The following is a 57671-nucleotide window of genomic DNA, read 5'->3' on the forward strand; positions in this document are numbered from 1 at the left end:
CTGGGCCCAGGGGGAGGGCCCGGACGATGATCTGTCGGCCCATCTCGCCGCGGCGATCCCGGTGGGGATCGATGAGCCACTGCGCTGGATGCGCCGGCACAACGCCACAGCCGCGGCGCCGGTCCGTTTCGCCGGGATCGACATCCCGGCGGCCGGTGGGTCCTTGCTTCCCGCCCTGGCCCCGGTCGCCGACTACCTGCGCCAGGTCGACCCCGAGGTCCTCCCGGCGATCCAGCAGGCGATGCGGATCGCCGAATCGTTCGCCAGCGCCTCCGCGGCCTCGGCCGCACCGGCCTGGACTCGCCTGGCCGCCGCCGAGCAGGACGCCCTCAGCGCGACCCTGATGCGCCTGCTCATCCGGTTCCGCGCCGTCGCACCGCTGTATGTCTCCCGTGGTGACCAGCACAGTTATGACGTCGCCCTGCGTCGCCTCGAGGCCGCCTGCCACGCCGACTACGGCTTTCGCGCCATGGCCGGCCTGTACGCCGGCAACGGGCTGACCGCCGACACCTCGGCCCGGGACGTCTACATGGCCGGGTCGATCCTGTGGCACCTGGAGCGCCTCCACCCCGGGACCCGCATCGTGCTGGCGGCCCACAACGCTCACATCCAGAAGACACCGGTCTCCTTCGACGGCCACCTCACCGGGCTCCCCATGGGACAGCACCTGCACAACTCCCTGGGCGATGACTACGTCGCCCTCGCGCTGACCAGCATCACCGGACACACCGCCGACATGCGCCCCGACGAGAACGCCCGCTTCGGTTTCGCCATCGACGACACCACGCTGCAGCCGCCCGAGCCGGGCAGCATCGAAGCCGCCTTCGCCGACGCCGACCTGGGGCTCAGCATCGCCGATCTCCGCCAGGCGGATCACGAGATCCCCGGCCCCGACCGCATCCGGATCCAGAGCGCCTACCTGCATACCCCCGTCCTCGACGCGTTCGACGGCATCCTCAGCGCCCCGACCTCCACCGTGGCCGACATCGCGGGCTGAGGGACCTCGACATGAGGCATCACGATCGCCGCGCTGACCGCATGGCCTGGCTCACGATCATTTCGACCTGGGTGACATACCACGAATAATTAAAACTCACCCCATTGTTTTGCTGAAGGCGGAATGTGCCCACAGTGAAAAGCTGTGAGCGAAATGTGCGGTCAGCGAAAACGCGTGTGCCCGGATCGATGTTCTGGCTAATGTCCAAAACAACGAAGAACGCGATAGAGGACGGGTGATGGAGTGAGCATGTCGAATCCATGGCAGCCGGCGGCGGCGCGCGACCTCGGAGGGCTCGGAGACGCGGGGCGGATCAGGGCGCGCACCGTCGAGACGCCGCGGCCCTCTCCTTTCGTCGAGCAGGTCAGCCAGCGGCTGCTCCAGCAGCGCATCATCTTTCTCGGCCAGGAGGTCGACGACGAGATCGCCAACCGGCTCTGCGCCGAATTGCTGCTGCTGAGCGCGGAAGACTCAGAGCGTGACATTTTTCTCTACATCAACTCCCCCGGCGGCTCGGTGTCGGCGGGAATGGCGATCTACGACATGATGGAATTCGTGCCCAACGACGTGAGCACGGTCGCGATCGGGCTGGCCGCCTCGATGGGTCAGGTGCTGCTGACGGCCGGAGCGCCCGGCAAGCGCTTCGCCCTGCCGTACACCCGGGTGATGATGCACCAGCCCTCCGGCGGCATCGGCGGCACGGCGTCCGACATCGCGATCCAGGCCGAGCAGATGATGTTCATCAAGAAGGTCCTGGCCGAGCGGATCGCGGCGCACAGCGGACAGACCGCCGAGCAGGTCCGGGCCGACTGGGACCGTGACCGGTGGTTCACGGCGGAGGAGGCCAAGACCTATGGCCTCGTCGACGAAGTGATCCGCAACGCCACCCACCTGTCCACCGAAGGAGCGTCATCATGAGCCGGTCGGAACCGCGGGCCGAGGGTCGTTACATCCTCCCCTCCTTCGTCGAGCGCACGACGTACGGCACGAAGGAGACCACCCCGTACAACAAGCTGTTCGAGGACCGGATCGTCTTCCTCGGGGTGCAGATCGACGACGTGTCGGCCAACGACGTGATGGCCCAGCTCCTCACCCTGGAGTCGATGGACCCCGACCGCGACATCCACCTCTACATCAACTCGCCCGGCGGATCCTTCACGGCGATGAACGCGATCTACGACACGATGCAGTTCATCCGGCCGGAGGTCCAGACGGTCTGCCTCGGGCAGGCGGCCTCGGGCGCGGCGGTGCTCCTCGCCGCCGGAGCTCCCGGCAAGCGGGCCGCGCTGCCCAACGCGCGGATCCTGATCCACCAGCCCTGGACCGAGGGCGGGCGGGGTTCGGCCAGCGACCTGGAGATCGAGGCCAGGGAGATCATCCGGATGCGCAATCTCCAGGACGAGCTGCTGGCCAGGCACTCGGGGCAGCCGCTCAACAAGGTCAGCAAGGATCTCGAACGAGACAAGATCTTCACCGCGCTGGAGGCGAAGGAGTACGGCCTGATCGACGACGTCTACACCGATCTGAAACGCAAGCCGCTGGCTGTGACACGCTGAGCCCGCGAGCCGCCGCGTGGCCCTGCGGGGTCACGCGGGAAGGGCGGCGAGGAGGTAGGCGAGGCGGGCGGCGGCGTCCTTGACGTTCCCCGAGTCGCCGAGGCGGTAGCCCCACGAGGTGATGAAATTCCCCTCGGGGCAGCAGGTCACCGTCTCGAACAGGGTGGTGCTGAACCTGTTGCGCACGCTCACGTAGGCGGGGTCGCTGCTCAGCGCGACGTTCTGCACCGAAAGATCGGCGTGCAGGCGGGCCGCTCCGGCGAAGCGCTCCAGGCAGGACAGCGTGTCCAGCATCCCGTCACCTCCGCGACATGTTCCGTTGCGACAGGATTGCACGATCATCATGAACCCGGCAAGCAATTGCGAGGGTCAATCCATCGATTGTTCCACCTGTCGTGAAAAATCATTCAAAACTCGGAAAATTACCCCGCGGGCGTCATCCTGAAAGCAGGCCACCTCGGCGAGTTCCTCGAACGTGCGCGCGTAGAAGGCGATGTCCTCGGGGTCGCGCAGGACGAGGTCCTTGGTCCTGGTCGGCACGCCCACCATCGCCTCGTTGTAGATGTAGAACCCGTTGACCAGAGCCGAGGGCAGCGGCGCCTCGAACGGGATCACCCCGAACTCGAGGTTGGGCAGCGTGCTCACCGCGAGCAGCCGGTCGAGCTGGCCGCGCATCACGTTCAGCGGGGCGAGCCGGTATCTCAGCACCGCCTCCGGCACCACGAACCTGAAGCGCCGGCTCTGGTCGTAGAGGATCTCCTGACGCTGCATCCGGACCCGGATCGCCGAGTCGATCTCCTCCGAGGCGCTGTACAGGCGCTTGACCTTGGTGAAGATGTGCCGGGCGTACTCCGCCGTCTGCAGCAGGCCGATGATCACACCGGGCTCGAACACCCGGAACCTCTTGGTGCGCGCCTCCAGGTCGCGGATGTCCTCCTGGAGGGCGGCGAGCCCGCCCCGGTGCCGCTGCCGCCAGGAGTCGTGGCGTTCGAGGAGCCGGATGGCCTGCGCGATCAGGCCGTCGACCACCCCCGGCGGCGCCTGTACGGCCTGCCCCCAGACCACCACGTCGTCCTCTGACGCGGTCTGCCTGGCGTTCTCCAGCCGGGAGACCTTCGACGCCTGCCACCCGAGGCGCTCTGCGAGTTCCTTTCCCGACAGATGCGCGGTCTCCCGCAATTGCCGCAATTGACTGCCAAGGTCGATCCGGGCCTGCTGAAAGCCGCTCACGCTTCCTCCGTGATGGGGGCGCCGAATGGCCGGCGACGCCCCGGGACCCCGCGACGATCCGCAGGGTCACGGGTGCGCACCGACAGTAGACCCAAGCCGCCGATCATGCCAGTGGGCGCGGCGGAATCGTGATCAGCCGATGACCTGCCTGGCTATGTCGATGAGGAGTTCGCGAGGCACTTCGACCGCGCCCTCGCCGTCGAGGACGTGCCGCAGGTCGCGCAGCGCTTCGGCGTCGGTCACCTGGAGGCCCTGCACGACGATGGTGCCCCGGTCGGTCTCGTAGAGCGACGGGCAGGCGCCCGCCTCGGAGGTGGAGCCCAGAAACCGCAGCCGCATTGTTTCGTCCTTCCCGAGCGGTTCCCGCTGGTGCAATTGCGCGCAATTGTACGCGAACAGAGGGGTACGAGAAGGGTTCAACTGCCCAATTCGGGCTTTCGATCACATAAAGGTCTGAGCACGTTCGAACAGGGCGAGCGTGGTGGCGTGCAGCAGATCGCCGATGTCCTTCGGCGCCTTGCCGGCGCAGGCCCGCGCATGGGTGCCCTCCAGCACGATGCCGAGCTTGAAGCAGGCCAGCGCCGCGTACCAGTCGACGGCGGACACGTCGCGGTCCGACAGCGACGCGTAGCAGGCGACCAGCTCGGCCGCCGGCGGCAGCCCGTCCACGGCTCCGGGGAGCATCGCCCCCCCGTCGGCGGTCGGCCAGGTGGCCAGCAGCCAGCCGAGATCCAGCAGCGGATCGCCGATCGTGCACATCTCCCAGTCGACGATCGCCGCCACCCGAGGTCCGTCGTAGGCGTACATCAGGTTGGCCAGGTGGTAGTCGCCGTGCATGACACCCGGAGTGAAACTCGCCGGCCGGTTGCCCTCCAGCCATCCGGCGGTCCGCTCCAGGCCGGGGATCCCCGGCCCCGGATAGCCCGGGAGCTCCGCGTAGGACTCCAGCTCGCCCATCCACCGGGGCACCTGGCGATCCAGGAATCCCTCCGGCCGCCCGAAGCCGCCGAGCCCCACCGCGACGTGATCGACCCTGCCGAGCTCCGCCAGCGCCATGGCCGCCTCCAGGCCCATCCGGTGGCGGATCGCCGGGTCGCCCGCGTGCGGCTGGGGCAGCTCCGTCGTCGGGTTGAACCCGCTGACCGGTTCCATGAGGTAGAAGACCGCCCCGCCCATGACGTTCTCGTCGGTGCACGCCGCGATGAGCCGCGGCGCGGCGACGGGCGTGTCCCTGAGCGCCCCGAGCACCCGCGCCTCCCTGCGCAACACCTCGTTGCTCCTGGCCCGCAGATGTAACGGCGGCCTGCGCAGGATGTACGGCACGCCGCCGCGGGAAAAGCGGATCATGACGTTCTGGGTGCCGCCGAGCAGTGCCTCGGCCGCTCCGAACTCGCCGCCGGGGAGCCCCTGCTCGTCCATCCACGTGCCGAGCACGCCGAAGTCGATGGCGGTGACGTCGATGTGCGTGGCGCTCATGTGACCCCTGCCGAATCTTATTCTAATATGTCCCCGAACAGGACCCTACGAGCCCGCGTCGCCCGGGTCAACGACCCAGGACGCCGGGCGTTTGTCCATGAACGCCCGGATGCCTTCCTGCCCCTCCGCGGAGGTGAACCGCTCGGCCGAGAGGGCGGCCATCCGCCGCATGCCCTCCTCGACCGGCATCGCGGGCACGCTCCGCACGAGCTGCTTGGTGATCGCCAGCGCCTCGGGGCCGCCCCTGAGCAGCATGCCCGCGTAGTGCGCGACGATGGCGTCCAGCTCCTCCTCGGGTACGGCCCGCGTCAGCAGCCCGATCTCGGCCGCACGCGCGGCGTCGAAGACCTCGCCGGTGAGGAAGTACTCCGCCGCGGCGCCCGGCCGCAGCCGCCGCAGGCAGGTGACCGAGATCATCGCGGGCGCCACGCCCAGCCGTACCTCGGTGAAGGCGAACGAGGCGGACAGCGGCGCGAACGCGAAGTCGCAGGCCGCCACCAGGCCGAGACCGCCGGCCCGCGCGGTGCCGTTGAGCCGGCAGATCACCGGTTTGGGGCTCTCCCAGATCAGATTCATGATCTCCGGGAACGAGGCCGTCACCGGGGCCTCGTGCGGATCGCTCCGCTCGATGCGCTGTTCCTTCAGGTCGGCGCCCGAGCAGAACACCGGGCCGGTGCCCGTCAGCACGATCACCCGTACGTCGTCGTCGGCGATCGCCCAGTTGAGCCTGTCCTCCAGGTCGCCCAGCAGCCGCACGGAGAGCGCGTTGCGGTTACGCGGCGAGTCGAGGGTGATCGTGGCCACCCCGCCCTTCGTCTCCCTGTGCACCAGGCGCTCCACCGGCCATCCTGCTTCTGTGCTCGTCACCCGCACGCTCCTCGTCCACGGTCGCTACGCCGATTCGACGTATATCGCACCACCCTGCCACGCGACCCCGGAACCTGAGGAGGAGGTACGGCGGGCGTTCGCGGGCGTTCGCGGGGACAAGCCGACGCGGAGAGGTGATCCCCTTTGGCCGGGGATCACCTCGTCACGCGAGCCGGAGGCTCAGCAGTTCGGCGCTATGGCGTCGATCCTGCGGCCGAAGTTGGTGTCGTACGCCTGCGCGTAGTCGCCGCTGTTGACGGTGCGCTTCTCCTGGGGGTTCCAGTCGATGAAGCAGCCGTTGGTGTTGGCGTAGAAGGAGTAGACGTGGTCGTGCAGATTGCTGGGCATATCGCGATAGCCGCTCGCGCGGGTCCATCGCCACGGGGTGCCGCTGTAGTTTCGGTCGCCCACAGGCAGATCTCACCGGCTCCGCACTGGTCGGCCGCGCGCTGCAGCGCGGCGGCCGGCGTCTCGGAGGGGCTCGACGCCGCGTGCGCCGGTGCCGCCACCGCGCCGGCGAGCGCGACGGCGAGCACCGAGGTGGCGATGCGCCCGAGATGAGTGACTGGTCTCACTGTTGGTCCTCTCGGATTGCTCAAGGAAGAGCTGGACCCAGTGATTGTTGCCATAACTCTGCGTAGTCACACCATCACGCAGAGAATTTCTTGGGTGACGCTTGGGGGCGGTCAGCCGCAGTGGCTCCAGCCGCTCTTCCAGGAGACGCCGCCGTACGAGCCGCCCCAGATGACGCACTTCTTGGCGGCGGAGAGGCGGACCGGGCCGGCGTAGGTGGTGAACCTGCCCGCGTCGCTGCCGTTGGCGCCGCCCTTGACCTGGAGGACCGCCCCCATCGACACCTTCGCGGGAACGACGTACCTGGACATGGTCACGACGCAGTTCTTGCCCGCGGCGGAGTTGAAGAGCAGGTAGACCGTGGCCTTGCCACCCAGCCCGTGCGAGTTGACGATCTTGTAGCCGCCGCCGCACACGCCGGCCGGTGTGTGCGGGTTGGGTTTGGGCGGGGCGGTCGTCTTCGGCGGCGACGGGGGCTTCGTGGTCGGTTTGGGCGGGGTGGTGCTCCGCGTCGGGGTCGGCTCCGGCTCCGGCTGGCTCGGTTCGTGAGACGACGGGGTGGGGGAGGGCGTCCGCGTCCGCTCCTCGGCCGGTTTGGTCGGCTTGGTGGTCTTGGGCGCGGTGGTGCGCGGTGTGGTGGGACGTTCCACCGGGAGTTCGAGCTTCGTGGGCGGGCGAGGCGTCCGCTTGGTACGCGTCGGCTTCGGCTTCGGTGTCGGCGACGTCCACACGGTGGGCGGCAGCTCGGGCGGCGGCGCGGTCTCGGTGTCCGTGCTCTCCAGGGCCACGGGCGCGGAGGACGGCGTGACCTTGGGGTCGGCCGACAGGGTTCCCGACTGGGCGAGCACCACGGAGCCGACGCCGAGCACCAGCGTGCCCGCAGCCGCGGCCAGGCCGATCACGAGCGGTCTGCGGCCCTTCCACGACTTGGGGCCGGGCGCGCCGCTCTGCGGCCTGAGCGGACCGCCCTGGCTCTGCGGCCTGCCCGGACCGGAGGGTCCGCCCTGACCCGGCGGGCCACCGGGGCCCGACGGACCGCCGGGACCGGGGCCGCGCTGCGGGCCGGGGGCGTTCCACGGGCCGGGGCCGGGCTGGTGGAGCCTGAGGTCGGGCTGCGGGTGGCCGGGCTGCGGGTGGCCGGGCTGCTGGGGTCCGGGTCGCTGCGGACCGGGCTGCTGGGGGTCCGAACGGGGATCGTGGTGCTGGGCGTCCGGCCGGTAGGAGGGCTCGCGCCGGGTCGCGTCCGGCAGCGGCGCGGGCGGGGCGGTGCGCAGGGGCGCGGTCGGCTGTCCGGTGAGATGGCTGACCAGTTCGTCCGCGGTGGGCCGTACCTCGGGATCCTTGGACAGGCACGCGACCACCAGGTCGCGCATCGCTCCGTCCAGGTCGCCCAGCTCCGGCTCCTTGTGCAGGATCCGGTTCATCACCACCGGGATCGAGTCCTGCCCGAAGGCGGGGCTGCCGGTGGCCGCGAAGACCATCGTGATGCCCCACGCGAACACGTCGGCGGCGGGGGAGACGTCGTCGCCGGCCAGCTGCTCGGGGGCGAGGTAGGACGGGGTGCCCATGGTCATGCCGGTCGCCGTGGCGCCGGGGGAGTCCAGCGCCTTGGCGATGCCGAAGTCGATCACCACTGGGCCCTCGGGCCCCATGAGCACGTTGGCGGGCTTGAGGTCGCGGTGCATGATCCCGGCGCGGTGGATCGCGGCGAGCGCGGTCGCCGTGCTGATCGCGAGCCGTTCCAGGGCCGCGCCCCGGCGCGGCCCTTCACGGTCGACGAGCTGGCGCAGGGAGGGGCCGGGCACGTAGTCGGTGACGATGTAGGGCTGGTTGCCCACGAGGTCGGCGTGCAGCACGGGCGCGGTGCAGAAACGGGCGACCCGCTGGGCGACGGCGACCTCGCGCAGGAACCTGGTCCGCGCCTCGGGATCGGCGATGAGCCCGCCGTGCAGGAGCTTCACCGCCACCTGCTCGCCGGTGGGCCCGCGGCCCAGGTAGACGACTCCCTGGCCGCCCTCGCCGAGCCGGCCCAGCACCTCGTAGGCCCCGAGCTGGCGCGGGTCGTCCGTGCTCAGCGGCTGGACCTGCGCCACGATTCCCCCCCCGACAAACTACGCAAACGGATTAACTCCCACAGAACGCTACCAGTGTGGAGCAAGAGGCGCTTGGGTTCTCTTGGGGTGATTCAGATGGCCTTGCCCGGATTCAGGATGCCAAGGGGATCGAACACCTGTTTGATTCCCGCCTGGACCTCCTCCGCCACCGGCCCCGACTCCAGGCTGAGCCAGCGCCGCTTGAGCAACCCGACACCGTGCTCCCCGGTCAGCGTCCCGCCGAGCCGCAGCGCCGTACGGAAGATCTCGTCGGCGGCGGCCCAGACGGCCGGCGGCGGCTCGGTCAGGCCGTGCTCGAAGATGAACACCGGGTGCAGGTTGCCGTCCCCCGCGTGGGCGACGGTGCAGATGCGCACGTGGTGCCGTACGGCTGCCGCCTCGATCTCGGTGATCATATCGGGCAGGACGGACCTGGGCACGCACATGTCCTCGACGAGGCAGGCGCCGAGCCGCTCCTTGGCCGGGTAGGCGAGGCGGCGGATGCCGATGAGCTCCTCGGCCTCCGCCGCGTCGCCCGACACCGCCACAAAGGACGCGCCGTGCTCTTCGCACAGCGCCTCCATCCGGCGCGCCGCGTTCTCGGCGTCGGTGGCGTCGGACTGGGCGATCAGCATGGCGGCCACCGAGGGCTCCAGGCCGATGTTCTTCCAGTCGTCGATGGCCTTCAGGGTGCCCCGGTCGAGGAGTTCGAGCAGCGAGGGCTGGCAACCCGCGGCGATGATGGCCGACACGGCGGACGCGGCGTCGTGCAGCGAGGCGAACTCGGCCGCGATCGTGGTGGGCGGGGCCAGCGGCGCGCGGCGAAGCCGTACGGTGGCCTGGGTGATCACGCCGAGGGTGCCCTCGGAGCCGACGAACAGCCCCGTCAGGTCGTACCCGGTGACGCCCTTGACGGTGCGCCTGCCGGTGTTGAGCACCCGCCCGTCGGCGAGCACGACCTCGAGGCCGAGCGCCGAGTCGCGGGTCACGCCGTACTTCACGCAGCGCAGCCCGCCCGCGTTGGTGGCCAGGTTCCCGCCGATCGTGGAGATCTCGAAGGAGGACGGGTCGGGCGCGTACATCAGGCCGTGCGCCCGGGCCGCCCGGTCGAGGTCGGCGGTGATCACACCGGGCTCGACCACCGCGATCTCGTCCGCCGGCGACAACTCCCTGATCGCGGTCATCTTGTGCAGGGACAGCACGATGCAGCCGTCGGTCGCCGTCGCGCCGCCGGCCAGACCGGTGCCCGCCCCGCGCGGCACCACCGGGATCCGGTGCTCCGTCGCCCACCGCAACGTCGCCACGACCTCGTCACGGTTCTGCGCGAGCACCACGCCCAGCGGCTTGCCGGGCTCCAGGAAGGTCCGGTCACGGGCGTAGGAGTCGGCCACGTCGGGGTCGGTCAACACTCTGCCCGGGGGCAGGATCTCGGCAAGAGCGGAAATAGCAGTCACAAGGGGACTGTACGGCCCGCCTGAACGTGCTGCGGGCCGGGCGGGTCCTCGTGACCCTCGCGGGGTGTGCTATAGAGCACCCCTGTTGGCGGTGTAATCCGCGTTTTGGCACGTTTCTAATGGAACTGATCCGCGGCGGAACGATCACAATTCGACAACATCCGCCGACAGGTTTACTTCGCCTTTACCTTCTCCTCTAACGTCCCGGTTGCGGATTCAGTGGTGCTCTGTCACAAGGGCCGTCTGAATCCCCAACGGCACATTCATCCCTGATGTGCCGCGACGTGCGCCCGGACCACCCCCGGGCGAGGGAGGAAGCCTGTGTCCAGCAGAGGCAGGGGCGCCCGGCGGCGCCTCATCGCGATCGTGCCCGCGCTCGGTCTCGCCGCCGCCGGTCTCGCGGTGATCGGCGCTGCGGCTCCGGCCGACACGTCGGTCGCGCGATATCAGCCGGCGGCGGCCGACCACTACATCAACTACACCGCGCCGCGGGTCGAGTCGGAGAAGGGCGAGCCGGGACTTCCCGGCCGCTCCCGCTCCCAGGCCGCGAAGAAGATCGACCAGAAGTTCTCCAGCGGTAACCCGGTCACGGCCAGAATGCTCGCGGCGCGCGAGGCGCAGGCCATCAAGACCGGCAAGAACCCGGCCGAGTTCATTTTCAAGAAGGCCAAGGAGACGCAGACCGCGAAGCTTCTGACGCTGCTCGTCGAATTCGACGAGAACGCCAAGGACGACTTCTCGGGCTTCAAGCGCCCAAGGACGATCGGCAGCGACGCGAACGACTGTGTGACCGAGCCGCCGGGGACGCTGATCTCCGGCCCGCTGCACAACCAGATCCCCGACCCGGCGAAGGCGTCCCACAAGGACAACAACTCCATGTGGGTCGGCGACTTCAGCCCGCAGCACTTCAACAAGATGCTCTACACCAAGGAGGGCATCACCGAGCGGATCCGCAAGGACCTCAAGGGGCCCGACGGCAAGCCGGGCGTGGACATCTCCCGGCACACCATGAAGAACATGTACGAGGAGATGTCCAAGGGCGCCTACTCGGTCACCGGCGAGGCCGTGGGCTGGATCAAGGCCCCGCACTCCGAGGCGTGGTACGGCGCGTCGGCCTGCGGCGGCGTGCCGCAGGACATGTCCGGCCACCCCGACAACAAGGTCGGCGGGGCCCAGCTCGCCATCGACGCGGTCAACGTGCTCGCCGCGCAGCAGCCCGACTTCCCGTGGGCCGACTACGACATCGAGGACGTCTCCGACGCGGACGGTGACGACAACTACAACGAGCCCGACGGCGTCGTCGACCACCTGGTGCTCGTGCACGCCGGCAAGGACAAGTCCAGCGACGGCGGCGCGCAGGGCACCTACGCCATCTGGGCGCACTCCAGCGCCGTCGCGGGCGGGCACACGATCCCCGGCACCGACATCAAGGTGTCCAACTACATCGTGCAGCCCGAGGACTCGGGCGTCGGCGTCTTCGCCCACGAGTACGGCCACGACCTCGGCCTCCCCGACCTGTACGACACCTCGGGCAGCGCGGAGTCCGCGGTCGACTTCTGGGACCTGATGTCCAGCGGGTCGCACTCCGGGCCGATCTTCCAGTCGATGCCCACGCACATGGGGCTGTGGGACAAGTGGGTGCTCGGCTGGGCCAACCCGAAGGTCTTCAACCCCGGTGACCGGGCCCGCCCGGTCACCATCGGCCAGTCCTCGCGCACGCCCAAGCTGACCGAGGACGGCGTCCGGGTCAACCTGCCGAGCGAGCCGCTGAAGATGATCGAGCCGCACAGCGGCACCAAGACCTGGTGGGCCAACCTCGACCAGGAGTGGGGCGACGTCAAGCTGGCCCGCGACATCCAGGTGCCCGCGGGAACCGACCTCAAGTTCCGGATGTGGAACAACTACGAGATCGAGCAGGACTGGGACTTCGGCTTCGTCGAGGTGTCCACCGACGGCGGCGGCACGTGGGCGCAGCAGAAGGTCTACGACCAGGCCGGCACGGAGGTCACCACCCCCGACGGCTACCCGGACCCGAACAAGAACCTCGCCACCTTCGGCGGCAAGAAGTACGGTCTGACCGGCAACACCGACGGCTGGCGGCACGACTACGTCGACCTGGCGCCCTACGCCGGTAAGACGATCAAGCTGCGTCTCGTCTACAACACCGACGCGGCGTTCACTCCGCGCGGCTGGCACGCCGACGACTTCTCGGTCACCAACGGCGACCAGACGGTGTGGAGCGACGACGTCGAGGGCGGCGAGAACGGCTGGTCCGCCGCCGGCGGCACCTTCACCAACACCCACGGCCAGGGCTGGACGATCAACGACGGCTTCCGCGAGGTCCAGCGCTTCTACCTGGCCGAGTGGCGGAACCTCGACGGGTTCGACAAGGGCCTGCAGTACGCCTACGACACCAGCTACTCGCGCGAGGGCGCGTGGAAGGTGGAGAAGGTCAAGTACAACGCCCCCGGCCTGCTCGTCTGGTACCGGGACTCGACCTTCACCACCAACACGCTGGTCCCCAACCTGGAGCTCTCCCCGAGCCTCGGGACCAAGGGCAGCCTGCTGCTCGTCGACTCGCACTACGAACCGCTGCGCCGTACCGGCACGGCGGCGGAGAAGGACCCGACCGCGCGCAAGAACATGCAGGGCCGGGTCCAGACGTCCAACGCGGCCTTCTCCTTCAACAAGACCTATCCGCTCACCGAGTGCCTCGAGGCGGCCGACGAGCCGTACAGCGAGTACTGCACCAAGATTCCGGCGCTGCCGGCCGTGTCGGCCTTCAGCGACGCCAAGACCTGGTACCCGGGACTGGAGTTGCTCAACGGCGCGCTCGGCTACCGCGACTTCGACGCCTCGGTGGTCGTGCCGTCCAAGGGCGACCAGAACTACTCCACCAGGGTCGTCCACGCCGACGGCACCCCGGCCACCGAGCTGTACGGCCAGGACCTCGGCAACGGTCACGTCCTCGGCACCGGCAACCCCGGTGACGAGGGCAAGGCGCTGGGCGTGCAGTTCCGCCTGCTGGCTCCGCTCCCCGGCAACCTCGGGGCCGTCGTCCAGGTGACGCCGCCCACGAAGTAGCCACCCCGCTCAACCGGCCCGCCGCCCCCGGTCATCCGGGGGCGGCGGCGTCGTCTCGGGGGTCGTTCCGGGCGTGCCGGTGGCCCTACGATGGGGCCGGTGAGCGAGCTGCGTAGCAAGGTGGATCACACCGCGGCGATCCTGACCGAGCGCAGGGTGGCCGTGGTGGTCAACACCCACTCGCGGCGCGGCAGGCACCGCTACCCCGAGGCGGTCGCGCTGTTGCGAGCCCGTGGCTTCCAGCCGCTCGCGCTGCACGCCGTCGTCAACCCCAAGCGGCTGCGCGAGACCCTGGAGAGCGCCCTCGACGCCAAGCCCGACCTGCTGATCGTCGGCGGCGGCGACGGCACCCTGAGCGCCGCCGTCAAGCACGTGGCCCACCGCGACGTCGCCCTCGGGGTCCTGCCGCTCGGCACGACCAACAACTTCGCCCGCAGCCTCGGCCTCCCACTCGACCTCGCCGGCGCCGTCGACGTGTTCCGCACCGGCAAGGTGGCCGACATCGACCTCGGCATGGCCGACGACCGCGCCTTCGCCAACCTGGCCAGCTTCGGCGTCTCCGTCGAGGTCGCCGGCACCGTGCGGCCCTGGCTCAAGCGCCTTCTCGGCCGGGCCGCCTACCCTCTGACCGCCGTCTCGATCCTGCCCGGTCACCGCCCCTTCCGCGCCTACATCACGGTCGACGGCCGCCGCCACGAGCTGCTGACCCACCAGCTCAACATCGCCAACGGCCGTTTCCACGGCGGCTGGCAGGTCGCCAGCGACATCAGCATCGACAACGGCACCCTGGTCGCCTACCAGCTCGGCTCGGGGAAACGTCTCAGGCTCCTGGTGGAGACCATGTTCCGCGCCACCACCGGCCGCTGGCGGAGCCTCGCCGGCGGCCCGTTCGTCACCGGCCGCGAGATGTTCCTGGAGACCGATCCGCCGATGGCCGCCGACGTCGACGGCGAGGTCCGGCTCCGCACCCCGCTGACCCTCCGCACCGTCCCCAACGGCCTCCGCGTGATGGTCACCCCCGACTTCACCGACAACTGACGGCCCTGCCGAACCCGGAGAACCCGTGGTCACCCCCAGTCGGCCGCCGACCAAGCAAGTGCTTGACCAAATAAAATCGCGGACGTATAAAGAGCCATCGCCGAGCTGTGAAATCTGGACAAACCAGGCAAGCCCAGCTCAGTCGCCCCCCGCCTCAGGAGGTCAGCGTCATGGCAGATGGTCACCACCGCGCCCTGTCGAGGAGGACCCTGCTGGGTGGTGCGGTGGGCGCCGCCGCCCTCAGCGCGGCACAGTGGACGCCGGCCGTACGGCTGACCGAGGCCACCGGCGCGACCCTGGCGGCCCCGCCGTCCTTCCCCCCGGGCATCGAGCCCTACCAGCAGACCTATGAGAACTGGTCGGGCGAGATCGAGATGGACGGGGTGTGGACCTGCGCCCCGGTCTCCGAGGCGCAGATCGTCACGCTCGCGGACTGGGCGCGGGCCGTCAACTGGCGGATCCGCCCCAAGGGCCGCTCGCACAACTGGTCCCCGCTGCTGATCCCGCCGGGCGTCCCTGGCAACACCCTCCTGGTGGACACCCGCAACCTCGCCGCCGTCACGGTCACGTCCGGCTCCCCGGCGAGCGTGACCGCCCAGACGGGCGTCACCATGCAGGCGCTGCTGACCACGCTGGAGGCGGCGGGCTACGGCCTGACCGCCACACCCGCCCCCGGCGACCTCTCGCTCGGCGGGGTGCTCGCCATCGGCGGCCACGGCACGGGGGTGCCGAAGACCGGGGAGACCCTGACGCCGGGGCACACGTTCGGCTCCGTCAGCAACCTCGTGGTGCGGCTCAAGGCGGTCGTGTGGGACGCCGCCGCCGGACGCCACACGATCAGCACGTTCACCAGGTCCGATCCGCGGATCGGCGCGCTGCTCGTCGGGCTGGGCCGGTCGTTCGTCACTGAGGTGACCCTGCGCGTGGGCGTCAACAAGCGGCTGCGCTGCCAGAGCTTCTACCACATCAACGTGGACACCATGTTCGCGCCGCCGGCGTCCGCCGGCTCGGACTCGTTCGCGAGCCATGTGAACCGGTCCGGGAGGGTGGAGGCCATCTGGTTCCCGTTCACCACGGTGCCGTGGCTGAAGGTGTGGAGCGTGGCGCCGAGCAAGCCGATCTTCGCCAAGCAGGTCGACGGCCCCTACAACTATCCCTTCTCCGACTTCCTCTCCGAGGAGGCGTCGGACCTGCTCTCCCAGATCGTCGCGGGCAACGCCGGACTCACCCCGACCTTCGAGAACACCCAGATGGCCGTGGTCGGCTCCGGGCTCATCCTGACCGGCAGCTGGGACATCTGGGGCTGGTCGAAGAACCTGCTCCTCTACGTCCGGCCGACGACCCTGCGGGTCACCGCCAACGGCTACGCGATCCTGACCGCCAGGAGCAACGTCCAGCGGGTGGTCAGCGAGTTCTACACCTACTACAAGAACGCCCTCGGCGCCTACGCCGCGCAGGGCCGCTACCCGATGAACGGCCCGCTGGAGATCCGGGTCACCGGCCTCGACGTGCCCGCCGACGTGGGCGTCCCCAACGCGGTGTCCCCGCAGCTCTCGGCGGTCAGGCCGCGCCCCGACCATCCGGAGTGGGACGTCGCGGTGTGGCTCGACATCCTCACCGTCCCCGGCACGCCGTACTCCCAGCAGTTCTACCGGGAGACCGAGCGGTGGATCCTCGGCAACTACACCGGCGGCTACGCGGCGGTCAGGCCCGAGTGGTCCAAGGGCTGGGGATACTCGGGCAGCGCGGCCTGGGCCGACCCCGCCGTGCGGGACACCGTGATCCCGAACGCCTTCCGAGCGGGCCAGCCCGCCGGCGACGGCTGGAACGCCGCCGTCGCGACGCTGAACGCCCTGGACCCGCACCGGGTCTTCAGCACCTCCTTCCTTGACGCCCTGATCGACTGACATGGGGTTTGCGGTGTCGCTCCCGGGTAGCGGACGCACAGCTACACAAGATGTGCGGAGGTTTCCGAGATGACCGAGAGCGACCCCGCGGGGCCCCCGGCCGAGCACACCGCGGGAGATGTGGGCGCGCGCAGGCACAGCGTCGGCGAGTCGGTCCGCGTGGACGAGAGCGGCTCGCTCAACGTGCCCCCCACCCAGGTGGACGAGAACGAGGACCGGGACGAGAACAGGTTCGAGGACCGGGACGAGGAGAGGGAGGAGCAGCCCATGGAGCGCAAGGGCGGACCGATGGACCTCGGCCGTGCGGAGAGCGGCGCCGGCCCCTCTGTGACGCCGCCGGAGACCAGGGAGGCCGGTGAGACCAGGGAGGGTCCGGTGGCGACCAGCAGGCGGGTCAGGGAGCGGATTCCCGAAGAGCAGACCGCCGGGTCCAAACACGGCCCCCGGCTGGCCAAGGTCGCCGTGGGAGCCGTGGCGCTGATGGTCGTGCGCCGCCTGCTGAGAAGACGAAGGAAGTAGTACGGCCCGCCGCCATCGGCTAGCGTGAAGGGCTAGAACCTCGTTCTGGTTAGGCGGGCTGATGGATTTCGAGCTCAACGACGAGCAGCGCATGTTCCGCAGCACCCTGCGGGAGTTCGTGGCGAAGGACATCGTGCCGGTCGCGGCCGAATGGGAACGGACCGGACGCCATCCCACGGAGATCATCGACCGGTTCCGCGAGCTGGGCCTGTTCGGCATCACGATCCCCGAGGAGTACGGCGGGCTGGACCTGGACCGGGTCTCCTTCGCCCTGGTCTTCGAGGAGATCGCGCGCGGCTGGATGGGCGTGGCGGGGGTCCTCGGCTCGCACTCGCTGGCCGCCTGGATGATCGCCAGGTACGGCACAGCCGAGCAGCGGTCCAGGCACCTGCCCGACCTGGCGAGCGGCGCGCGCCGTACCGGGATCGCGCTGACCGAGCCGGGCGCGGGCACCGACCTGCAGGGCATCGAGACGCGCGCGGTCCGCGACGGCGGCCACTACGTCGTCACCGGCACCAAGACCTGGATCACCAACGCGCGGCACGCCGACCCGCTGCCCGTGCTGGTCAAGACGGAACTGACCACCCCCGCGCACAAGGGCATGTCCGTGCTGCTCGTCGACCCGTCGAGCCGGGGCTTCACGGTCAGCCGCGACCTGCCCAAACTCGGCTACAAGGGCACCGAGACCTGCGAGGTCGTGCTCGACGAGGTACGGGTGCCGACAGGCGACCTGCTCGGCGAGGTGACGGGGCGCGGCATGCAGCAGGTGCTCTCCGCGCTCGAACTCGGCCGGATCAACATCGCCGCCCGCGCCGTCGGCGTCTCCCAGTGCGCCTACGACGCGGCGCTGAACTACTCGCGCGAACGGCAGGCGTTCGGCAAACCGATCGCCGACTTCCAGGCCATCCAGCTCAAACTGGCCGACATGGCCACCGACATCCAGGCCGCGCGGCTGCTGACCTACTGGGCGGCCACCCGGTCCGCGGCCGGCGCGGTGAACACCGAGGCCGCCATGGCCAAGTACTTCGCCTCGGAGGTGGCGCTGCGGGCCACCATGGAGGCGATGCGGATCCACGGCGGCTACGGCTACTCGCAGGAGTTCGTGGTGGAGCGCCTCTACCGGGACGCGCCCCTGATGGCCATCGGCGAGGGCACCAACGACGTGCAGCGCATGGTGATCGCCCGATCCCTCATCTCCGGTGCTGCCACACTGGACTGGTGAACGACGACTGCCTCTTCTGCTCGATCGCGGCGGGCGATCTGCCGGCCCACGTCGTCTTCGCCGACGACACCGTGATCGGCTTCCTCGACACCCGCCCCGTCTTCAAGGGACATGTGCTGGTCGTGCCCCGGGCGCACGTCGAGACCCTGACCGACCTGCCCCCCGGCCTCGTCGGGCCGTACTTCGAACGGGTCCAGCGGATCGCCCGCGCGGTGGAGGACGGCCTGGCCGCGGCGGGCACCTTCGTGGCGATCAACAACCGGGTCAGCCAGAGCGTGCCCCACCTGCACACCCACGTGGTCCCCCGGAACCGCAAGGACGGGCTCCGCGGCTTCTTCTGGCCGAGGGTGAAGTACACCGACCCGGCGGAGGCCGACGCCTACGCCCAGAAGATCCAGTCGGCCCTGAAGGACTGACGCTCAGCGCCGCCGCCGTGGGCGGCGCGTGGTCGCCGCCCCGGCCGGGCGGCGCGTGGTCGCCGCCCGGTCCGACGCCGCCCGGACGCCGCCCGGACGCCGCCCGGACGCCGCCCGGTAGCGGCCGGCGTCCGGAGAGGCGCTAGCCTGCGGCTGTGGAACCCGTCGTCGCGGTCCTCCTGATCGTCGTCCTGGTGGGCGTGCCCACCTTCGTGCTGTGGCGGGTGCTCAGCGGGCGGCGGGAGCTGGGCAGCAGCCCCGCCGAGCGCGCCACCTTCGAGACCCTGCACACCGCCTCCCTCGCCGCGCCGCCGCTGCGCGCGGGCCTGACCGAGGCGGGCACCCTGAAAGCCTCCCGCCACCTGCGGGAACTGCTCGGCTCGCCCGCCCTGGCGATCACCGACGGCGAGCGGCTGCTGGTCTACGACGGCGCGGGCGACCACCACACGGGAACCGCCTTCGCCCTGGCGGGCGAGACCCTCAAAGACGGCCGGACCCACGTGCTCGGCCCCGACCTGGTCTCCTGCGAACACCCCGAATGCCCCATCAGGTACGCGGTCGTGGTCCCGCTCACCCCCGACGACCGCGTCGTGGGCACCCTCACCGCGTACGGCGGGCACGCCTCCGCCGGGCTGGTCAGGGCCACCCAGGAGGTGGCCCGCTGGGTCGACTCCCAGCTCGAACTCGCCGAGCTGGACCGCTCGCGCACCCTCCTGATGGAGGCCGAGGTTCGCGCCCTGCGCGCGCAGATCTCCCCGCACTTCATCTACAACTCGCTGACGACCATCGGCTCCTTCGTCCGCACCGACCCCGAGCGGGCCAGGGAACTCCTGCTCGACTTCGCCGACTTCACCCGCTACTCCTTCAGACGGCACGGCGAGTTCACCACGCTCGCCGAGGAACTGCGCTCCATCGACCGCTATCTCACCCTGGAGCGCGCCAGGTTCGGCGACCAGCTCCGCGTCACCCTGCGCATCGCCCCCGAGGTGCTGCCGGTCGCCGTCCCGTTCCTCTGCCTGCAACCCCTCGTCGAGAACGCCGTCCGCCACGGGCTGGAGAGCAAGCCCGGCACCGGGCACATCACGATCCTCGCGGAGGACGCGGGGGCCGAGTGCACCATCAGCGTCGAGGACGACGGCGTCGGGATCGACCCCGACCGGCTGCGCCGCATCCTGGCCGGCGACGACCGGCAGCGGTCCGGCGCGGGCGGGGTCGGTCTGGCCAACGTGGACGAGCGGCTGCGCCAGGTGTACGGCCACGACTACGGCCTCGTCGTCGAGACGGCCTCGGGCGCGGGCACCAAGGTCAGCGTCCGCGTCCCCAAGTACCGCCCGGGCGTCTCCGTCCGCTGACACGCCCCCGCATAACGCCTGCCCGCTGTTGCTGCCTGCTTGTCCGCTGCCCTGGCATCTGCTGCCTGGCGTCTGCTGGCGCCTGCCGTTTGCCTCCTGCTGTCCGTCGTTCTGGTGCCCGCCGTACGTGTTCGTACGGCAGGCCAGGCCGAAGCCGCTCGCCGTACGGGGTGGGGGTCCGTGGGGCGGGGGTGCTCCGGTGGGGGTGGCCGGGGCGCCGTGACGACTGGGGCGTCGGCGTGGGTCTTCGGTGGAAGATCCAGGCCTGGCACATCTCTGACCTGTGATGCTGTCGTGATGCCGTTGACTCTTTATGCCTGTTTCATCACGCTAAAGGGCATTCGATGGTGAGGGGAGGGCTGGTGAACGGTCTGCGAGTCCTGGCGGTGGACGATGAGCTGCCCGCCTTGGAAGACCTCGCCTATCTCCTGCGGGCCGATCCCCGGATCGGCGAGGTGACGATGGCCCGTGACGGGGCCGCGGCGTTGCGGCTGCTCGACCGGGGGATCGCCGAGGGCCGGCCGGTGGACGCCGTCTTCCTCGACATCCGGATGCGCGGCCTGGACGGGGTGGTGCTCGGGCGGCTGCTGTCGCAGTTCGCCAATCCGCCGCGGATCGTCTTCGTCACGGCGTACGAGGACCACGCGGTGGACGCCTTCGAGATCAAGGCGGAGGACTACCTGCTCAAGCCGGTGCGCCCGGAGCGGCTCGCCGAGGCCATCAGGCGGGTGTGCGTCGCCGCCGAGACGATGGGGCCCGACCTGGCCGTCCGCGACCCGGAGACCATCCCGGTCGAGCTGGGCGGCGTGACCAGGTTCGTGGCCAGCACCGATGTGATGTACGTCGAGGCGCAGGGCGACTACGCCCGCCTGCACACCTCCGCCGGCAGCCACCTGGTCCGCATCTCGCTGGCCACGCTGGAGGAGCGCTGGGCCACGGCGGGCTTCGTCCGGGTGCACCGCAGCCACCTCGTCGCCGTCAAGCACATCGACGAACTGCACATCGACTCGGGCCGTTGCGTGGTCCGCATCGACGGCGCCGAGATCCCGGTCAGCCGCCGGCACACCCGGGAACTCCGCGACCTCCTGGTCCGCAGAGCACGCAGAGGCCACGGCACGTGACGCCCCGCCGGTCCGCGCGGAGCCGGGGCGGCGTGCCGACGGCCGGGCGGCTGACGCCCCGCCGGTCCGCGCGGAGCCGGGGTGGCGTGCCACCGGCCGGGCGGCTGACGCCCCGTCGGCATGCGCGGAACTGGGGTGGTGTGCCGACGGCCGGGCGGTGGGAGCGCGGGCCGGTCGTCCGGCGTGCGCGGCGGCACGGCGGTGTGGCGGCTCGGCGGCGTGGGGGCGGGCCTGGTGGCGTGGTGGCCGGGCGGGCCTGTGGCGGGCGGTGGGTGTGATGACCGAGAAGCCGCGCAGGGAGGTCGTGACCAGTCCGCGGACGCAGGCGGCGCGCCGGCCGCGGTACCCGGTGACGCGTGAGATCGACGAGCAGACGCGGCTGGGGGAGGTCTACATCCGCTCGCTGGTCAGGACCCAGTTCCGGCTGGCGCTGTTCGTCTGCACGGTGCTCGGCTGCCTGATCGGCGGCCTGCCGCTGCTCTTCCTGCTGGTCCCCGACCTGCGCGAGGTGCGCCTCGTGGGCGTCCCGCTGCCCTGGGTGGTGCTGGCCGGGGTGATCTATCCGGCCTACGTCGCGGGGGCGTGGCTCTACGTACGCCAGGCTGAGCGCAACGAGCGGCACTTCGCCGAGATCGTCGAGCGGCAGTGAGCACCGCCTCCGGCGTCACCGCGGTCGTGCTGGTGATGCTCGCGGCGGTGCTGATCGGCGCCTTCGGCCTGCGGCTCTCGCGGACCACCTCCGACTTCTACGTGGCCTCGCGGTCGGTCTCGCCGCTGTGGAACGCCTCGGCGATCGGCGGGGAGTATCTCTCGGCGGCCTCCTTCCTCGGCATCGCGGGCCTGATCCTCGCCTACGGGGCGGACATGCTGTGGCTGCCGGTCGGCTGGACGGGTGGCTACCTGGTGCTGCTGGTCCTGGTGTCGGCTCCGCTGCGCAGGTCGGGGGCCTACACGCTGCCGGACTTCGCCGAGGCGCGGCTGTCGTCGATGACCGTCAGGCGTACGGCGAGCGTGCTCGTGGTGCTGATCGGCTGGTTCTACCTGATGCCGCAGTTCCAGAGCGCGGGGCTGGTGCTGCGGGCGGTCACCGGCGCACCCGTCTGGGTGGGGGGAGTGCTGGTGGCGGTGGTGGTGGCCGTCAACGTGCTGTCGGGGGGCATGCGCTCGATCACCTTCGTCCAGGCGTTCCAGTACTGGCTCAAGCTGACCGCGCTGGCGCTTCCCGTGATCTTCCTGTTGATGGCCTGGCGGGCCGACGGAGCCCCGGGGATCTCCGCCCAGGACGCGGCCACCTGGGCCCTGCCCCTGGCCAGCGGCAGGGACTTCCCGATCTACTCCACCTACTCGCTGATCCTGGCCACGTTCCTGGGCACCATGGGCCTGCCGCACGTGCTGGTCCGCTTCTACACCAATCCGGACGGCCGGGCGGCTCGCCGTACGACGCTGGTGGTGCTCTCGTTGCTGGGCGCCTTCTACCTGCTGCCCGCCGTCTACGGCGCGCTCGGCCGGCTCTACACGCCGGAGCTGCTGGTCGCGGGCCGTACCGACGAGGTGGTGCTGACGCTGCCGGGGCGGCTGGTCGGCGGGACGCTGGGGGAGCTGTTGTCGGCGCTGGTGACGGCGGGCGCGTTCGCGGCGTTCCTGTCCACGTCGTCGGGGCTGACGGTGTCGGTGGCCGGGGTGATCGGGCAGGACATTCTGCGCGGCGGGGTGCGTTCCTTCCAGGTGGCCACGGTGCTGGCGGTGATCGTCCCGCTGGTGCTCGCCTCGGTCGCCCGGTCACTGCCGGTGGCCGACGTGGTGGGGCTGGCTTTCGCGGTGGCGGCGTCGTCGTTCTGCCCGTTGCTAGTGCTCGGCATCTGGTGGTGGCGGCTCACCTCGACGGGCGCGATGGCCGGTCTGCTGGCCGGCGGCGGCCTGGCCTGTACGGCGGTGCTGACCACGGTCGTCGGCGGGCCGTACGAGGGGTGGATCGGGGCGCTACTCGCCCAGCCGGCCGCCTGGACGGTGCCCGTCGCCTTCATCGTGATGATCGTCGTCTCGCTGGCGACGCCCGACCGGGTGCCCGTGGACGTCGCGCGTACGATGGTCCGGCTGCACACGCCGGAACGGCTGAACGTCAACCGCGGCGACTGGCGGCCCCGGCGAAGTTGATCGACCGCTCATCGCCGATATCCGACCTTTCACCGCAAGGTGGGATCAGCTGGCCGCCACGCCGGGCCGACTCGGCGAACAGCCCGCCTGACCCCCTCGGCGGGAGATACCTTCCCCTCCTACCGTGGGCGTGATCCGCATCACATGCGTGGGAGGTCCAGTGACGACGCGAGAACATGATTCATCCGTATATGAACAGGTGCAGGGCAGCGAGGAGTTCCAGGAGCTGAAGCGGCGTTTCCGCGCGTGGACCTTCCCGATGACCGCCGCATTCCTGGCGTGGTATCTGCTTTATGTGGTTATGTCCGGTTGGGCCCGTGACTTCATGGGCGCCAAGGTCATCGGCAACATCAATGTGGCCTTGATCTTCGGCGTGCTGCAGTTCGTCTCGACGTTCGCCATCGCGTGGGCGTATTCGCGGCACATGGAGAAGAAGATCGACCCGCTGGCCGACAAGCTCCGCCACGAGGTCGAGGGTGGCGCGGAGGGGACGACGAAGTGAGTTCGGGGACGCTTTCCACCATCCTGTTCCTGTTGTTCGTCGCGGTGACGCTGGGCATCACCTTCTGGGCCAGCAGGAACACCAAGACCGCTGCCGACTACTACGCCGGCGGCCGGTCCTTCACCGGCGCGCAGAACGGCCTGGCCATCGGCGGCGACTACATGTCCGCCGCGTCCTTCCTCGGCATCGCGGGCATCATCGCGCTGTCCGGCTACGACGGGTTCCTCTACTCCATCGGCTTCCTGGTCGCCTGGCTGGTGGCGCTGCTGCTGGTCGCCGAGCTGATGCGGAACTCCGGCAAGTTCACCATGGCCGACGTGCTGGCCTTCCGGATGAGCCCGCGGCCGGTGCGGACCGCCGCCGGCGTCTCCACCATCACGGTGAGCATCTTCTACCTGCTGGCCCAGATGGTCGGCGCGGGCGCGCTGGTCGGCCTGCTGCTCGGCATCACCGGCGAGGCCGCCAAGGCGTGGACCATCGTCGCCGTCGGCATCCTGATGATCATCTACGTGGTGGTCGGCGGCATGAAGGGCACCACCTGGGTGCAGATCGTCAAGGCCGTGCTGCTGATGAGCGGCGCGACCCTGGTGACGCTGCTGGTGCTCGGCAAGTTCGGCTTCAACCTGTCCGCCCTCCTCGGCGAGGCGGCGGCGCAGAGCGGCAAGCCCGGTTTCCTGGAGCCCGGCCTGAAGTACGGCACCGAGGCGCAGGGACTCGCCGGCAAGATCGACCTGATCAGCCTCGGCCTCGCCCTGGTGCTCGGCACCGCCGGCCTGCCGCACATCCTGATCCGCTTCTACACCGTGCCCACCGCGAAGGACGCGCGGAAGTCGGTGCTCTGGGGCATCGGCATCATCGGCGTCTTCTACCTGCTCACCCTGGTGCTCGGCTTCGGCGCCGCGGCGCTGGTGGGCGGGAAGGCGATCGTCGCGCAGGACAAGGCGGGCAACACCGCCGCGCCGCAGCTCGCCGAGGCGATCGGCACGGCCATCTTCGGCGACCTCGGCGGCACGATCCTGCTGGCCATCATCGCGGCGGTGGCGTTCGCCACGATCCTGGCGGTCGTCGCCGGGCTCACCCTGGCCTCCTCCTCCAGCTTCTCCCACGACCTGTACGCGCACGTGTTCAAGCGCGGCAATGTGACGGAGAAGGAGGAAGTGGTCGTCGCCAGGATCTCCGCGCTGGTCATCGGCGCGGTCTCCATCGGCCTCGGCATCCTCGCCCAGGGGCAGAACGTCGCCTTCCTGGTCGCGCTGGCCTTCGCGGTGGCGGCGTCGGGCAACCTGCCGGCGATCCTCTACAGCCTGTTCTGGAAGAGGTTCAACACCTCGGGCGCCGTGTCCGCGATCTACGGCGGCCTGGGCTCCGCCCTGATCCTGGTGATCTTCTCACCGGTCGTGTCGGGCAGCGCCACCGCGTTGTTCCCCGGCGCCGACTTCGCCTGGTTCCCGCTGCAGAACCCGGGCATCGTGTCCATCCCGCTCGGCTTCTTCGCCGGCTGGCTCGGCACCGTGCTCAGCAAGGAGTACAACGCGAGCAAGTACGCCGAGATCGAGGTCCGCTCGATGACCGGCGTGGGCATGGAGAAGGCCGACGGCCACTAGCCGTCCGCACCGACGGGCCCGGTCGTGGACTGCCACGGCCGGGCCTTCGGTCATCCGGCCCGCAGCCGTTCGCCGGCCGGATCGGCCACCCGGGCGGGGGCGCTCTCGGGGACACTCTCGGGGACGAGGGCCGACAGTTCATCCAGGGCCTCGCGGAGGTGGCCGAACAGCCGCCACACGTCGTCCACGCGGCCGGGGTCGGCGATCACCCCGAAGTCGAGGGAGCCGTCGTAGGAGAAGCAGGTGATGCTGAGCCCGCCGCTCACGTCGGTGAGCACCGAGATCGGGTGGTACGCCTCCACCCTGCCGCCGCACAGGTACAGCGGGAACTGCGGTCCGGGCACGTTGGAGATGATCAGGTTGATCGGCGGGAAGGCGAGCGAGGCGAGCCGGAAGACCGGGGCGGTGGCCATCGCCGTCACGGGGGCGGGCAGCAGGGCGCACAACTCGCTCAGCCAGGTGGCGGGGGAGCGGGCGAAACGGCGCTTGGCCGAGCGCATGGTGACCTTGACCGCCTGGAGCCGTTCGCGCGGGGACGTGAGGTCGGTGGGAATCGGGGCGACCATGGCGGAGATCCGGTTGCCCGGGGCCCGGTCCGGCTCCGCCGTACGGACGGCTACCGGGACGGCGGCGATCAGCGGCCGGTCGGGCAGCGCGTCGTGTTCCCGCAGCCAGGCGCGCAACGCCGAGGCGCACATCGTCATCACCACGTCGTTCACGCTCATCCCGAACGCCCCCGCGATCCGCTTGACCTCGCCGAGGGGCAGCGAGCCGTACGCGAACCGCCGTTCCGGGCCGATCGGCCCGTTGAACGGCGTGCGCGGCACCCCCAGCCCGGGCAGGTCCGGCATCTTCCGGGTGTCGCCCGACATCAGCCGGGCCGCCCGCGCCACCAGCCGCGCGCCGGGCAGCCCCGCCGCGAGTGGCACCGCGTCCAGGTCGGCGGCGGTACGGCGGAGCGACCCGAGCGCCCGCAGCGGATGGGTCATCGACCGGGTCACGGCGTCGGCCAGCATGGTCAGCGGGGCCGGGGCGGTGACGCGCTCCGGTTCGGCGGGCGGCTCGACCGTGCGCGGCTCCGGCGACAGGTCGAGCAGGGCGGCGAGCGTGTCCGCGCCGGAGACGCCGTCGATGGCGCAGTGGTGCACCTTGGTGTAGAGCGCGACCCGGCCGCCGGAGAGCCCGTGGATCAGGTGCATCTCCCACAACGGGCGGCGACGGTCGAGGCGGCGCTCGTGGATTCTGGCCACCACGTCGGGGAGCAGTCCGGGAGCGGGCAGGGTGAGCTCGTGGACGTGGTCGGCGGGATCGAAGCCGGGGTCCTCCGTCCAGTAGGGGTGATCCAGTCCGAACGGGACGTCGGCCAGCCGCTGCCGCAGAGCGGGCGCGAGATGGATCCGCGTGCGCAGCAGCGCCACCAGACCGTCCCGGGTGATCGCGCCCGAGGGGGCGCAGGCCGGGTCGAGGATCGCCATCCCGGCCACGTGGGCGGTGGTGGTCGCCGATTCGGCGTGCAGGAACTGCGCGTCGAGCGCGGAGAGCTGGCGCATCGTCGGGGCCTCCTGAAACGGGAATGTGAGCATCATCACGCCGCTGAGTTACCGGCGCGTTTCCTGAAGGTCTCCAGCACATTCTTCCAGGGGAATTTAGGCGTCAATGACCACTAATAGCGCGATTTGTTCTCATATATTGTTCTATATGCTGCTTGGGCTGCACTAATGGGCTGCCGTTTTCGACGCAGTGAGTTTCCTCTCACCAGTGCCCGGGGACGGCCCTTCGTCACCGGGAGGCCGTCTCGACCCGCACCGGGTGCGCGACCACGGCGTCGAACAGGTAGCCATAAGTGTTGAACTGGGCCACGTCCGGTTGGCGAGCGCCGGTCTCGTCGCTCGCGCGGGCGAGCAGGACGTGCGGTCCCGGCCTGACCGGACGCCAGACGATCTGCCACGGCGCCCACGCCTCGGCGGGCCGCCGCCCGTCCAGATGGGCGTCCCGCCAGGTCGCGCCGCCGTCCGTGCTCGCCTCCACCCGCGTGATCCGCCCCTGGCCCGACCACGACCTGCCCCGCAGCACCTGCGGCCGGCCCGCCTGGATGACGGCGTCCCACGGCAGCTCGAACGCGCTCGTGATGCCCCGCGTGGTCAGCGGATCGCCGCCGCCGCACGGACGGCCGGGGCCGAACATCCGATAGAAACGGGTGTTCCACGGCGAGAAGAGCCGCTCGGCCGACACCTCGATGTCACCGACCCATTTGATCGACGCGATCCCGATCCACGACGGCACCACCAGCCGGACCGGGAAGCCGTGGTCCGGCGGCAGCGGCTCGCCGTTCATCTCGTAGGCCAGCAGCACGTCGTCGAGCGCCTTGGCGATCGGGAGCGGGCGGCGAACCGGGCCATAGTCCACCCCGTCGCTGACGTAGTTCGCGTCCAGCCCGCTCGGCAGCACGTCGACCGCGTTCCCGGTGAGCCCGGCCTGCCGCAGCACGGTGGACAGCGGTACCCCCCGCCACCGCGCCACGCCCACCCCGCCCAGCCGCCACGGTGTGCCGGGAACCTCCTGCCCCTGCTGCGAGGCGAAGAACGAACGCCCGTTGCCCGCGCACTCGATCGCCACGTCGGCCGTCACCGACGGCAGCGCGAGCAGGTCGTCGTAGCCGAACTCCCGGGGGCTCGTCACCCCGCTCCCGTGGATCCGCAGCCGCCAGGTCGTGACGTCGATCAACGGGGTCGCGGTGTGGTTCCGCACGAAGAACCGGTCGTTGGGCACCTGGTAGCCGACCCCGCTCAGCGCCTCCCAGCGCGTCTCCGCGTTGGTCTCGTGCACCACGAACAACTCGTCGGGCAGCGGTTTGACGATCCCCGCGCCCCCGCTCACCCGGGTCGGCACGCCGCCGCCGGCCTGCCCCCGGCTCAGCACCGCTCTGCTCCCGCCGGGCCCGGTCTGACTCGCGCTCATCCTGTCCTCCCGGCCCTCACCGGTCCCCGTCCGGCTCACCAGCTCGCCGCGGGCCCTCGTCGTGGTCCTACCCCCGGCCGCTCCGACTGCACCGATCAGCTCCTCGTACGGCATGCGGCCCACTCCTCTTTCTTGGTTTACTTCATTTCCTACCAAGAGAGTATGTAATTGGGAAGTGGGCGGGGGGTTCCGGCCGGGGCGTGTCGCGGCTCAGATCCGATCTCCATGGCCCAGACCTGCCGCAGCTCGACGAACCGACGACCTCTCTCGACCGGACCGGCAGCAGGACGGCCCACATGTCCAACCGGACCCGGTAGCAGTACGACCCGCATGTCAGGCAGGTGGGCGGCTCGGGTCGGGAAGGCGGTGACTCAGGGGCGGTGGAGGAAGGCGAGGAGGCGGTCGAGCGGCCAGGTGTTGATCACATCGTCGGTGGTCAGCCAGGCCCGCTGGGCGATGCCGATGCCGTAGTGCTGGTGGGCGAGGTGCGGGATCGCGTGCGAGTCGCTGTCGATGGAGAACTTGACGCCGTGGTGCCGGGCCAGCCGTACGAGGTCGGCGGGGAGGTCGGAGCGGTCGGGGTAGGCGTCGATCTCCATGACCGTGCCGGTGCGCGCCGCGCAGCGGAACACCGCCTCCCAGTCGGCGTCGACCGGCGGTCGCTTGCCGATCTTCCGGGTGGTGGGATGGCCGATGATGTGCACGTGCGGGTTCTCGCAGGCGGCGATGAACCTGGCCGTCATCTCCTCGCGGGACTGGGTGAAGTGCGAGTGCACACTGGCGACGGTGATGTCGAACCCTTGGAGGACCTCGGCCGGCCAGTCGACGGAACCATCCGGGGCGATGTTCAGCTCGGTGCCGTGCAGCAACCGCATGTCCGGATATTTCTGTTGAAGGTGGCCGAGCTGCTCACGCTGCGCGAGGGCCTTGTCCAGCGTCATACGCTGCATGACCAGGTCGGGCGCGTGGTCGGTGACCGCGTAGTAGGAATAGCCCCGGCCCGCGGCGGCCGCCACCATCTCCGCCAGCGAGGCGATGCCGTCCGTCAGGTCGGTGTGGGTGTGCAGATCGCCCCTGAGATCCTCCAGGGTGACCACCTCGGGCAGCTTCCCGCCGAGCGCCGCCGCGACCTCGCCGCCGTCCTCCCGAAGGGTCGGCGGGATCCACGGCATGCCGAGCGCCTGGTAGATCTCCTCCTCGGTCCGCGAGGCGATCACCCGCTCGCCCTCGAACAGGCCGTACTCCGACAGCTTCCAGCCCTTCTTGACCGCCATCTCCCGGATACGGACGTTGTGCTCCTTGGACCCCGTGAAGTACTGCATCGCGGCGCCCCACGACTCGGCGGGCACCACCCGCAGATCCACCTGCAGCCCCTGCCTGGTGCGGATCGAGGTCTTCTTCTCCCCGGCCGCGATGACCTCCTCGACGTACGGCTGGGCGCGGAAGGCGGTCATCAGGGTCTCGGGCGCCACCGCCAGGATGTCGATGTCGCCGATCGTGTCGCGCATCCGCCGCAGCGACCCGGCATAGGCGATCCGCTCCACCTGACCCGTCTCGGTCAGCGAGGTGATGATCTTCTCGGCGAGGTCCATGGCGACGCCGACGTGCACCCGCCGGCCCGCCTGCTCCATCTGCTCGATGCCCTTGAGCAGGTTCTCCTCGGTCCGGGCGCCGAAGCCCTTGAGGCCGGTCAGCCGCCCGGCCCTGATCGCCTCGGCGAGCGACTCGGGCGAGTCGATGCCCAGCTCGCCGTACAGGAAGATCGCCTTCTTCGGCCCCAGCGTCGGCACCCGGGTCATCCGCCGGACCCCTTCGGGCACCCGCCCCCGCAGGTCGTCGAGTTGCCGGAAGCTCCCTCTCGCCAGGAACTCCTCCACCTTCTTGGCGATCGCCTCGCCCACCCCCGGCACCCCGCGCACATCGGCGCCCGAGATGTCCTCCGGGTAGCCCGCGATCGCCTTCGCCGCCTTCTGGTAACTCCGCACCCGGAAGGCGTCGCCCCCGTTGATCGCGAACAGATCCGCGTACTCCTCGAGAGCCGCCGCGGCCTCATCGTTTGCCCGAGCCATATGCCACAGCGTAGGCGCTCCCCCCGACAATTCGCCGTTCGCCCTCCAGGTCAGGGCGGGGTCAGTATTTGGTCACGGGGGGTAACGAGCCGAGAGAGTAGGGTGTGAAAGTGGTTGACCTGGCCCAGGCCGAGGTGCTCATCGTCGCGCTGCAGACGGAGGTTCGCGACATCAATGCGAGACTCGTCAAGGTAGAGAAGACATCGCACCTCGGGGCAACAGTGAGCGATCATTCAGTGGAGCTGGACAGGCACACCGACCTGCTGCACGAGATCAGGCGGCAGACCGACCGGATCGGCGCCCCCGCAGATTCGGACAAGACCGTCTGGTCCCGGCTCGATGACCACGATCGGATCCTCAACGAGCACAGCGTCATCCTGAACGAGCACAGTGCCATGCTCAAGGAGATCCTTGCGATCGTGAAGCAGAACTAGCGACCCGTTCGCAGGTCCCCGCCGTGCGGCGGGGACCTGTGGCGCGGTGCCGGGCCGGGCTCGAAGGGTCACGAGTGCATCCGAGTCGTCACGGCGACCGGCCACGCGCGCCCGAGTGGCGTGCATCCGCGGACACCCGCCGCCTGCGGCGCGTGGCGCCGGCGTGGCATGCCGTACGGACACGACGTACGGACACGACGTACGGACGCGACGTACGGACGCGACGTACGGACGCGACGTACGGACGCGACGTACGGACGCGACGTACGGCGCGGGTCACATGGCGACGGGGCGGGGGCGGTAGGAGTCGCCGAGGAGGGCGAGTTCCTTGTCGGTGAGGGTGAGCTCCGCGGCGGCGATCGCGTCGTCGACGTGACGGTCCTTGGTGGCGCCGATGATGGGGGCGGACACGCCCGGCTGGGCGAGCAGCCAGGCGAGGGCGACCTGGGCGGGGGGCACGTCGCGCGCACGGGCGACCTGGGCGACGTTGTCGAGGATCCGGGCGTCGTTCTCCGGGTCGTAGAGCTGCTCGATCCGGCCGTCGGTCGCGGTGCGGGTGGTGTCGGTGACGTCGGAGCCGGCGCGGGCGAGCAGCCCGCGGGCGAGGGGGCTCCACGGGATCAGCCCGACGCCCTGGTCCAGGCAGAGCGGGATCATCTCCCGCTCCTCCTCGCGGTAGAGCAGGTTGTAGTGGTTCTGCATGGTCGCGAACCGGGTCCAGCCGTTGCGTTCGGCGACGTGCTGGGCCTTGGCGAACTGCCAGGCCCACATGCTGGACGCGCCGATGTAGCGCGCCTTGCCCGCTTTGACCACGTCGTGCAGCGCCTCCATGGTCTCCTCGATCGGCGTCTCGTCGTCCCAGCGGTGGATCTGGTAGAGGTCCACGTAGTCGGTGCCGAGGCGGCGCAGGGAGTTGTCGATGGCGGCCATGATGTGCTTCCGGGACAGGCCCTTGTCGTTGACGCCCTTGCCGACCGGGAAGAAGACCTTGGTGGCCAGCACGTAGTCGTCCCTGGAGGGGAAGATCCGGCGCAGGATCCGCCCTGAGACCTCCTCGCTGGTGCCGAGGCTGTAGACGTCGGCGGTGTCGAAGAACGTGACGCCCGCGTCGGCCGCCCGGCGCACGATCGGCTCGCTGTGCGCCTCGTCGAGCACCCAGTCCTGCCATCGGGTGGGGTCGCCGAAACTCATCATGCCCAGGCAGACCCTGGACACCTGGAGGCCAGTGGTGCCAAGCCGTACGTAATCCATACGCAGCACTCTAAACCGCGCCCAAGGGGTGCCCGTGGAGGGGGCGGTGGTGCGGCTCTGGCAATACGGTGGCGCTTGCTTGAAGGAACAGCGGGATAATCTTTCCCGAAGATAGTGAAATTTGCTTTGATAGGGGAATGGATTGACCATGCCCTTCCTGCTTGGCATGTCGCAGCAAGGCAGGACAGGTGACAAGTCCGTTTGAAAATGGGCAAGCCGCCTACGTGGCATTTCGGTCGCACAAAATGGGGGGCGATGGAGCGCACGCAAAGGGAGAATGATCCTCCGCCGGGCTCGGTTTTCCAGGGGTCGTCTCCCAAGCTGTGGCTCGACGCCGCCGCGTCGGCCTCGACCGGTGTCGCGATCTCGGCGCTGACCTTTGCCGGCATCTCCGGATCAGGTCAGGGACACGTGTTCGGCGGGCTGGTCTGGTTACTGGCGTTACTCGCACTGCACGCCCGACTGCTTGTGAAGGCGCTCAAGAAGCAAACGGTGGAATGGTGGGCGATCGCCCTGGAGGCGCTGCTGGCGTTTCTGCCGTTACTGGTTCTCGGGCCGGGCTGGGCGCCCGCCTGCGGGCTGCCGGTCGGCACCTTGCTGCTGGCCGCCTACCGGAGACGCCTGCCGGCGCTCGCGCTGGCCGGGCTCACCAGCGGTCCCCTCCTGCTCGTCCTGTCGGCGGTGGCGGCGTCCGGTGACCCGCCGCCGGACTGGACCGCGAGCTGGGCCGTGGGCCGGTCCCTGGCCTGGGCGGTGGCGGGGCCGGCGCTCGGCCTGGCGGAGTGCGCCTGGGTCCTCCTCGCGGGGCGGCTCGCGACCGGGCGGACCGAGCTGGTCCGCAACGCGCTGTCCCAGGAGCGCCGCAGGTTCAGCCGTGACCTGCACGACCTGGTCGGGCACCGGCTGACCGTGCTGGTCCTGAAGGCCGAGCTCATCCAGCGGTTGCTGGACTCCGGCGACCGCAAGCTGCACGACGAGGTGCAGGAGGTCCTGCAGTTGCTGCGGGGGATGACCGGTGACGTCCGCTCCGTGGCGCACGGGTCGCCGTGCTCCTCGCTGGCGGCGGAGCTGGACTCGGCGCGTGCGGTGCTGGAGTCGATCGAGGTGCGGTGCCAGGTCGAGGTGTCGTGCCGGACCCTCGCCGCCGAGGCGACGGAGGTGCTCGCCCACGTCCTGCGCGAGGGCGTGACCAACATCCTGCGGCACGCCAGGGCCAGGGAGTGCGTCATCCACCTGGTCGAACAGGACGGAGTCGTCGAGCTCTCGATGACGAACGACGGGGTGGTGGCCGCGCGCGAGGGGGCGCGCGACGGGCAGGGCCTGCGGAATCTGCGGGACCGCATGGCCGAACTCGGCGGCCACCTGACGGCCGGCGATCTCCCCGAAGGGCGATTCCGACTTATCGCACATTTCATGCACAAATCTAAGATTTCATCGTAAATAAGTCAATTTGCACAAATACCTTAAACTATTATGTGAAATCCATGTTAGGCATGTGCGATATGTGTGTTCAGGTAATGTAATGTGTAACTAGACGGAAAAGCTCCCGATCGACATTCTCTAAGAGGGTTTCGAGCGGGAGGGCGTGGGATGGACCAATACGAGCTGTACTGCCTGGCCGATCCTTTCTTCTATGACACGCTTGAGCACAGCGAGGTAGAGGGCGCCGATTTTTCCATAGCCGGCGAGCCGCTCCCCGAAGGTTGGGCACATCACCCATCCGACACCTGGCTCTATTATGCGCCGGGCGGCGAGGCGCCCCTTCCCGCGCAGGGCTGGAAAATCCACGTGTCGGCCCGGATGGAGGATGCCGAACGGGCGCTGGCGATCGTGTGGGACTACTGCGTGACCCGTGGGATCGCGTTCAAGTTCCTGCGCGGCGCCCCCATCGTGATCATGCTGAACTCCAAGGCCGCCTCCCGGGCGTCGAGCGGCAAGCTGGTCACGATCTACCCGCGAGACGTCGACCAGCTCGAACTCATCCTGAAGGACCTCCACGAGCTGCTGCGCGGCATCACCGGCCCCTACATCCTCAGCGATCTTCGCTACGCGGAAGGCCCCCTCTACGTGAGGTACGGCGGTTTCGCCGAGCGCCACTGCGTGACCGAGGCCGGGGAACGCGTGCTGGCGGTCGAGGACGGCGCCGGGCGGCTGGTCCCCGACGTGCGCCACGCGATCTTCTCGATCCCGCCGTGGACGGCGCTGCCCGGGTTCCTCCAGCCCCATCTCGACAGCCGCAACACCGTGACGACGCACGACATGCCGTACACCGTGGAGAGCGTGCTGCAGTTCTCCAACGGCGGAGGGGTCTATCTCGCCAGGGACGGGCGCACCGGCGAGCAGGTGGTGCTGAAGGAGGGGAGACCGCACGCGGGGCTCGACGCGGCCGGCCGGGACGCGGTGACGCGCCTGGCGCACGAGCGGGACATCCTCGAACGCCTCGCCGGGCTGGACGGCGTGCCGGCCCTGCACGACTACTTCACCCTCGGCGAGCACCACTTCCTCGTCCAGGAGTTCATCGACGGCACCTCGCTGCAGAGCCGCCTGGTGCACCGGTTCCCGCTGACCAGGGCGACCTGCACACCGGAGGTGCTCGCGGAGTACACGCGGTGGGCGATGGACACGGTCGACGACGTGGAGCGGGTCGTGGCGTCCCTGCACGGGCGGGGAGTGGTCTTCGGCGACCTGCACCCCGACAACGTGCTCCTCATGGAGAGCGGCCGGGTGGTCATGATCGACTACGAGGTGGCCACCCTCGCGGACGAAGGCGGCCGCGCGGCGCTCGCGCATCCGGCGTTCAACGCCCCCCGGGACCGGCAAGGGGTCGACGTCGACACCTACTCGCTGGCCTGTCTGCGGCTCGGGTTGTTCGCCCCGCAGTGCACGATCATGCTGCCGCTGCACCGGGCGAAGGCACGGCACCTCGGCCGGCTCGTCACCGAGATCTTCCCGGTGCCGCCGCCGGCGATCGAGGCGGCGGTCGCCACGATCATGGGCGACGGCGACCATCCCGAGACGCCGGACCCGCCGATGCCCGGCACGGACTCCTGGCCGGACGTGCGCGACGCGATGTGCCGCGCCATCCGGAGCGCCGCGACGCCCGACCGCGAGGACCGGCTCTTCCCGGGCGACATCGCGCAGTTCGAGCCCGGCCACGGACTGAACTTCGCGCACGGCGCCGCCGGGGTCCTCTACGCGCTGACGTCGGTCGGCGCCGGACGTCTCCCCGAGTACGAGGAGTGGCTGTGCGCCCGCTCGGCGACGCCCGTGCCGGGCTCGGGGCTCGGCTTCTACGACGGGCTGCACGGCATCGCCCACGTCCTCGACCTGCTCGGTCGCCGGCAGGAGGCGCTCGACGTCGTCGAGATCTGCATGCGCGAGAAGGTGGAAGGGCTCCAGCCCGCGCTGTTCTCCGGCCTGTCCGGCATCGGCCTGAACCTCCTGCACCTGGGCGAGACCACCGGTGAGCACGAGCTGACGCGCACCGCGCACCGCGTCGTGGACATCTGCGCCGACCGGCTCGGCGGTCCCGAGGACGTGCCGGAACTCAGCGGCGGCACCCGTCCGCGCGCCGGCCTCATGTACGGCTCGGCGGGTCCCGCCCTGCTGTTCCTGCACGCCTACGAGCAGACGGGCGACGCCGCCCTGCTCGACCTCGCCGAGGTGGCGCTGCGTCAGGACCTCCGCCGGTGCCGCCTGGCCGACGACGGCTCGCGCCAGGTGGACCAGGGCTGGCGGCTGCTGCCCTACCTCGACGAGGGTTCCGTCGGCATCGGCGTGGTCCTCGCCCGCTACCTGGCCCACCGCGAGGACGAGTCCTTCGCGGTCGCGCTGGCGGAGCTGCGGAAGGTGGCGCGGTCGCGTTACTTCGTGCAGTCGGGACTGTTCACCGGCCGGGCCGGCATCATCGCCGCGCTGGGCACGGGACTGCGCCCGCCCGGTCAGGGTCCCGACGACCTCATCGACGACCTCATCGACGACCAGGTCCACGGCCTGCGGTGGCACGCGCTGCCGTACGGCGGGGGCCTGGCCTTCCCCGGAGACCAGATGCTCCGGCTCTCCATGGATTTCTCGACTGGAACGGCAGGTGTCCTGTTCGCGCTCGGCGTGGTTCTGTCCGAGCGGCCGGTGAGCCTGCCCTTCCTCGGGCCCGCGATCCCGCGGTCCCGTCACGACGAGCACAGGAAGGGGGTGTAAACGACATGGTCCTTCTCGACCTCCAGGGTCTCGAGGCTCCTTCGAGCAGTGACGTCGCCAGCGGCGGCAGCACGCTCACGGTCCTCGGTTGCAACTCGCACAAGCCGAGCAACCTCAGTGTGCTGCTCTGCCACTAGTCACACTTTCCCCGGGCGTCCCACGGGCCGCCCGGGGCCCACAAGGGGGTAAACGACATGGTCCTTCTCGACCTCCAGGGTCTCGAGGCTCCTTCGAGCAGTGACGTCGCCAGCGGCGGCAGCACGCTCACGGTCCTCGGTTGCAACTCGCACAAGCCGAGCAACCTCAGTGTGCTGCTCTGCCACTAGTAACACCTTCCCCGGGCGGCCCACGGGCCGCCCGGGGCCCTGTCTTAGAAGGAGGGTCCCGTGCGCGCGGCAGACCGCCTGGTGATCGAGGCCGTACGGCGAGGCGGGCCCTGGCCGTCCGTGCTCGCGGTGGCGGCGGGGGCCGGCACCGCGGGCGAACTGGCCCTTCCCATCACGGCCGGCATGGCCATCGACGCGATGGTCACCGGCGCGCCGGACCGGACCGCCTGGCTGATCGCCTGCGCCGCGATCGTCGTCGGCGTCATGGTGTGCGAGACCGTCGCGGTCTGGGCGAGAGGCGTGAGCGGCGCGCAGGCCTCGGCCCGGATGCGCCGCCGGATCCTGCGCCACGTCCTCGGCGTCGGCCCCTCGATCAAGGGCCGGTTCGCCGAGGGAGACCTCGTCACCCGCGCGGGAATGAACGCCGAGGAGGTCGGCAGGGCCCCTGAGGCGCTGATCAGCGGGCTGACCCTGCTGGTCCCGACCGTCGGCGGCCTGGTGGCCCTGACCCTCATCGACCCCGTCCTGACTCTGACCCTCGCCGTCGGCATCGCGGTCATCCTGCTGATCCTGCGGGCCTTCCTGCGGGCGAGCACCACGGTCGCGGGCGACTACCAGAACGTGCAGGGGGAGATCGCCGGACGCCTGCTCGACGCGCTGGAGGGCGCGCGCACGATCGCCGCGACGGGCACCGCGGAGCAGGAGGCGCGGCGGGTACTCCGCCCGCTGCCCCGCCTGCGCGCCCACGGCCTGGAGTTGTGGCGGGTCACCGCGACCGCCGGGGTACGGGCCGGGATCATGGTGCCGGTGCTGGAGGTGGCCGTGATCGCGGTGGGCGGCCTGCGTCTGGCCGCGGGCGAGCTCACCGTCGGGCAGCTGTACGCGGCGGCGCGCTACGCCGTGCTGGGGGCGGCGCTGAGCACGGCGCTCGGCTACGTCGGACGGCTGGCCCGGGCCCGCTCCGCCGCCGCACGGGTCGCCGATCTGCTCGCCGTACCCGCCACCGGCTACGGGACGCGGGTGCTCCCGCCGGGTTCGGGCCGGGTGGAGTTCGAGGAGGTGGCCGTGCCCGGCCTGGAGGTGCGCGGGCTGGTCCTCGCCGGCGGGTCGGCCACCGCGGTGGTCGGGCGGTCGGGAGCGGGCAAGTCGTTGCTCGCCGCCGTCGCCGGGCGGCTGGTGGACCCGGCGCGCGGCACCGTCCGGCTGGACGGGGTGCCGCTGCCCGAACTCGCCCAGGGGGAACTGCGGCGGGCGGTGGGGTTCGCCTTCGAACGGCCGGTCCTGGTGGGCGACACGGTCGGCGAGGCGATCGGGATGGGCGCGGCCGATCCCGGGAGCGTGCACGCCGCGGCGACGGCCGCCTGCGCCGACGGGTTCATCAGAAGACTTCCCGACGGGTACGACACCCCGCCGGACGACGCCCCCATGTCGGTCGGCGAACGCCAGCGGATCGGGCTGGCCCGCGCGTTCGCCCAGGCGGAACGGCTGCTCGTACTCGACGACGCCACCTCCAGCCTGGACACGGTGACCGAACGGCAGGTGGCCCGGACGCTCACCGGAGCGTCCGACGGCCGTACCCGGCTGATCGTGGCGCACCGGCCCGCCACCGCGGCCCGCGCCGACCAGGTGGTCTGGCTGGACGCGGGCCGGGTACGCGCCCAGGGCCCGCACCGCGTGCTGTGGGAGGACCCCGACTACCGCGCGGTCTTCCAGGCGGCGGCACCATGAGCCGCGACCCGGGGCCGGGCGCACCCCACCACGAACTCGACGAGGACGGCCCGCGGGCAGACCGGCCCGGGACCGAAGACGGCGACCCGCGGGTGAGTCAGCCTGGGATCGAAGCGGACGGCCCGCGCGCCCGCCGGCGGGGGACGGACGCGGGCGGTGACTGGCCGGTGATCGGGCCTGGCGCGCTGCTCTACGGGACCCTGCGGCGCAGGCCCGCGCGGCTGCTGCGGATCGCGGGCTGGTCGGTGGTGGAGGCGGCGCCGGCGTTCGTCATCGGGCTCGCCGTCGCACGCGCCATCGAGGACGGGTTCGCGGCGGGCCGCCCGGCGACCGGGCTGGCCTGGCTGGCGCTGCTGGGCGGCACCTGGCTGGTGGCCGCGGTCGGCGCCCGCCAGGTGATCCTCGCGGTCGCCGCCGTGGCCGAGCCCTTCCGCGACGAACTGCTCGGCCACGTCGTAGCGGGAGCCATGCGGCGGGCCACGGCCTCGTTCCGGTCCGCTGGGCCGGGCAGCGCGGCCGTGGCCCGTGCGAACCTTCAGGTCGAACTGGCCAGGGACTCGTTCGCCGCGGTCGTCACCGTGGTGCGGAGCTTCCTGTTCACCCTGGTGGGCGTCGTGCTCGGCATGCTGACCCTCGTTCCCGAAGCCCTGGTGCTCGCCCTGCCGCCGTTCGCGGTGGGGCTGGCGCTCTTCCTGCTGTCGCTGCCCGCCCTGGCCCGGAGGCAGCGGGAGTTCCTGCTGGCCGACGAGCGGACCGCGGAGGCGCTGAGCTCGATGGCCGGCGGCCTGCGCGACATCGCCGCCTGCGGCGCGGAGGACACCGTCGGGAACGGGACGGAGCGGGCGGTGGCGGCGCAGGCCGCCGCGGCCAGACGGCTGGCGCGGGTCACCGCCGTGCGTACGGCGGCGCTCGCCGTGGGCGCGGGACTGCCCGTCCTGCTGGTCCTGGCCGGCACGCCGTGGCTGCTGAGCACAGGCGCGGGCGCGGGCACCGTCGTGGGCGTGCTCGCCTACGTCACGCAGTCGCTCGGGCCGGCGCTCGGCGGCCTCGTGGAGGGTCTCGGGGTCAGCGGCGTCGCACTGGTGACCTCTCTCGGCCGGATACTCAGGTCGCTCCCGCCGGCCGTACCCGTGATCGCGCGGGCGGTGCCGCAGGGCGACGACCTGAGCCTGCGCGCCGTCACCTTCGCGTACGGCCCGCACGCCGAACCTGTCGTGGACCGGCTCGACCTCGTCGTCCCCGCCGGGGACCATCTCGCGATCGTGGGCCCGAGCGGCGCCGGCAAGTCCACGCTGGCGGCGCTCATCACGGGGGTGCTCCCGCCGGACGCCGGAGAGATCCGGCTCGGCGGCGTCCTGGCGGGCGAGGTGGTCCCGGCCGCGCGGGTGCTGATCCCGCAGGAGGCGTACGTCTTCCGGGGCACGCTGGCGGAGAACTTCGGATTCCTGGCCGACGTCCCGCAGGCGGACATGGCGGCGGCCGTGCGGGCGCTGGGCGCCGGCGAGCTGGTCACCCGTTGCGGCGGCTACCAGGCCGAGATCGACCCGGCGGCGCTCTCGGCCGGTCAGCGGCAGCTGGTCGCCCTGGTCCGCGCCTACCTCGCGCCCGCCCGCATGGTCGTGCTCGACGAGGCTACCTGCCATCTCGATCCCGCCGCCGAGGAACGCGTGGAGCGGGCGTTCGCGTCGCGCGGCGGCACCCTGATCGTGGTCGCCCACCGCCTCAGCTCGGCGGTGCGCGCCCGGCACGTCCTGCTCGTGGACGGCACGCGGGTGCTGAAGGGCACCCACGACGAGCTCGTCCGCGCCGTCCCCCTGTACGCCGACCTCGTCGGCCACTGGCAACCGGAGCCCGTTTCATGAGATATCCAGAGTCGAAGCGATCGCCGATCACCGAGGAGATCCACGGCCACCAGGTGAGCGACCCCTACCGGTGGCTGGAGGACCCGTCGGCGTCCCGGGAGTGGCTGGCGGCCCAGGACGAACTGTGGCACGCGCAGGCCGGCGGGCTGTCCTCGCGTGAACGTTTCAGGGCGCGGCTCACCGAGCTCGGCGCCATCGGGACGGTCACCCCCCCGGTGTGGTCCGGCGAGCGCTGTTTCGTCCTGCGGCGCGCGCCCGGCGAGGAACACCCGGTGTTGTACTGCGACGACGAGGTCCTGCTCGACCCCATGCGGATCGACCCCGGCGGCCTGACGACGCTGGACGACTGGCAGCCCGACCCCACCGGCGAACTGATCGCCTACCAGCTCTCCAGGGGCGGGGACGAGAAGGCGAGCCTGTACGTCATGGACGTCCGCACCGGGAAGATCGTCGACGGCCCGATCGGCGGCTGCCGCTATTCCCCCGTGGCCTGGCCGGCGGCGGACGCCTTCTACTACGTACGGTTCCAGCAGGGGATCTTCCTGCACAGGCTCGGCACGCCGCCGGAGACCGACGTGACCGTCTTCACCGCCGGGCAGGGCCTCTCCTACGGGCTGGCGATCAGCGCCGACCGCCGCTGGCTCACGATCTCGGCGGCGCAGGGGGCCTCGGCGCCCAACGACCTGTGGCTGGCCGACCTCTCGACCGGCGGGTGCCCGCCGGAGATGCGGGTGATCCAGCGGGGAGTGGCGGCGCGCACCGCGGCGGCGGTCGGCCGCGACGGCCGCCTGTACGTGCTGACCGACCGGGACGCGCCCCGGCGGCGGCTCTGCGTGGCGGACCCGGCCAGCCCGCAGGAGTGGGCGGAACTGATCCCGGAGGACCCGGAGGCGGTGCTCGGCGCCTTCACGATCGTCGACGGGCCGGATGGGGAACGACCCCGGCTGCTGGCCGTCCGGATCCGGCACGCCGTGGGGGAGATCGGCGTCCACGACCCGCTCACCGGTGCGGCGCTGGGCCAGGTCGAACTGCCGGGCAGCGGGACGGTCGGCGGGCTCACCGGCCGCCCGGACGGCGGGCCCGAGGCGTGGTTCACCTACACCGACGCGGTCACCCCCGCCGGCGTGTGGCGCTACGACGCCCGGGACGGCACGGCGACGCTCTGGGCCGCGCCGCCGGGCGACGTGCCCGTCCTCGATGTGGAGAGCCGCCAGGTCACCTACTCCTCCGCCGACGGCACCCAGGTACGGATGATCGTCGTGGCGGTGCCGTCACGGAACGGCCCCCGTCCCACGATCCTGACCGGCTACGGCGGCTTCGGGATCCCGCTCCTGCCGGGCTATGCCGCCGACTCGCTGGCCTGGGTCGAGGCGGGGGGCGTGCTCGCCGTCGCGCAGCTGCGGGGCGGCGGCGAGGAGGGGGAGAGCTGGCACCGCGACGGCATGCGGGAGTGCAAGCAGAACGTCTTCGACGACTTCGCCGCCGCCGCCGAGCGGCTCGTCGCCGATCGCTGGACCACGCCGGACCGCCTCGGCATCTGGGGCGAGTCCAACGGCGGCCTGCTCGTCGGGGCGGCGTTGACCCAGCGGCCCGAGCTGTTCGGCGCGGCCGTCTGCGCGGCCCCGCTGCTGGACATGGCCCGCTACGAGCGCTCAGGGCTCGGCCCGTCCTGGCGCGGCGAGTACGGCTCGGCGGCCGACCCGGAGGAGTTCGCCTGGCTGCTCTCCTATTCCCCCTACCACCGGGTCCAGCCGGGCGTGGACTACCCGGCGACCCTGTTCACCGTGTCCGGCGAGGACTCGCGGGTGGATCCCATGCACGCGCGGAAGATGTGCGCGGCTCTCCAGCAGGCCACGGCGGGGGAGCGGCCGATCCTGCTGCGGAACGAGCCCGACACCGGCCACGGCGCACGGGCGGTCAGCCGGTCGATCGCGCTGGCCGCCGACGCCCTGGCCTTCCTGGCGGCGCGCACCGGCCTCTCAGATCCAGCCTGACTTGCGGGCGATCCGGATGGCGTCGATGTTGCTGCGGGCCCCCAGCTTGTTCCGCACGCTGCTCAGGTAATTTCGGACCGTTCCTTCGGTGAGGAACAGCACGGAGGCGATCTCCGAGATCGACGCGCCCTCGGCCGCGGCGTCGACCACGTCGAGCTCGCGAGGGGTCAGCGACGACTCCGGCGTGCCCATCGCGGCGATCGCGATCTCGGAGTCGATGACCCGCTCCCCGCGGGCGACCTTCCGGATGGCGTCGGCGAGCTGCTTCGGCGGGGCGTCCTTGGCCAGGAACCCGCGGGCCTGCGCCTCCAGCGCGCGGCGCAGCGTCCCGGGCGTGCCGACGCCGGTGAGGATCAGCACCCGGCAGCCGGGCAGCTCCTCGTAGAGTTCGCGTGCCGCGGTGAGGCCGTCCATGCCCGGCATCGCGATGTCTATCACCGCCACATCGGGCTTGCTGGCGGTCGCCGCCGCTAAGATGTGATCCCCCCTGTTCACCTCCGCGACCACTTCGATGTCGTCCTCGTAGGCAAGTAAGGCGATGATCGCCCCGCGTACCAGATCCATGTCCTCGGCGAGCAGGGTCCGGATCACATTGCTCCTCGCGGTCAGATAGTGACTTAGCGCCTTTATCCTGACTGATCCCCATGCCTATGAACAGGGCCAATGAACAGCGGTATGCGAGGGTCACGAAGAGGAGGATCATCACTCGGAGAGCCGGACCGGTCGCTCGCAGGCGCGGCTCCCCGAGCGGAGATCACGGACAGCTGGTGCCGTCGGCGGGCACCTTGCCCTTCAGCAGATAGGCGTCGACCGCCTTGTGAATGCAGGCGTCCCCGGTGTCGTAGGAGCCGTGGCCCTGTCCCTTGAGCGTCAGGAGCACACCGCTGCCCAGCTCCTTGGCGAGCGCGGGCGCCCAGGCGTACGGCGTGGCGGGGTCCCCGGTGTTGCCGATGACGACGATCGGGGCCGAGCCGGGCGCGCTGACCTCCTTGGCCGCGTCGTCGCCCTTGACCGGCCAGCCGGAGCACTGGAGCATGTTCCAGGCCAGCGAGGGGCCGAAGACCGGCGACGCCTTCGTGAACTTGGCCAGCGCCGCGTCGACGTCGCTCATGGTGTAGCGCTTGGTGGTGTCGTCGCACTTGATGGCGGTGTTGGCGGCGTTGATGTTGGTGTAGTGGCCGTCCTCGTCGCGGCCGTTCTGCGCGTCGGCCAGGCTCAGCAGGATGGTGCCGTCGCCCTGGTCGGCCATGGTGAGGCCCTGGGTGAGCGCCGGCCAGAGCTGCTTGGAGTAGAGCGCGGTGGCGACGCCCGTGACGCCGAGGCTCTGGCTGAGCTTGCGCCCGAGCTCGGTCGCCAGCGGGGCCTCGTCGAGGCGGTTCAGGAGCTTGCCGACGTTGGCGGTGATGGCCTTGGCGTCGGGGGCGTCCTTGCTGGGCGGGCACGCCTGCGCGCCCTGCGCCACGCAGTTCTTGGAGTACTGGTTCAGGGCCTTCTCGAACGCGGCGGCCTGCTGGAGGTTGAGCTCCTCGTTGCTGATCTTGGTGTCGACGGCTCCGTCGAGCACCGCGCGGCCGACGTTCTGCGGGAACTGGTGGGCGTAGTTGCCGCCCAGCCAGGTCCCGTAGGAGATGCCGAAGTAGTTCAGCTTCTCGTCACCGAGCGCGATGCGCAGCCGGTCCAGGTCCTTCGCCGCGCTGAGGGTCCCGACGTGCGGCAGGATATTTCCTGATTTCGCCTGGCAGGCCGCCATGTAGGCCTTCTGCTCCTGGTCGAAGGCGGCCAGTTCCTCGGCGTTGTCGGGCGAGGACTCCGTCTGCTGGGCGGCGTCCATCTGCCGGTCGTCGAGGCAGGTGACGGGCGCGCTGCGGCCGACTCCGCGCGGGTCGAAGCTGACCAGGTCGTAGCGGGTGTTGAGGTTCTTGTACTGCGGCGCGGCCTGGGCGAGCGCGTTGACCCCGGAACCGCCCGGGCCGCCGAAGTTGAACACCAGGGAGCCGATCCGCTCGCCCGGCCCGGTCGCCTTCTTCCGGATCATCGCGATGCCGATCGTCTCGCCGCCGGGCGCGGCGTAGTCGAGGGGCACCGTGAGCCGGGCGCATTGGAACGTGCCTCCCGGCGTCCCGGGCAGGTCGTCGCAGGCGGTCCACTCCAGGCCCTGGACGGGGCCGTCGGTGCCCGCCGCCGGAGTCCCCTGCCCGTCGCACGCCGCTCCGGCCAGCCCGAGCGCGGCCGCCAGGCCGGTCGCGACTATCGGCTTTCCCCATTCCATGACGCCCCCACTGTCGATGATCGGGGGGGACGCAACTCTACAAGCCCGCAGGCCCCTCTGCCTGCGAAGACACGACCGGCGACCGACGACACGCCGGACGGTCCGCCAGAAATCCGGGCTTTCCGCCGGCGGGCCTCAGCATCCTTGAGAAGGCAGGGACCTCGTGACACTGTGAACGGACATTCATCCCGCGAGGTGCGTCATGGGGTCAGCCAAGAAGGCCATCGCCCGAGTCGTCTACGGGTCGCGCTTCGACCATGTCCCCTGGGGGCAGCGCGTCTACGTCAGGCCCGGCGAGAGGTTCGCCAGGGAGCTGCAGTGGCGCATGCAGGTGCGCAAGGCCCCGGTGATCTCGTTGGAGGAGTTCCGCTCGAAGGTGGAGCTCGGTGCGATCGAGGAGTTCATCGCCTGCCACCTGTGCGGCGAGACGCGGCAGCAGCCGCTCTTCGAACCGGCGGAGAAGAAGACCGACGGCAGGAGCCCGTGGTCCTACCGGGTGGTGCGCTGCCCGTCGTGCGGGTTCCTCTACCGCAACCCCAACGTGCTGCCCGAACGGCTCGGCGACCTCTACGCCAAGAACTACAGCGGCTTCCTGACCGGCGACTACGCCGAGCACAGGCAGCGGCGTTACCGGCTGACCATGGACGCCTTCGATCCCGTCTTCACCGAGGGCAACGAACGGCGGCTGCTCGACTTCGGCTGCGGGGCCGGGCTGTTCCTCGAACTGGCCGAGCAACGCGGGTTCGACGCGTGCGGGGTGGACCTCTCGCCCGACTCGGTCGAGCAGGCCAACCAACGGCTGGCCTCGGCCACCGCCTACTTCGGCGCGCCTGAGAACGTCCCGGAGATCGTCGTCGGCGGTTTCGACGTGATCACCCTGTGGTCCGTGCTGGCCCACCTGCCCCGGCCGCTCGACGACTTCACCCGCTTCCGCGGGCTGCTCGGCCCCGGCGGGGTGCTGCTGATCCTCACGGTCAACGCGCGGTCGCTGCTGCTCAAGGCGCAGGGCTCCAAGTGGAGCGGCTTCACCAAGAACCACCTGATGTTCTACTCCTCCGACACCCTCCCCGCACTGCTCCGCCGTACCGGCTTCGCGGGGGTGGCCTTCGCGTCCTGCTACGGGGACACCATCGAGGACGGTACGGCGGAGCTGCGCGACTCGCAGCGCCGGCGGCTGTGCCGGGCGGTCGACGGGAGCGACGGGGGCAACATGCTGCGGGCGCTCGCCTTCGTCGATGAGGAGGCCATCTTCCGCTGGGGCGTCGGCCGGAAGGTCCTCCGTCTCGTTTGAAACGTTCCCGTCTCGCGGTACCACACATACGGGGCATAACGTGCTGTCTGCTTATGCTCGCATGCGGAATCTCGCCGAATCGCTGGCCTGCTATCTTTCGCCCGTTCTATGGTGATCTTTGGGTGGAGTGAGATGAACGGTTGGCTGTTGGAGTGGGCGGATTGGCAGCGGATCACGCCGGAGGTCGTGCGCGAGCGGCTCGCCTCCGGTGCCGATCCGGATGAGCGGCTGCACGCGGTCGGTAACACGCCGCTGTTCGAGGTGCTCAACCAGCCGGCCGCGGCGGAGATGATCGACCTGCTCCTCGCGTACGGGGCCCGTGTCGAGACGATGAACCTGATCGGCCAGACGCCGTTGTGGGAGGCCGTGCGGGTGGGCCGCCGCGACGCGGTGGCCGCCCTGCTGCGCGGCGGGGCGGAGGCGTGGCGCCCGTTGTTCGGCCAGTGGTCGGCCGGGCTGCTCGGATTGTGCGGCCCGCTCGCCGACCTGTTCGAGACGCTGCCCGGCGCGCTGCGGCTCGGCCCCAACCTGCGCGAACTGCAGGAGTACGCGGACGTGCTGATCGACTCCTACGGCGGCTGGAAGTTCGGCGGGCAGAGCACCTACGCCTTCGTCTCCGGCGTCGAGGAGAAGGAGGTCATCGCGCGGCTCGGCGGCGACCCCGAGACGTGCCCGCCCACGCTGCCGCGCGACCAGCCGGTCGGCCATGACGGTCTGGAGGCGATCCACGTGGCCACCTCGCCGTGGGGCGGGGTCGCCATGCACCAGTACGACGGTGTGGCCCTGGTGAACGAAGGGGTGTGCAGGCACGTGACGAGCCCCGCGGGCCTGATGGCGGCGGTGTTCGACAACCCGACGGGCGGCGTGTACGTGCACGTGTGGCAGGACGGCCGCAGAGTCAGGCAGATCGCGCCCGGTCAGGAGCCGGGGGCCGACGGCCGGATCGAGGAGTGGCTCTGTCACTTCGGCGACCTGAGCGGCTACTACGACCACATGGAGCGCGCCCTCGCCTACATGTCGATGGTCACCGGGGTCGCGGTCGAGGAACGCTGGACCCGCGAGGCCCCGCACCGCCGCGTCCACGTCAGGACCTGACCTCCCGGCGCGGCGCGGTCGAGGCGCTCGGCGGAGGTGTAGAGGCCGATGAGGAACTGCTGCGGGGTGAGATAGGGCCACAGCCGGTTCAGCGCGGTGCATGTCGCTCCCTGATCCGCCGCACGGCGTCGCAAGCCGGCAGGCGCGCTGAGGAGGACCACGCGCCGGTCGCGGTCGGTCCCCGGCCGGTTCAGGACGTGGCGGTCGCCGGCCCGGCTCGCGCCGGCGGGGCCGGTTCAGGGCATGGTGGCCGCCCGTGCGGCGCCCGCCAGGATCGAGCCGTACTGGATGGCGACCAGATCGCCGATCGGGATCGTCTCCTCCGGCATGCCGGACTCCGCCTCGGCGCACCACTCGTCGTAGGTCCGGGCCAGCGAGAGCGCGTGCCGTCTGATCGTCGGAGTGCCGTTGCCGATCGCCAGCTCCCCCTCCAGGGCGCGCAGCAGCATCCCGCCGAACCTGAGCCTGAAACTGTGCACCATCGCCTGGCCCGACTGGCGCTCGGCGACGGTGCCCGGACGTTCGGCGGCGGGCTCGGCGGCCCGTAGCTCGCAGGTCTCCGCCGTGGTGCCGATCACCGGCACGAAGAAGTCGCTGGCCCGCACGAACGGGGAACGGCTCACCAGGTCCGGCCGCGCGCCGTGGAGCGCCTCGACGAGCGCGGCGGAGGTCGCCCTGAGCCCGGCGGCCTGGTCGAGCAGCAGATCCCGGTAGGAGGCGGACAACTCGGTGCGGTCGGCCGCGCCGGGATCGATCCAGTAGGGCAGCTCGGCCGTCAGCGAGAACGTGCCGTATCTCGCCGCGTGGGAGTCGCTGGCCCCGCCGCCGATCATCACCGCCGGGTCCTGGCCCATCTTCTCCATGTAGTCGTACGCCTCCCGCATGTCGGGAGTCTGGTAGACCGCCTCCTCCAGCCGCCGGACCGACGGGTGCTCGGGCTCGCCCGCGTGCAGCGGCACGCCGTACCGGCCGGCGAGTTCGCGGAGCAGGCCGGGCAGGACGGGCTCGGGGCGGCTCAGGTAGAAGAACGCCCCGCCCATCTCCGCGTTGTGCAGCGTGGTCATGAAGGTGGGGCGGGTCTCGTCGATCAGCCGCATCAGCGCCAGCGTCTCCGGCAGCACCTGATCGAAATAGGCGCGCTTGTAGGAGAACGGGAAGGTCCACTCGACCTGCTCGTCACCGGCGGGGCGGTAGAAGTGCCTGCCGTAGTGCGTCTTGGTGAACGGCCCGGCGAACCAGCCCTCGTTGAGCCGGGTGCCGTCGGGGTCGAGGCACGCCACGATGTGCCAGGTGTAGCCCGTGGCGCGGCGCAGCTCCCCGTCGGCGCAGAGCCGGGACGCGAGGTGGACGACGGTCAGGCCGCCGATCGGCTCGTTGGGATGCGGCATCGCGCCCACCAGGGCGTGCGCCGGCCCGTCGCCGACGGTCAGGCACAGGATGGGCTCGCCCAGGCGGGAGGTGCCGATCCGGCGCCACGTGGCCACCTGCTGGTGGTCGGCCGCGAGGCGGGCGAGGGCGGCGGTGATCTCGTCGACGGTAAGGAACCTGTCGAAACCGGGCACGGTGTCTAGTTCGCTGGTCAACCACGGATCGAGCACTTCGGTCCTCTCTGTCGGCACCTCGCCAGTGTGCAGACGTCTCGTGAGCGACGGCATCGTCGCCGCTCCACAAATGAATTCTCGCGCATTGTCGCGATCGTCCGGCGTGGTACCAGCGATGAGTCGCAATGTGTGCGCGTCCGGTGACGGGACCCGCCGCGCCGGCCGATGATCCGGCGGCGGGCGATCTCGGGTCGCGACGATGCGCCCGGCCGGGTCGACGGCTTAGCGTCGGTCACATGGTGGCCAATCTCCCAGGAGGCCGGAAGTGACCGGAACGCATCGTCCGCTGCTGCTGCGCAACGTCCGGGTGGCGCCCGGCGGCCCGATCATCGACCTGCGGGTCGCCGACGGCCGGGTGGCGGGAGCCGTGGGCCCGCTGCCGGGCGAGGAGGTCTTCGACGCGCAGGGCGGCACCGTGCTGCCCGGCCTGTGGGACTCCCACGTCCACTCGGTGCAGTGGGCGGTCACCCGCCGCCGCCTCGACCTCGGCGGCGCCGGCTCCGCCCGCGAGGCGGTCGCCAGGGTGGCCGCCGCGCCGCCGCCCGCCCCCGGCGAGATCCTGGTCGGGTACGGCTACCGCGACGGCCTGTGGCCCGACCGGCCGGACAAGTCGATGCTCCAGGCCGCCCTGCCCGGCCTGCCCGTCATGCTGGTCAGCAACGACCTGCACACCGCCTGGTGCAGCCCGGCCGCGCTCGCCCTCGTCGGGTACGGCGAGCACCCGACGGGGGTGCTGGTGGAGCAGGAGTGCTACCGGGCGGTGGCCGCGCTGCCGCCGCCGCCCGCCGATCGGCTCGACCGCTGGGTGGCGGAGGCCACCACGGCGGCGGCGGCCCACGGCGTGGTGGGCATCCTGGACTTCGAGTTCGCCGACAACGTGACCGACTGGGGCAGACGGGTCCGCGACCACCGCGTCGACGTGCGGGTGGCCTGCTCGGTGCCGCGCGACCGGCTCGACGAGGCGATCGAGCGCGGACTGCGCACCGGCGAGCGGGTGCCGGGCTCGTACGGCCTGCTGGAGGTCGGCCCGGTGAAGATCTTCGCCGACGGCTCGCTCAACACCCGCACGGCGTACTGCGTCGACCCCTACCCGGGCATGCCGCCGGGAGCGGCGGCCCACGGGCTGCTGGAGACGCCGCCCGACCGGCTGGCCGAGGTGATGGCACACGCGGCGCGGCACGGGTTGCATCCGGCCGTGCACGCGATCGGCGACCACGCCGCCACGATCGTCCTGGACGCCTTCGAGAAGCTCGGCTGCCCGGGGCGGATCGAGCACGCCCAGCTCCTGCGGGCCGAGGACTTCGCCAGGTTCACGCTCCCCGGCCTCATCGCGGGCGTCCAGCCCGCGCACGCCCCCGACGACAGGGACGTGGCCGACCTGCACTGGCGGGGGCGGACCGGCAGGGCCTTCGCCTACGCGGGACTGCTCGCGGCCGGGGCCACGCTCGAAATCGGCTCCGACGCCCCCGTGGCCCCGCTCAATCCGTGGGACGGCATCGCCTCGGCCGTCACCCGGACCGACGACGACCGGCCGCCGTGGCACCCCGAGCAGGCGATCCCGGTGGCCGCCGCGCTGGCGGCGGCGAGCCGGGGCCGGCGCTCCGTCCGGGCGGGCGACCCCGCCGATCTGGTGATCGTTCCGTGGAATCCCGCCGACGTGCCCCCCGAGCGGCTGCGCAGGACCCAGGTGCTCGGCACCCTCCTCGGCGGCAGGTGGACCTACCGGGCCGACGGGATTCCGGCGGCGGATCAGGAGGCGGGCGCGGAGACGCGGAATTGACGCTCGGGCGTCGCCGGTCCGGGGCGAGGTGTGGAATCCCGCAGGGCGGACAGTAGGGGTGAGACATCCGCACCCTGACGAGGACGTGATCATGGGACAGGAAGTGGACCGGGAACAGTTCTCCGAGCAGGAGTTCGCGGTGTTCGGCGAACGGCTGGAGGACTCGCTGACCGCCCTGCGCGAGCTCCTGTCACGGCCGGGGTTCGGCGTCGGCCCCGCTTCGGTCGGCGCGGAGCTCGAACTCTTCCTGGTGACCCCGGAGGGTCGTCCGCTGCCGCGCAACGAAGAGGTGCGCGACGCCGCGGACGACGACCGGGTGGTGCTGGAGCTGGGCAGGTTCAACCTGGAGGTGAACCTGTCGCCCGTCCCGCTGGCCGGACGCCCGTTCGACGCGCTCGGCGAGGAGCTGCGCGACACCATGCGGATGGTCGACCGGGCGGCGGCCACCCAGGGCGGGGGAGTGGTGCCGATCGGGATCCTGCCGACGTTGACGGAGGCCGACTTCACCCGTGACTCGATGACCGACGAGGCGCGCTACCGGGCGCTGAGCCATGGCCTCCGGCGATTGCGCGTCGAGCCGTTCCGGGTGCTCATCCACGGCACCGAACGCCTGGAGCTGGAGGCCGAGGACATCATCCTGGAGAGCGCCAACACCTCGTGGCAGGTCCACCTGCGCACCGCTCCGGCGGACTTCGACCGGGTCTACAACGCCGCGCAGCTCGCCGTCGGGCCCGCGCTCGCCGTCTCCGGCAACTCGCCCTTCTTCATCGGCCGCGAGCTGTGGGAGGAGACCCGCATCGCGCTGTTCGAGGAGTCGGCGGACGACCGTGACATCGAGCGGCGCTGGCGCAGGGACGGCCGGGTGGCGTTCGGCTCGGACTGGGTGAGCGGTGGCGCGGGCGAACTGTTCACTCAGTGCGTCCGCGACTACGAACCCCTGCTGCCGGTCCTCCACGAGGAGGATCCGATCGCCGTGGTGAAGGACGGCGGCGTGCCCGGCCTGGCCGAGCTGCGGTTGCACCAGGGCACCGTGTGGCAGTGGAACCGCCCGGTCTACGACCCCGCGGACGGCGGGCACCTCCGCGTCGAGCTGCGTGCGCTCCCCGCCGGGCCCACCGGCACCGACATGCTGGCCAACTCGGCGTTCATGCTCGGCCTGGTGCTGGCCATGTCGGCCGAGCCGGAGTGGACGCGGGACTTCCCCTTCGGGGCGGCCTACCGCAACTTCTACCGGGCCGCCACCACCGGGCTGGACGCGCCGATGTCGTGGCCGGGACGCGACGGGGAGACACCCGCCGGAGAGCTCGCGCTGAGCCTGCTCCCGGTCGCCGCCGCCGGGCTGGAGCTCGGCGGGGTGGACGCCGGGCACGCGGCGGAGTTCCTCCAGGTGATCAGCGAGCGGATCAGGCTGCGCCGTACGGGGGCCGGGTGGCAGCGGCGGGCCATCTCGGCGATCGGGGACGATCCGGCTGCGCGTGCGCGGATGGTGGCCCGCTACCGCGAACTATCTATTTCCGGACTCCCAGTGCATACGTGGCCGGATATGTTGCCCTGAGTACATACAACCGCATGCGCCCCAGGTCCCGATTCCGTCAAGCTGATGGCGAGAAGAGGGAGGCAAGGGCATGGCGACGGGGATGAATGCGGCGGACGCCGCGCCGTTCACGCTGCGGCGGGCCGGCGGCGAGCTGGCGGCCGGGGCGGCGGCGCTGGAGCGCGACCTGGACAAGGCGGACCTCAAGGCGGTGCTCGCCAAGGGCAACCGGACCTTGGCGCGGAAGAAGACGACCGGCGCGTTCGGCGGTATGCGGCCGAAGCCGGTTGACTGGTACTGCTTCGAGAACGGGGACGACACCACCGCCGACTGGTACCCGCAAGGCGTTACCAGTTCCTCCGACGCGGGCTACGCCACCCCGGCGTTCGCGGTGAGCTGGTACTGGCGGCCGGCGGGCGGCGAGCGCGGCGCCCGGGTGAGCTTCCTGAACCCCGAGTCGCTGTGCTACCAGCACGCGCTGCTCGTCACGGCCCGCGCCGACGGCTCCTTCGGCCCGGTGAACATCCACGCCGGCGGCATCGCCTGGTACGGCGACTTGCTCTACGTCGCGGACACCACCCGTGGCCTGCGCGTCTTCGACATGCGGCTGATCCTGGACATGAAGACGGGCCGTGACGACCTGGGCGACGCCGACCGGATCGGCCGGCACGACGGCGCCGCGCACGCCTTCGGCTACCGCTACATCATGCCGCAGGTCGACACCTGGCGGGTGACGGCCGGCGCGGCCCGCTTCTCCTACGCCTCCGTGGACCGCGGCGCGGACGGGGACATGCTCGTCAGCGGCGAGTACGTCGACCAGGCAGGCAAGATCGGCAGGGTGGCCCGCTGGCCCCTGGCCGGCGACGGCACCCTGGTGAACGCCGATGGCACCGCCACCGCGGCGGACGCCTTCCAGGTGCACCACCAGAAGATCCAGGGCGCCCTCTGCCACGAGGACCGCTGGTACTTCAGCCAGTCCGCCGGCGCCGACGCCCACGGCCGCCTGATCGTCACCAGACCGGGCGAGAAACCGGCGATCCGCGACTTTCCCATCGGTCCGGAGGACCTGACCTGCTGGCGTGAGAAGGGCACGCTGTGGAGCGTCACCGAGTTCCGGGGCCGGCGCTCCCTCTTCGGCGTCCCCCTCTGACGCTTTCTCCGCCCCCGTCAGACGTCGTCCAGTGACCCGCCGAACTGCATCGCGGTGAGCTGGATGACCGCAGAGTGCGCGCCGAGGCACTCCGAGTGCCCCGCGCCGATCGCCTCCGCCGCCGTCGCGACCTTCGCGAGATCGCCCTCGGGCCCGATCACGTAGGGCGCGACGGCGAGCTTGGTGGCGCCGATCCTGCGCAGCCGCTCGGCCGCGTCGCCGATGCTGGGCGCCGCGTCGATGGAGGCCGCCACCACGGGTATGGCGAGACGGGCCGCGAGCAGTACGGCGGTGGTCTCGGCCGCCCTGGCCGCCTCCTCGCCGCCGGCGGTGGCGACGATCACGCCGTCGATCGGGGCGGCGATGTTGAACAGCCGCATCCGGTCGGCGCGGGCCAGCCCCTTGTCGGCCAGCCGTACGTGCAGGGCCTCGGCGAGCATCGGGTGCGGTCCGAGCGGATCGGTGACCGTCACCGTGATGCCACTCTGCGCGACCGCCTCGCGCACCGTGTGGTAGGCGCGGGAGTACGGGCCCGTGACGAGCGGGATCACGATGGCGGCGAGCGCGCCTTCCGGCCGCTCACCGCCCAGTTCGGCGAACTGCTTGGCTACCGCCTCTGCGCCGTCGCCGAGATAGACGAGGCGGACGTCGACATGCGGATTCTCCACCGACAGGACGTTGGCCACCTCTGCCGAGATCTCGTCGCCACCGCCGGGCACGGCCAGCACGAGGGCGGGCGCGCCCGGCGGAAGCTGCGTCGGCACCGGACGGCGATGCCGCCCGCTGACCGTTCGCGCCGACCGTTCGCGTATCGGCAACCTCTCGGGAGATTGGTTCACATCGGCGGATTTTAGGTGGATTTGCGGCCCATGGTGTACTAAAAAGATCTGGAGGTCTCTGACCTGCTGGAACTGTGGGCCTCTCCGACCGGGGTCGCGGCGCGGAAGACGATGCCGTGACCTGAGAGACGCAGTGGGCCGGACGAGGCGGTGGCGAACACCGAGGCGCCCGGCACGAGGTCGTGCCCGGAAACCCGCACCGCGCCCCCGACCGACAGCAGCACCTGCGGCCCCGAACCCGGCAGCACCAGCTCACCGTCCAGCCGGATGCGCGACAGCTCGAACTCCCGCGCAGGCGTCCGGTAGACCTCCACGACGTCGGGCACCGCCTCGGTCCCGGAGCCCGGCACGATCACCGGCTCAGCGACCCCGGACCCGGCGGCCGGGCCCGAGGGCCGGACGATCGCCGGGTCGGTCGCCGAGGGGGACAGGATCCGGAGGAGCTCGGGCACGTCCACGTGCTTGCCCGTCAGCCCGCCGCGCAGCACGTTGTCCGACGAGCCCATGATCTCCACGCCCACCCCGCGCAGGTAGCTGTGCGGCTGCCCGGCCGGCACGTAGAGCGCCTCGCCCGGCGCCAGCCGTACCCGGTGCATGAGGAGCGCGATCACGACACCCGGATCGCCGGGGTGGTGGGCGGCCAGATCGGCCGCCCATTCCAGCCCCGCCGTACGCGCGCACGCCGCCGCGACCGCGTCCACCATCGGCCCGCACGCGGCCGCCGGCAGCGTCAGCAACGCGGACACCGTCTCGTGGATCGCCCCGCCGCGCAGCGTCTCGACGAACGGGCCGAGCGCGTCCACGCCGAGGGACGCGAGACGTGAGGCACCCTCAGCGGGCTCTCTGAAGCCGCACAGCGCCTCGAACGGCTCCAGGGCACACAGGAGCTCAGGTTTGGCGTACGGGTCGCGATAGTTGCGATCAGGGGCGTCCAGGGCGATTCCCTCCCGCTCCTCTCTGGCGAAGCCCGCCGCCGCCTGTTCCGGCGACGGGTGCACCTGCAGGGAGAGCGGCTGCTCCGCCGCCAGCACCTTCAGCAGGTACGGCAGGCGCGGACCGAAGGTGGTGACCACGGCCGGCCCGAGCGTCGCCGCCGGGTCGGCGGCGATCACCTCTCCCAGCGGGACCGGCCCGGCGTCGGTCTCCAGCAGCGACGGCGCCGCCGGGTGGGAGCCCATCCACAGCTCCGCCTCCGGGCCCGCCGCGGGTTCCCTGCCCTGCAGGGCGGCGATGGCGGCCCGCGAGCCCCAGGCGTACGGGCGGACGGGGTTGGCCATGGGAAGCACGGAAGTCATCGGATCTCCGGAAGGATCGTTGGTGCCGACACGCCGGCCGAAGCCTCGGCGACGGGCTGGACGGGCTGGACCGGCTGGGGCTGGACGGGCTGGACGGGGACGGGCTGGACGGATGGCGGGGGCGGGGTGGACGGGGACAGGGCTGACAGGGCGGCGCGGGCGGCGCCTACGAGGCCCGCGTCGCCACCCAGCGCGGCGGGCGTCACCCGCAGGCGGCGGACGAAGCCGAGGTGCGATTGTGCGGCCACCTGCCGGCGCAGCGGCCCAAGCAGGATCTCACCCGACCGCGACACCCCTCCACCCACCACCACCTGGTCGAGGTCGCAGATCGCGGCGACCGACACGATGCCCGCCGCCAGCGCCGCCGCGCCCCGCTCGAACGCCGCGACCGCCACCGGCGCTCCGGCCCGCGCGTCCGCCGCCAGCTCCCGCGCTCCGATGGGCCGGACGCTGGGGCCCGGCTCGCCGGGACGCCAGCCGTTGGCGAGGGCCCAGCGGGTCATGGCGGGCCCGCTGGCGATGGCCTCGACACAGCCTCTGGCGCCGCAGGGGCACTCCGGGCCGAGAGGGTCGGCGACGATGTGACCGAAGTGACCGGCGTTCCCGGTGGGACCGGGATAGGAACGGGAGTCGAGGACGAGACCGCCGCCGATGCCGGTGGACACCACGATCCCCAGCAACGCCGTGCTCGCCGTACCCGCCCCGCGCCAGTGCTCCCCGACGGCGGCGGCGACCGCGTCGCCGATGAGGACCACGGGCACGCCGGGTACGGCGGCGCGGACGTGGTCGAGCAGCGGGAAGTCGCGCCACGCGGGGATGTTGACCGGGCTGACCGTGCCCCGGACCGGATCGATCGGACCCGCTGAGCCGACCCCTACGGCAGCGGGCGCGACCCCCTCCGCCACATGGGCGATCAGTTCGAGCAGCGCGCCCACGACGACCGGGCCGTCCGTTGAATCAGGGGTGGGCACCTCGCCCCGGCGCAGCAGCTCTCCTGAGGCGTCGACCAGCGCCACGGCCAGTTTCGTCCCGCCGATGTCCACGGCGAGCACCCGGGTTGCCGGTGTGCTGTACGGGGTGGAGGTAAGGGTCGTCGGGGTGGGAGAAGTGGTGGGGGTTGTTTGGGCCGAATTGGTAGGGGTTGTCGGGGTGGGAGAAGGGGTGGTCGTTGGGTGGCGGTTGTAGGGGGTCGCCGGTGTGCCGGATGGGGTGGCCGTCGCCCGGGTGGGACCGGAGGGATGCGCCGGCGGCTGTGGTGGGGCGGCCGGCGCGGGGCCGGTGATGTCCGCGGGGGTCCGCGGCAGGCCGGAGAGGGGAGGCGGCAGGGTCATGGGCGTCGGGTTCCTTGGCTGAGCAGGGTGGCGGGGTCGGGGGCGTAGGCGGCGTGGAAGACGAGGGAGGCGGCGCCGATGGCGGCGGCGTCGGCGGCGATCGGGGAGAGGGCGACCTCGGCGGGACGCAGGCGGCGGGTGAAGGCGCGGGAGGCGACGGCCTCGGCGATCGTCGACCGGTAGATCTCGGCGGCGGGTCCGAGGGCCGGTCCGCCGAGCACGATCAGGTCGAGGTCCAGCACGTTGACGATGGTGACCACCGCGCCGGCCAGGTGCGCGGCGACCTCGCCGATCACCTGCGCCGCGACCGGGTCGCCGGCGGCCGCCGCGGCGCAGATCCGGGCGTGACCGACCCGGGAGGGATCGCGCCGGAAGGCGGCGGCGAGTGTGCCGCCCGCGCCGCCGGCGAGCCGTTCGTGCACGGCGGCGACGATCGCATCGGGGCAGCACACGGCCTCGACGCAGCCGAGATTCCCGCAGCGGCAGGGAGGTCCGCCGGGCACGGCCGTGATGTGGCCGAACTCGCCGGCGTTCAGCGACCGGCCCCGGTAGATCCGGCCGTCGAGGAGCAGCCCGCCTCCCACGCCGGTGCCCAGGTAGAGATAGGCGAGACTGGCGGCCGTCCGGCCGAGACCCGCCCACCGCTCACCGATGACGGCGGCGGTGGCGTCGTTGTCGACGGTCACCGGGAGCCGGGTGGCGGCGCGCAGCAGGTCGCCGATGGGCACCTTCCCCCAGCCGGGCAGCCGGGGCGGGTGGACCATCGTCCCGGAGGGCTGGTCGATCGGTCCCGGGCAGGCCAGCCCGATGCCCAGGACCCGTTCCGCCGGCACCCCGGCCTCGGCGAGCAGACGCCGTACCGCGGTGCCCATCCTGGCCGTCAGGCGCTCGGGAGAGTGGTCGCCCCGCACCGGGCTGCGTGAGGTGCGGACCGGCCGCCCCGCCAGGTCGGCCAGCACGTAGTGCAGACCGCCCGGGTCGAAGTGGATGCCGACCGCGTATCCCGCCTCGGGGGCGACCCGCAGGATGGTGCGCGGTTTGCCTCCGCTGGAGGGCTCGGAGCCGTCCTCGCGGACCAGCCCCTCCTCCAGCAGCCGCCGCACGATCACGGACACCGTCTGCGCGGTCAGTCCCGTCATGGCGGCGATCTCGACCCGGCTGATGCCGCCCGAGATCTGCACGGCGCCGAGCACGACACTCCGGTTGTAGCTGCCGAGTCCCGGCAGGTTCGCCCCCTGCTGCATGCCGGCCATCCTGCCGAACTATGGTCACTATGTAAATCAGAAAGACTTACTAAGTCACCGCGAGATGACCGACCGCCCATCGAGGCGTGATATTAATACCGGTATAGTTATCGCCATGATGAGGAGACGACAGTGATCGAGCTCAAGACCCCCGGTGAGATCGACGCCATGCGCGAGGCGGGCCGGGTCGTCGCCGCCGTGCACGCCGAGATGCGGTCACGCGCCGCCGTCGGAGTCTCCCTCCTCGATTTGGACGAA

At 71.1% G+C, this 57671-nt stretch carries 48 protein-coding genes (2 of these 48 cut by a window edge); 29 read left to right on the forward strand and 19 right to left on the reverse strand.

Annotated elements, in window-relative coordinates:
• The 3 genes from MBA17_RS13195 to MBA17_RS13205 all read left to right on the forward strand — a co-directional run.
• Positions 1-997 carry the 3' portion of an erythromycin esterase family protein gene (locus MBA17_RS13195; RefSeq protein WP_238496696.1) on the forward strand. Its footprint begins 275 nt before the window's first position, so the window shows 997 of its 1272 coding nt (coding positions 276-1272); its start codon lies beyond the left edge, outside the window; it ends in the stop codon at positions 995-997.
• A 249-nt stretch (positions 998-1246) separates the two neighbouring features.
• Entirely contained in the window at positions 1247-1915 is a 669-nt protein-coding gene (locus tag MBA17_RS13200; RefSeq protein WP_238496697.1) for a ClpP family protease, read from the forward strand.
• The gene (locus MBA17_RS13205) at positions 1912-2553 is read left to right on the forward strand and encodes an ATP-dependent Clp protease proteolytic subunit (RefSeq protein ID WP_238496698.1); all 642 of its coding nucleotides are present in this window, start codon (positions 1912-1914) and stop codon (positions 2551-2553) included. Before MBA17_RS13200 ends, MBA17_RS13205 begins: the two co-directional genes overlap by 4 nt.
• Before the next feature lie 30 nt (positions 2554-2583).
• Here MBA17_RS13205 and MBA17_RS13210 read toward each other — a convergent pair whose 3' ends face one another.
• The 8 genes from MBA17_RS13210 to MBA17_RS13245 form a co-directional block, all read right to left on the reverse strand.
• The gene (locus MBA17_RS13210; RefSeq protein WP_238496699.1) at positions 2584-2847 is read right to left on the reverse strand and encodes a hypothetical protein; all 264 of its coding nucleotides are present in this window, start codon (positions 2845-2847) and stop codon (positions 2584-2586) included.
• Positions 2848-2922: 75 nt separating this feature from the next.
• Positions 2923-3783 carry a helix-turn-helix domain-containing protein gene (locus MBA17_RS13215; RefSeq protein WP_238496700.1) on the reverse strand — a complete coding sequence of 287 codons (861 nt, stop codon included), beginning with the start codon at positions 3781-3783 and terminating at the stop codon, positions 2923-2925.
• 132 nt (positions 3784-3915) lie between these two features.
• Positions 3916-4122 (reverse strand): hypothetical protein, encoded by a 207-nt coding sequence (locus MBA17_RS13220; protein WP_238496701.1) that lies wholly within the window; start codon positions 4120-4122, stop codon positions 3916-3918.
• Between the two features lie 102 nt (positions 4123-4224).
• Positions 4225-5259 carry a phosphotransferase family protein gene (locus tag MBA17_RS13225; RefSeq protein ID WP_238496702.1) on the reverse strand — a complete coding sequence of 345 codons (1035 nt, stop codon included), beginning with the start codon at positions 5257-5259 and terminating at the stop codon, positions 4225-4227.
• A gap of 45 nt (positions 5260-5304) precedes the next feature.
• Positions 5305-6126, reverse strand: a complete 822-nt coding sequence (locus tag MBA17_RS13230) for an enoyl-CoA hydratase-related protein (protein ID WP_238496703.1) — start codon at positions 6124-6126, stop codon at positions 5305-5307.
• 180 nt (positions 6127-6306) lie between these two features.
• Complete coding sequence (locus tag MBA17_RS13235; protein WP_238496704.1) at positions 6307-6537, reverse strand: hypothetical protein; 231 nt, start codon at positions 6535-6537, stop codon at positions 6307-6309.
• 275 nt (positions 6538-6812) lie between these two features.
• On the reverse strand, positions 6813-8792 hold the full coding sequence (locus MBA17_RS49425) for a serine/threonine protein kinase (RefSeq protein ID WP_455432752.1): 1980 nt from the start codon (positions 8790-8792) through the stop codon (positions 6813-6815).
• Positions 8793-8884: 92 nt separating this feature from the next.
• Positions 8885-10246 carry an FAD-binding oxidoreductase gene (locus MBA17_RS13245; RefSeq protein ID WP_238496705.1) on the reverse strand — a complete coding sequence of 454 codons (1362 nt, stop codon included), beginning with the start codon at positions 10244-10246 and terminating at the stop codon, positions 8885-8887.
• A 321-nt stretch (positions 10247-10567) separates the two neighbouring features.
• On the opposite strand from MBA17_RS13245, the gene MBA17_RS13250 reads away from it, so the two are divergent.
• From MBA17_RS13250 to MBA17_RS13305, 12 genes are all read left to right on the forward strand, one after another.
• Positions 10568-13330 carry an immune inhibitor A domain-containing protein gene (locus MBA17_RS13250; protein WP_238496706.1) on the forward strand — a complete coding sequence of 921 codons (2763 nt, stop codon included), beginning with the start codon at positions 10568-10570 and terminating at the stop codon, positions 13328-13330.
• 90 nt (positions 13331-13420) lie between these two features.
• Positions 13421-14368 (forward strand): diacylglycerol/lipid kinase family protein, encoded by a 948-nt coding sequence (locus MBA17_RS13255; protein ID WP_238496707.1) that lies wholly within the window; start codon positions 13421-13423, stop codon positions 14366-14368.
• A 170-nt stretch (positions 14369-14538) separates the two neighbouring features.
• The gene (locus tag MBA17_RS13260) at positions 14539-16275 is read left to right on the forward strand and encodes a cholesterol oxidase substrate-binding domain-containing protein (protein ID WP_238496708.1); all 1737 of its coding nucleotides are present in this window, start codon (positions 14539-14541) and stop codon (positions 16273-16275) included.
• A gap of 69 nt (positions 16276-16344) precedes the next feature.
• The gene (locus tag MBA17_RS13265; protein WP_238496709.1) at positions 16345-16794 is read left to right on the forward strand and encodes a hypothetical protein; all 450 of its coding nucleotides are present in this window, start codon (positions 16345-16347) and stop codon (positions 16792-16794) included.
• Positions 16795-16855: 61 nt separating this feature from the next.
• The gene (locus MBA17_RS13270; RefSeq protein ID WP_238496710.1) at positions 16856-18016 is read left to right on the forward strand and encodes an acyl-CoA dehydrogenase family protein; all 1161 of its coding nucleotides are present in this window, start codon (positions 16856-16858) and stop codon (positions 18014-18016) included.
• A complete protein-coding gene (locus tag MBA17_RS13275) occupies positions 18013-18432 on the forward strand; it encodes an HIT family protein (protein WP_455432754.1) in 420 nt (139 codons plus the stop codon). Before MBA17_RS13270 ends, MBA17_RS13275 begins: the two co-directional genes overlap by 4 nt.
• A 155-nt stretch (positions 18433-18587) precedes the next feature.
• A complete protein-coding gene (locus tag MBA17_RS13280) occupies positions 18588-19784 on the forward strand; it encodes a histidine kinase (protein WP_238496711.1) in 1197 nt (398 codons plus the stop codon).
• A 362-nt stretch (positions 19785-20146) separates the two neighbouring features.
• On the forward strand, positions 20147-20905 hold the full coding sequence (locus MBA17_RS13285; protein ID WP_238496712.1) for a LytR/AlgR family response regulator transcription factor: 759 nt from the start codon (positions 20147-20149) through the stop codon (positions 20903-20905).
• A gap of 277 nt (positions 20906-21182) precedes the next feature.
• Positions 21183-21554, forward strand: coding sequence for a hypothetical protein (locus MBA17_RS13290; protein ID WP_238496713.1), 372 nt, complete (start codon positions 21183-21185; stop codon positions 21552-21554).
• Positions 21551-23059, forward strand: coding sequence for a sodium/solute symporter (locus MBA17_RS13295; protein WP_455432755.1), 1509 nt, complete (start codon positions 21551-21553; stop codon positions 23057-23059). The genes MBA17_RS13290 and MBA17_RS13295 overlap by 4 nt, the downstream gene beginning before the upstream one ends.
• Before the next feature lie 160 nt (positions 23060-23219).
• A complete protein-coding gene (locus tag MBA17_RS13300; RefSeq protein WP_238496714.1) occupies positions 23220-23561 on the forward strand; it encodes a DUF485 domain-containing protein in 342 nt (113 codons plus the stop codon).
• Positions 23558-25165, forward strand: coding sequence for a solute symporter family protein (locus MBA17_RS13305; protein ID WP_238496715.1), 1608 nt, complete (start codon positions 23558-23560; stop codon positions 25163-25165). Before MBA17_RS13300 ends, MBA17_RS13305 begins: the two co-directional genes overlap by 4 nt.
• Positions 25166-25215: 50 nt before the next feature.
• Here the strand turns inward: MBA17_RS13305 and MBA17_RS13310 are convergent, their stop codons facing one another.
• From MBA17_RS13310 to polX, 3 genes are all read right to left on the reverse strand, one after another.
• Positions 25216-26715, reverse strand: coding sequence for a WS/DGAT/MGAT family O-acyltransferase (locus tag MBA17_RS13310; protein WP_238496716.1), 1500 nt, complete (start codon positions 26713-26715; stop codon positions 25216-25218).
• 229 nt (positions 26716-26944) lie between these two features.
• Positions 26945-28237: a sulfite oxidase gene (locus MBA17_RS13315; RefSeq protein WP_238496717.1), complete on the reverse strand. Its 1293-nt coding sequence runs from the start codon at positions 28235-28237 to the stop codon at positions 26945-26947.
• 257 nt (positions 28238-28494) lie between these two features.
• Complete coding sequence (gene polX, locus MBA17_RS13320) at positions 28495-30192, reverse strand: DNA polymerase/3'-5' exonuclease PolX (RefSeq protein WP_238496718.1); 1698 nt, start codon at positions 30190-30192, stop codon at positions 28495-28497.
• Between the two features lie 104 nt (positions 30193-30296).
• Here polX and MBA17_RS13325 point away from each other — a divergent pair, with 104 nt between their 5' ends.
• Complete coding sequence (locus tag MBA17_RS13325; protein WP_238496719.1) at positions 30297-30626, forward strand: hypothetical protein; 330 nt, start codon at positions 30297-30299, stop codon at positions 30624-30626.
• Between the two features lie 276 nt (positions 30627-30902).
• On the opposite strand, the gene MBA17_RS13330 is transcribed toward MBA17_RS13325, so the two are convergent.
• Positions 30903-31877: an aldo/keto reductase gene (locus MBA17_RS13330; RefSeq protein ID WP_238496720.1), complete on the reverse strand. Its 975-nt coding sequence runs from the start codon at positions 31875-31877 to the stop codon at positions 30903-30905.
• 255 nt (positions 31878-32132) lie between these two features.
• Here MBA17_RS13330 and MBA17_RS13335 point away from each other — a divergent pair, with 255 nt between their 5' ends.
• The 7 genes from MBA17_RS13335 to MBA17_RS13365 all read left to right on the forward strand — a co-directional run bounded on the left by MBA17_RS13335 (position 32133) and on the right by MBA17_RS13365 (position 41984).
• On the forward strand, positions 32133-33317 hold the full coding sequence (locus tag MBA17_RS13335) for a sensor histidine kinase (protein WP_238496721.1): 1185 nt from the start codon (positions 32133-32135) through the stop codon (positions 33315-33317).
• Between the two features lie 150 nt (positions 33318-33467).
• Entirely contained in the window at positions 33468-36074 is a 2607-nt protein-coding gene (gene lanKC, locus MBA17_RS13340) for a class III lanthionine synthetase LanKC (RefSeq protein ID WP_238496722.1), read from the forward strand.
• Positions 36075-36079: 5 nt separating this feature from the next.
• Positions 36080-36211 (forward strand): SapB/AmfS family lanthipeptide, encoded by a 132-nt coding sequence (locus MBA17_RS13345; RefSeq protein ID WP_238496723.1) that lies wholly within the window; start codon positions 36080-36082, stop codon positions 36209-36211.
• A 57-nt stretch (positions 36212-36268) separates the two neighbouring features.
• Positions 36269-36400, forward strand: coding sequence for a SapB/AmfS family lanthipeptide (locus MBA17_RS13350; RefSeq protein ID WP_238496723.1), 132 nt, complete (start codon positions 36269-36271; stop codon positions 36398-36400).
• Between the two features lie 60 nt (positions 36401-36460).
• A complete protein-coding gene (locus MBA17_RS13355) occupies positions 36461-38128 on the forward strand; it encodes an ABC transporter ATP-binding protein (RefSeq protein WP_238496724.1) in 1668 nt (555 codons plus the stop codon).
• Positions 38125-39990: an ATP-binding cassette domain-containing protein gene (locus MBA17_RS13360; protein WP_238496725.1), complete on the forward strand. Its 1866-nt coding sequence runs from the start codon at positions 38125-38127 to the stop codon at positions 39988-39990. The genes MBA17_RS13355 and MBA17_RS13360 overlap by 4 nt, the downstream gene beginning before the upstream one ends.
• A complete protein-coding gene (locus tag MBA17_RS13365; protein WP_238496726.1) occupies positions 39987-41984 on the forward strand; it encodes a prolyl oligopeptidase family serine peptidase in 1998 nt (665 codons plus the stop codon). The genes MBA17_RS13360 and MBA17_RS13365 overlap by 4 nt, the downstream gene beginning before the upstream one ends.
• On the opposite strand, the gene MBA17_RS13370 is transcribed toward MBA17_RS13365, so the two are convergent.
• A complete protein-coding gene (locus MBA17_RS13370) occupies positions 41970-42575 on the reverse strand; it encodes a response regulator (protein ID WP_238496727.1) in 606 nt (201 codons plus the stop codon). The two genes, MBA17_RS13365 and MBA17_RS13370, sit on opposite strands and share 15 nt — an antisense overlap.
• 163 nt (positions 42576-42738) lie before the next feature.
• Positions 42739-44253, reverse strand: coding sequence for an alpha/beta hydrolase (locus MBA17_RS13375; RefSeq protein ID WP_238496728.1), 1515 nt, complete (start codon positions 44251-44253; stop codon positions 42739-42741).
• A 202-nt stretch (positions 44254-44455) separates the two neighbouring features.
• On the opposite strand from MBA17_RS13375, the gene MBA17_RS13380 reads away from it, so the two are divergent.
• Positions 44456-45544, forward strand: coding sequence for a class I SAM-dependent methyltransferase (locus MBA17_RS13380; RefSeq protein WP_238496729.1), 1089 nt, complete (start codon positions 44456-44458; stop codon positions 45542-45544).
• Positions 45545-45676: 132 nt separating this feature from the next.
• Positions 45677-46639, forward strand: a complete 963-nt coding sequence (locus MBA17_RS13385; protein WP_238496730.1) for an ankyrin repeat domain-containing protein — start codon at positions 45677-45679, stop codon at positions 46637-46639.
• A gap of 236 nt (positions 46640-46875) precedes the next feature.
• Here the strand turns inward: MBA17_RS13385 and MBA17_RS13390 are convergent, their stop codons facing one another.
• Positions 46876-48258 carry a M14 family zinc carboxypeptidase gene (locus MBA17_RS13390; RefSeq protein ID WP_238496731.1) on the reverse strand — a complete coding sequence of 461 codons (1383 nt, stop codon included), beginning with the start codon at positions 48256-48258 and terminating at the stop codon, positions 46876-46878.
• 247 nt (positions 48259-48505) lie between these two features.
• Here MBA17_RS13390 and MBA17_RS13395 point away from each other — a divergent pair, with 247 nt between their 5' ends.
• The 3 genes from MBA17_RS13395 to MBA17_RS13405 all read left to right on the forward strand — a co-directional run bounded on the left by MBA17_RS13395 (position 48506) and on the right by MBA17_RS13405 (position 52704).
• Entirely contained in the window at positions 48506-50020 is a 1515-nt protein-coding gene (locus MBA17_RS13395; RefSeq protein ID WP_238496732.1) for an amidohydrolase, read from the forward strand.
• A gap of 91 nt (positions 50021-50111) precedes the next feature.
• Complete coding sequence (locus MBA17_RS13400; protein ID WP_238496733.1) at positions 50112-51575, forward strand: glutamate-cysteine ligase family protein; 1464 nt, start codon at positions 50112-50114, stop codon at positions 51573-51575.
• A gap of 70 nt (positions 51576-51645) precedes the next feature.
• A complete protein-coding gene (locus tag MBA17_RS13405; protein WP_238496734.1) occupies positions 51646-52704 on the forward strand; it encodes a hypothetical protein in 1059 nt (352 codons plus the stop codon).
• Between the two features lie 17 nt (positions 52705-52721).
• Here MBA17_RS13405 and MBA17_RS13410 read toward each other — a convergent pair whose 3' ends face one another.
• The 4 genes from MBA17_RS13410 to MBA17_RS13425 all read right to left on the reverse strand — a co-directional run bounded on the left by MBA17_RS13410 (position 52722) and on the right by MBA17_RS13425 (position 57413).
• Complete coding sequence (locus MBA17_RS13410) at positions 52722-53468, reverse strand: sirohydrochlorin chelatase (RefSeq protein ID WP_238496735.1); 747 nt, start codon at positions 53466-53468, stop codon at positions 52722-52724.
• Positions 53469-53581: 113 nt separating this feature from the next.
• Positions 53582-54838 (reverse strand): mannose-6-phosphate isomerase, class I, encoded by a 1257-nt coding sequence (manA, locus tag MBA17_RS13415; RefSeq protein WP_274385294.1) that lies wholly within the window; start codon positions 54836-54838, stop codon positions 53582-53584.
• On the reverse strand, positions 54835-56169 hold the full coding sequence (locus MBA17_RS13420; protein ID WP_238496736.1) for an ROK family protein: 1335 nt from the start codon (positions 56167-56169) through the stop codon (positions 54835-54837). The genes manA and MBA17_RS13420 overlap by 4 nt, the downstream gene beginning before the upstream one ends.
• Entirely contained in the window at positions 56166-57413 is a 1248-nt protein-coding gene (locus MBA17_RS13425) for an ROK family transcriptional regulator (protein ID WP_238496737.1), read from the reverse strand. The genes MBA17_RS13420 and MBA17_RS13425 overlap by 4 nt, the downstream gene beginning before the upstream one ends.
• A gap of 132 nt (positions 57414-57545) precedes the next feature.
• On the opposite strand from MBA17_RS13425, the gene map reads away from it, so the two are divergent.
• Positions 57546-57671, forward strand: the 5' portion of a protein-coding gene (gene map / locus MBA17_RS13430; protein WP_238496738.1) for a type I methionyl aminopeptidase. The gene runs 642 nt beyond the window's last position; only the first 126 of its 768 coding nucleotides appear in the window; its start codon is at positions 57546-57548; the stop codon falls past the right edge of the window.

The sequence above is a fragment of the Dolomitihabitans soli genome (assembly GCF_022213955.1).
Classification (GTDB): Bacteria; Actinomycetota; Actinomycetes; order Streptosporangiales; family Streptosporangiaceae; genus Streptosporangium_A; species Streptosporangium_A soli.

Bases quoted from the DNA above. Each gene is read 5' to 3' on its own strand.
- MBA17_RS13400 (WP_238496733.1), top strand. From the start codon at position 50,112: ATGGGACAGGAAGTGGACCGGGAACAGTTCTCCGAGCAGGAGTTCGCG.
- MBA17_RS13205 (WP_238496698.1), top strand. From the start codon at position 1,912: ATGAGCCGGTCGGAACCGCGGGCCGAGGGTCGTTACATCCTCCCCTCC.
- MBA17_RS13225 (WP_238496702.1), bottom strand. From the start codon at position 5,259: ATGAGCGCCACGCACATCGACGTCACCGCCATCGACTTCGGCGTGCTC.
- MBA17_RS13360 (WP_238496725.1), top strand. From the start codon at position 38,125: ATGAGCCGCGACCCGGGGCCGGGCGCACCCCACCACGAACTCGACGAG.
- manA (WP_274385294.1), bottom strand. From the start codon at position 54,838: ATGACTTCCGTGCTTCCCATGGCCAACCCCGTCCGCCCGTACGCCTGG.
- MBA17_RS13310 (WP_238496716.1), bottom strand. From the start codon at position 26,715: ATGCGCCAGCTCTCCGCGCTCGACGCGCAGTTCCTGCACGCCGAATCG.
- MBA17_RS13350 (WP_238496723.1), top strand. From the start codon at position 36,269: ATGGTCCTTCTCGACCTCCAGGGTCTCGAGGCTCCTTCGAGCAGTGAC.
- MBA17_RS13260 (WP_238496708.1), top strand. From the start codon at position 14,539: ATGGCAGATGGTCACCACCGCGCCCTGTCGAGGAGGACCCTGCTGGGT.
- MBA17_RS13385 (WP_238496730.1), top strand. From the start codon at position 45,677: ATGAACGGTTGGCTGTTGGAGTGGGCGGATTGGCAGCGGATCACGCCG.
- MBA17_RS13380 (WP_238496729.1), top strand. From the start codon at position 44,456: ATGGGGTCAGCCAAGAAGGCCATCGCCCGAGTCGTCTACGGGTCGCGC.
- MBA17_RS13255 (WP_238496707.1), top strand. From the start codon at position 13,421: ATGGGGCCGGTGAGCGAGCTGCGTAGCAAGGTGGATCACACCGCGGCG.
- MBA17_RS13265 (WP_238496709.1), top strand. From the start codon at position 16,345: ATGACCGAGAGCGACCCCGCGGGGCCCCCGGCCGAGCACACCGCGGGA.
- MBA17_RS13270 (WP_238496710.1), top strand. From the start codon at position 16,856: ATGGATTTCGAGCTCAACGACGAGCAGCGCATGTTCCGCAGCACCCTG.
- MBA17_RS13345 (WP_238496723.1), top strand. From the start codon at position 36,080: ATGGTCCTTCTCGACCTCCAGGGTCTCGAGGCTCCTTCGAGCAGTGAC.
- MBA17_RS13335 (WP_238496721.1), top strand. From the start codon at position 32,133: ATGGAGCGCACGCAAAGGGAGAATGATCCTCCGCCGGGCTCGGTTTTC.
- MBA17_RS13210 (WP_238496699.1), bottom strand. From the start codon at position 2,847: ATGCTGGACACGCTGTCCTGCCTGGAGCGCTTCGCCGGAGCGGCCCGC.
- MBA17_RS13290 (WP_238496713.1), top strand. From the start codon at position 21,183: ATGACCGAGAAGCCGCGCAGGGAGGTCGTGACCAGTCCGCGGACGCAG.
- MBA17_RS13420 (WP_238496736.1), bottom strand. From the start codon at position 56,169: ATGACCCTGCCGCCTCCCCTCTCCGGCCTGCCGCGGACCCCCGCGGAC.
- MBA17_RS13425 (WP_238496737.1), bottom strand. From the start codon at position 57,413: ATGCAGCAGGGGGCGAACCTGCCGGGACTCGGCAGCTACAACCGGAGT.
- MBA17_RS13375 (WP_238496728.1), bottom strand. From the start codon at position 44,253: ATGGAATGGGGAAAGCCGATAGTCGCGACCGGCCTGGCGGCCGCGCTC.
- MBA17_RS13220 (WP_238496701.1), bottom strand. From the start codon at position 4,122: ATGCGGCTGCGGTTTCTGGGCTCCACCTCCGAGGCGGGCGCCTGCCCG.
- MBA17_RS13405 (WP_238496734.1), top strand. From the start codon at position 51,646: ATGGCGACGGGGATGAATGCGGCGGACGCCGCGCCGTTCACGCTGCGG.
- MBA17_RS13200 (WP_238496697.1), top strand. From the start codon at position 1,247: ATGTCGAATCCATGGCAGCCGGCGGCGGCGCGCGACCTCGGAGGGCTC.
- MBA17_RS13365 (WP_238496726.1), top strand. From the start codon at position 39,987: ATGAGATATCCAGAGTCGAAGCGATCGCCGATCACCGAGGAGATCCAC.
- MBA17_RS13330 (WP_238496720.1), bottom strand. From the start codon at position 31,877: ATGGATTACGTACGGCTTGGCACCACTGGCCTCCAGGTGTCCAGGGTC.
- lanKC (WP_238496722.1), top strand. From the start codon at position 33,468: ATGGACCAATACGAGCTGTACTGCCTGGCCGATCCTTTCTTCTATGAC.
- MBA17_RS13315 (WP_238496717.1), bottom strand. From the start codon at position 28,237: ATGCCGTACGAGGAGCTGATCGGTGCAGTCGGAGCGGCCGGGGGTAGG.
- polX (WP_238496718.1), bottom strand. From the start codon at position 30,192: ATGGCTCGGGCAAACGATGAGGCCGCGGCGGCTCTCGAGGAGTACGCG.